The organism is Pseudomonas sp. DrBHI1, assembly GCF_002205115.1.
Lineage (GTDB): Bacteria > Pseudomonadota > Gammaproteobacteria > Pseudomonadales > Pseudomonadaceae > Aquipseudomonas > Aquipseudomonas mosselii.
In genome coordinates, this window is record NZ_NIBE01000059.1 from 200,135 (window position 1) to 257,215 (window position 57,081).

49 protein-coding genes and 3 pseudogenes (1 of these 52 running past the window's edge) are annotated in these 57,081 nt (G+C 62.7%); 31 read left to right on the forward strand and 21 right to left on the reverse strand.

The genetic code is table 11. From position 1 onward, the window contains the following. Window positions 1–707, forward strand: a 707-nt coding sequence (locus CC207_RS13005) for a GlxA family transcriptional regulator (protein WP_256582079.1), incomplete at its 5' end; no start/stop codon positions are given. Between the two features lie 61 nt (window positions 708–768). Here the strand turns inward: CC207_RS13005 and CC207_RS13010 are convergent. Then, window positions 769–1,026: a hypothetical protein gene (locus CC207_RS13010; RefSeq protein ID WP_028688456.1), complete on the reverse strand. Its 258-nt coding sequence runs from the start codon at window positions 1,024–1,026 to the stop codon at window positions 769–771. A gap of 203 nt (window positions 1,027–1,229) precedes the next feature. After that, window positions 1,230–1,759: pseudogene (locus tag CC207_RS27605) on the reverse strand (hypothetical protein); the annotation flags it as partial. A 316-nt stretch (window positions 1,760–2,075) separates the two neighbouring features. Here CC207_RS27605 and CC207_RS26755 point away from each other — a divergent pair. Next, the gene (locus tag CC207_RS26755; RefSeq protein WP_143496109.1) at window positions 2,076–2,612 is read left to right on the forward strand and encodes a hypothetical protein; all 537 of its coding nucleotides are present in this window, start codon (window positions 2,076–2,078) and stop codon (window positions 2,610–2,612) included. Between the two features lie 89 nt (window positions 2,613–2,701). After that, window positions 2,702–4,015: a hypothetical protein gene (locus CC207_RS26760; RefSeq protein ID WP_143496110.1), complete on the forward strand. Its 1,314-nt coding sequence runs from the start codon at window positions 2,702–2,704 to the stop codon at window positions 4,013–4,015. A gap of 89 nt (window positions 4,016–4,104) precedes the next feature. On the opposite strand, the gene CC207_RS13020 is transcribed toward CC207_RS26760, so the two are convergent. The 4 genes from CC207_RS13020 to choX form a co-directional block, all read right to left on the reverse strand. Then, window positions 4,105–4,572, reverse strand: coding sequence for a thioesterase family protein (locus tag CC207_RS13020; protein WP_028688454.1), 468 nt, complete (start codon window positions 4,570–4,572; stop codon window positions 4,105–4,107). A gap of 10 nt (window positions 4,573–4,582) precedes the next feature. After that, a complete protein-coding gene (locus CC207_RS13025; RefSeq protein WP_028688453.1) occupies window positions 4,583–5,548 on the reverse strand; it encodes an L-carnitine dehydrogenase in 966 nt (321 codons plus the stop codon). A gap of 20 nt (window positions 5,549–5,568) precedes the next feature. Continuing rightward, window positions 5,569–6,453: a 3-keto-5-aminohexanoate cleavage protein gene (locus CC207_RS13030; protein WP_028688452.1), complete on the reverse strand. Its 885-nt coding sequence runs from the start codon at window positions 6,451–6,453 to the stop codon at window positions 5,569–5,571. 197 nt (window positions 6,454–6,650) lie between these two features. Beyond that, entirely contained in the window at window positions 6,651–7,595 is a 945-nt protein-coding gene (choX, locus tag CC207_RS13035) for a choline ABC transporter substrate-binding protein (protein WP_088852219.1), read from the reverse strand. A 144-nt stretch (window positions 7,596–7,739) separates the two neighbouring features. Between choX and CC207_RS13040 the strand changes: the two genes are divergently transcribed. Further along, entirely contained in the window at window positions 7,740–8,684 is a 945-nt protein-coding gene (locus CC207_RS13040) for a GlxA family transcriptional regulator (protein WP_088852220.1), read from the forward strand. A 24-nt stretch (window positions 8,685–8,708) separates the two neighbouring features. Here the strand turns inward: CC207_RS13040 and CC207_RS13045 are convergent, their stop codons facing one another. Next, complete coding sequence (locus tag CC207_RS13045) at window positions 8,709–9,110, reverse strand: lysozyme inhibitor LprI family protein (protein ID WP_069015875.1); 402 nt, start codon at window positions 9,108–9,110, stop codon at window positions 8,709–8,711. Window positions 9,111–9,385: 275 nt separating this feature from the next. Here CC207_RS13045 and CC207_RS13050 point away from each other — a divergent pair, with 275 nt between their 5' ends. The 9 genes from CC207_RS13050 (at window position 9,386) to CC207_RS13090 (ending at window position 20,109) form a co-directional block, all read left to right on the forward strand. Beyond that, a complete protein-coding gene (locus CC207_RS13050; protein WP_011536164.1) occupies window positions 9,386–10,363 on the forward strand; it encodes a dipeptidase in 978 nt (325 codons plus the stop codon). Between the two features lie 78 nt (window positions 10,364–10,441). Continuing rightward, complete coding sequence (locus tag CC207_RS13055) at window positions 10,442–10,972, forward strand: DUF5943 domain-containing protein (RefSeq protein ID WP_028688448.1); 531 nt, start codon at window positions 10,442–10,444, stop codon at window positions 10,970–10,972. A 15-nt stretch (window positions 10,973–10,987) separates the two neighbouring features. Next, window positions 10,988–13,048: a dimethylglycine demethylation protein DgcA gene (gene dgcA, locus CC207_RS13060; RefSeq protein WP_028688447.1), complete on the forward strand. Its 2,061-nt coding sequence runs from the start codon at window positions 10,988–10,990 to the stop codon at window positions 13,046–13,048. 207 nt (window positions 13,049–13,255) lie between these two features. Further along, the gene (gene dgcB, locus CC207_RS13065; RefSeq protein ID WP_088852221.1) at window positions 13,256–15,208 is read left to right on the forward strand and encodes a dimethylglycine demethylation protein DgcB; all 1,953 of its coding nucleotides are present in this window, start codon (window positions 13,256–13,258) and stop codon (window positions 15,206–15,208) included. Beyond that, window positions 15,208–16,440, forward strand: a complete 1,233-nt coding sequence (locus CC207_RS13070; protein WP_028688445.1) for an electron transfer flavoprotein subunit alpha/FixB family protein — start codon at window positions 15,208–15,210, stop codon at window positions 16,438–16,440. Before dgcB ends, CC207_RS13070 begins: the two co-directional genes overlap by 1 nt. Before the next feature lie 11 nt (window positions 16,441–16,451). Next, window positions 16,452–17,222, forward strand: coding sequence for an electron transfer flavoprotein subunit beta (locus CC207_RS13075; RefSeq protein WP_028688444.1), 771 nt, complete (start codon window positions 16,452–16,454; stop codon window positions 17,220–17,222). Window positions 17,223–17,673: 451 nt separating this feature from the next. Then, window positions 17,674–18,516: an RHS repeat-associated core domain-containing protein gene (locus CC207_RS28305; RefSeq protein WP_088852222.1), complete on the forward strand. Its 843-nt coding sequence runs from the start codon at window positions 17,674–17,676 to the stop codon at window positions 18,514–18,516. An 81-nt stretch (window positions 18,517–18,597) separates the two neighbouring features. After that, a complete protein-coding gene (locus CC207_RS13085) occupies window positions 18,598–19,359 on the forward strand; it encodes an RHS repeat-associated core domain-containing protein (RefSeq protein WP_081791507.1) in 762 nt (253 codons plus the stop codon). Between the two features lie 6 nt (window positions 19,360–19,365). Then, a complete protein-coding gene (locus CC207_RS13090; protein WP_088852223.1) occupies window positions 19,366–20,109 on the forward strand; it encodes an RHS repeat-associated core domain-containing protein in 744 nt (247 codons plus the stop codon). Between the two features lie 150 nt (window positions 20,110–20,259). Here CC207_RS13090 and gbcA read toward each other — a convergent pair whose 3' ends face one another. Together gbcA and CC207_RS13100 are read right to left on the reverse strand one after the other, a co-directional pair. Continuing rightward, a complete protein-coding gene (gene gbcA, locus CC207_RS13095) occupies window positions 20,260–21,552 on the reverse strand; it encodes a glycine-betaine demethylase subunit GbcA (protein WP_028688443.1) in 1,293 nt (430 codons plus the stop codon). Between the two features lie 71 nt (window positions 21,553–21,623). Further along, window positions 21,624–21,851 (reverse strand): protein GbcA, encoded by a 228-nt coding sequence (locus tag CC207_RS13100; RefSeq protein WP_175406147.1) that lies wholly within the window; start codon window positions 21,849–21,851, stop codon window positions 21,624–21,626. Here CC207_RS13100 and gbcB point away from each other — a divergent pair. Together gbcB and CC207_RS13110 are read left to right on the forward strand one after the other, a co-directional pair. Next, window positions 21,850–22,950 carry a glycine-betaine demethylase subunit GbcB gene (gbcB, locus tag CC207_RS13105; RefSeq protein WP_028688442.1) on the forward strand — a complete coding sequence of 367 codons (1,101 nt, stop codon included), beginning with the start codon at window positions 21,850–21,852 and terminating at the stop codon, window positions 22,948–22,950. The two genes, CC207_RS13100 and gbcB, sit on opposite strands and share 2 nt — an antisense overlap. A gap of 124 nt (window positions 22,951–23,074) precedes the next feature. Continuing rightward, entirely contained in the window at window positions 23,075–23,836 is a 762-nt protein-coding gene (locus tag CC207_RS13110; RefSeq protein ID WP_143496111.1) for an RHS repeat-associated core domain-containing protein, read from the forward strand. A 55-nt stretch (window positions 23,837–23,891) separates the two neighbouring features. Here CC207_RS13110 and CC207_RS28310 read toward each other — a convergent pair whose 3' ends face one another. Then, on the reverse strand, window positions 23,892–24,764 hold the full coding sequence (locus CC207_RS28310) for a methyl-accepting chemotaxis protein (RefSeq protein WP_371916449.1): 873 nt from the start codon (window positions 24,762–24,764) through the stop codon (window positions 23,892–23,894). Continuing rightward, a pseudogene (locus CC207_RS28315) lies at window positions 24,747–25,556 on the reverse strand (MCP four helix bundle domain-containing protein); the annotation flags it as partial. The gene CC207_RS28310 and the pseudogene CC207_RS28315, both read right to left, overlap by 18 nt. A 237-nt stretch (window positions 25,557–25,793) precedes the next feature. Here CC207_RS28315 and CC207_RS13120 point away from each other — a divergent pair. The 4 genes and pseudogenes from CC207_RS13120 to CC207_RS28325 all read left to right on the forward strand — a co-directional run bounded on the left by CC207_RS13120 (window position 25,794) and on the right by CC207_RS28325 (window position 28,396). Then, a complete protein-coding gene (locus CC207_RS13120; RefSeq protein WP_028688440.1) occupies window positions 25,794–26,024 on the forward strand; it encodes a hypothetical protein in 231 nt (76 codons plus the stop codon). Further along, window positions 26,021–26,323 (forward strand): cell division protein ZapA, encoded by a 303-nt coding sequence (locus CC207_RS13125; protein ID WP_028688439.1) that lies wholly within the window; start codon window positions 26,021–26,023, stop codon window positions 26,321–26,323. Before CC207_RS13120 ends, CC207_RS13125 begins: the two co-directional genes overlap by 4 nt. Before the next feature lie 231 nt (window positions 26,324–26,554). After that, window positions 26,555–27,535 (forward strand): annotated as a pseudogene (locus CC207_RS28320) (cache domain-containing protein); the annotation flags it as partial. Window positions 27,536–27,667: 132 nt separating this feature from the next. Further along, a complete protein-coding gene (locus CC207_RS28325) occupies window positions 27,668–28,396 on the forward strand; it encodes a methyl-accepting chemotaxis protein (RefSeq protein ID WP_371349952.1) in 729 nt (242 codons plus the stop codon). Window positions 28,397–28,474: 78 nt separating this feature from the next. Here CC207_RS28325 and CC207_RS13135 read toward each other — a convergent pair whose 3' ends face one another. Next, window positions 28,475–29,515: a low specificity L-threonine aldolase gene (locus CC207_RS13135; protein WP_028688437.1), complete on the reverse strand. Its 1,041-nt coding sequence runs from the start codon at window positions 29,513–29,515 to the stop codon at window positions 28,475–28,477. A gap of 272 nt (window positions 29,516–29,787) precedes the next feature. Here CC207_RS13135 and CC207_RS13140 point away from each other — a divergent pair, with 272 nt between their 5' ends. The 7 genes from CC207_RS13140 (at window position 29,788) to fdhA (ending at window position 38,757) form a co-directional block, all read left to right on the forward strand. Next, the gene (locus CC207_RS13140; protein WP_028688436.1) at window positions 29,788–31,041 is read left to right on the forward strand and encodes a serine hydroxymethyltransferase; all 1,254 of its coding nucleotides are present in this window, start codon (window positions 29,788–29,790) and stop codon (window positions 31,039–31,041) included. Between the two features lie 15 nt (window positions 31,042–31,056). Beyond that, window positions 31,057–32,307, forward strand: coding sequence for a sarcosine oxidase subunit beta family protein (locus CC207_RS13145; RefSeq protein ID WP_088852227.1), 1,251 nt, complete (start codon window positions 31,057–31,059; stop codon window positions 32,305–32,307). A gap of 16 nt (window positions 32,308–32,323) precedes the next feature. Next, window positions 32,324–32,659, forward strand: coding sequence for a sarcosine oxidase subunit delta (locus tag CC207_RS13150; RefSeq protein WP_028688435.1), 336 nt, complete (start codon window positions 32,324–32,326; stop codon window positions 32,657–32,659). After that, window positions 32,656–35,673: a sarcosine oxidase subunit alpha gene (locus tag CC207_RS13155; RefSeq protein WP_088852228.1), complete on the forward strand. Its 3,018-nt coding sequence runs from the start codon at window positions 32,656–32,658 to the stop codon at window positions 35,671–35,673. Before CC207_RS13150 ends, CC207_RS13155 begins: the two co-directional genes overlap by 4 nt. Window positions 35,674–35,765: 92 nt before the next feature. Next, window positions 35,766–36,398: a sarcosine oxidase subunit gamma gene (locus CC207_RS13160; RefSeq protein WP_028688433.1), complete on the forward strand. Its 633-nt coding sequence runs from the start codon at window positions 35,766–35,768 to the stop codon at window positions 36,396–36,398. A gap of 12 nt (window positions 36,399–36,410) precedes the next feature. Continuing rightward, on the forward strand, window positions 36,411–37,268 hold the full coding sequence (gene purU, locus CC207_RS13165; RefSeq protein WP_028688432.1) for a formyltetrahydrofolate deformylase: 858 nt from the start codon (window positions 36,411–36,413) through the stop codon (window positions 37,266–37,268). A gap of 289 nt (window positions 37,269–37,557) precedes the next feature. Beyond that, complete coding sequence (fdhA, locus tag CC207_RS13170; RefSeq protein WP_011536143.1) at window positions 37,558–38,757, forward strand: formaldehyde dehydrogenase, glutathione-independent; 1,200 nt, start codon at window positions 37,558–37,560, stop codon at window positions 38,755–38,757. 81 nt (window positions 38,758–38,838) lie between these two features. Here fdhA and CC207_RS13175 read toward each other — a convergent pair whose 3' ends face one another. Next, the gene (locus CC207_RS13175) at window positions 38,839–39,651 is read right to left on the reverse strand and encodes an RHS repeat-associated core domain-containing protein (protein WP_232108732.1); all 813 of its coding nucleotides are present in this window, start codon (window positions 39,649–39,651) and stop codon (window positions 38,839–38,841) included. A gap of 152 nt (window positions 39,652–39,803) precedes the next feature. Between CC207_RS13175 and CC207_RS13180 the strand changes: the two genes are divergently transcribed. Both CC207_RS13180 and CC207_RS13185 read left to right on the forward strand, forming a co-directional pair. Continuing rightward, entirely contained in the window at window positions 39,804–39,992 is a 189-nt protein-coding gene (locus CC207_RS13180; RefSeq protein ID WP_028688431.1) for a hypothetical protein, read from the forward strand. 172 nt (window positions 39,993–40,164) lie between these two features. After that, window positions 40,165–40,737 (forward strand): DUF2780 domain-containing protein, encoded by a 573-nt coding sequence (locus CC207_RS13185; RefSeq protein ID WP_088852229.1) that lies wholly within the window; start codon window positions 40,165–40,167, stop codon window positions 40,735–40,737. A 32-nt stretch (window positions 40,738–40,769) separates the two neighbouring features. Here the strand turns inward: CC207_RS13185 and CC207_RS13190 are convergent, their stop codons facing one another. After that, complete coding sequence (locus CC207_RS13190) at window positions 40,770–41,927, reverse strand: MFS transporter (RefSeq protein WP_232853376.1); 1,158 nt, start codon at window positions 41,925–41,927, stop codon at window positions 40,770–40,772. 206 nt (window positions 41,928–42,133) lie between these two features. Here CC207_RS13190 and CC207_RS13195 point away from each other — a divergent pair, with 206 nt between their 5' ends. Beyond that, window positions 42,134–43,039, forward strand: coding sequence for a LysR family transcriptional regulator (locus CC207_RS13195; RefSeq protein WP_028688428.1), 906 nt, complete (start codon window positions 42,134–42,136; stop codon window positions 43,037–43,039). A 52-nt stretch (window positions 43,040–43,091) separates the two neighbouring features. Then, a complete protein-coding gene (locus CC207_RS13200; RefSeq protein ID WP_028688427.1) occupies window positions 43,092–43,865 on the forward strand; it encodes a ParA family protein in 774 nt (257 codons plus the stop codon). Here the strand turns inward: CC207_RS13200 and trxC are convergent. The 7 genes from trxC to betI form a co-directional block, all read right to left on the reverse strand. After that, on the reverse strand, window positions 43,862–44,296 hold the full coding sequence (gene trxC / locus CC207_RS13205; protein ID WP_088852230.1) for a thioredoxin TrxC: 435 nt from the start codon (window positions 44,294–44,296) through the stop codon (window positions 43,862–43,864). The two genes, CC207_RS13200 and trxC, sit on opposite strands and share 4 nt — an antisense overlap. Window positions 44,297–44,340: 44 nt before the next feature. Next, the gene (gene selO / locus CC207_RS13210; RefSeq protein WP_088852231.1) at window positions 44,341–45,801 is read right to left on the reverse strand and encodes a protein adenylyltransferase SelO; all 1,461 of its coding nucleotides are present in this window, start codon (window positions 45,799–45,801) and stop codon (window positions 44,341–44,343) included. Window positions 45,802–45,880: 79 nt separating this feature from the next. Next, window positions 45,881–49,186 (reverse strand): mechanosensitive channel MscK, encoded by a 3,306-nt coding sequence (gene mscK / locus CC207_RS13215; RefSeq protein ID WP_084941999.1) that lies wholly within the window; start codon window positions 49,184–49,186, stop codon window positions 45,881–45,883. Window positions 49,187–49,221: 35 nt separating this feature from the next. Next, window positions 49,222–50,964 carry a potassium/proton antiporter gene (locus CC207_RS13220; RefSeq protein ID WP_088852232.1) on the reverse strand — a complete coding sequence of 581 codons (1,743 nt, stop codon included), beginning with the start codon at window positions 50,962–50,964 and terminating at the stop codon, window positions 49,222–49,224. A 164-nt stretch (window positions 50,965–51,128) separates the two neighbouring features. Further along, window positions 51,129–52,826 (reverse strand): choline dehydrogenase, encoded by a 1,698-nt coding sequence (gene betA, locus CC207_RS13225; RefSeq protein ID WP_028688422.1) that lies wholly within the window; start codon window positions 52,824–52,826, stop codon window positions 51,129–51,131. A gap of 76 nt (window positions 52,827–52,902) precedes the next feature. After that, window positions 52,903–54,375 carry a betaine-aldehyde dehydrogenase gene (betB, locus tag CC207_RS13230; protein ID WP_028688421.1) on the reverse strand — a complete coding sequence of 491 codons (1,473 nt, stop codon included), beginning with the start codon at window positions 54,373–54,375 and terminating at the stop codon, window positions 52,903–52,905. Between the two features lie 38 nt (window positions 54,376–54,413). After that, window positions 54,414–55,070 (reverse strand): transcriptional regulator BetI, encoded by a 657-nt coding sequence (gene betI, locus CC207_RS13235; protein WP_028688420.1) that lies wholly within the window; start codon window positions 55,068–55,070, stop codon window positions 54,414–54,416. 479 nt (window positions 55,071–55,549) lie between these two features. Between betI and CC207_RS13240 the strand changes: the two genes are divergently transcribed. Next, window positions 55,550–57,081, forward strand: the 5' portion of a protein-coding gene (locus CC207_RS13240) for a BCCT family transporter (protein ID WP_028688419.1). 472 nt of this gene lie beyond the right edge of the window; 1,532 of the gene's 2,004 nt are visible here — the first part of the coding sequence; the start codon lies at window positions 55,550–55,552; the stop codon falls past the right edge of the window.

Sequence of the window (57,081 nt, forward strand, 5' to 3'; positions counted from 1 at the left end):
GTTTCGACTGCAGCGTGCACTGGGAATGCCTGGCGGCGATGCAGGAAGCCTACCCGCGGGTGAACATGAGCACCCGCCTGTTCACCCTCGACCGCAACCGCTTCACCAGCTCCGGCGGCACCGCGCCCCTGGACATGATGCTGCACCTGATCAGCCGCGATCATGGCCGTGAGCTGTCGGCGGCGATCTCCGAGATGTTCGTCTACGAACGCATCCGCAACGAACAGGACCACCAGCGCGTGCCGCTCAAGCACATGCTCGGCACCAACCAGCCGAAGCTGCAGGAAATCGTCGCGCTGATGGAGGCCAACCTCGAGGAGCCGATCGACCTGGACGAACTGGCGGTGTACGTGGCCGTGTCGCGGCGCCAACTCGAGCGACTGTTCCAGAAGTACCTGCACTGCTCGCCGTCGCGCTACTACCTCAAGCTACGCCTGATCCGTGCCCGGCAATTGCTCAAGCAGACGCCGATGTCGATCATCGAGGTGGCGTCGGTGTGCGGGTTCGTGTCCACGCCGCACTTCTCCAAGTGCTACCGCGAGTACTTCGGCATTCCGCCGCGTGACGAGCGCGTGGGCTCGAACACCACCCAGCAGGTGGCAATGATGCCGATTCCGCAAGCCATGGCCTTGTCACCGCACAGCGGGCCGATGGCGGCGCTGAGCCAGGCGCGTAACGAGTCGACCTTTGCCAGTGTGCGCCTGTAGCTGAACATCGGTCCCTGTAGGAGCGGCACAAGGCCGCTCTTACAAAGGGCCAGTCAATGCTTCAGGCACGTTTGTTGAACTGCGCCAACGCCGGCAGCAACTGCTTGTCGATGGCTTGGCGCACGGCCGGCAGGATCGTCGCGCTGCCGGTGTACATCTGCTCGACCATGCCCTTCAGCGCCCGCGCATTGGGCTCGGTCAGTCCGCGTATCACCACCTCGCAGGCCTGCTCGGCGCTGGCGCCGGCCGGAATGTCGAAACCCCGCGAGCGCAGCTGGCCCAGCAGGTCGTCCTGGTCGATCAAGTCCGCATGCATCATGACTAATGTCCTTCGCCGCTGTTGTTTTCAATTGATTCTGTGTCCGATGCTCTGGGGCGGCAAGGGCGGATTGTCACGATGGCTGCTTTGACTACGAACAGGTCGTTTACGGCTAAATCGTCGGGAAAGGAGGGCCGCAGATTGATGTCACGGCACCGGGGGCTTGGTCACTCTCGGCGTTTTTCAAACTAGTTGTCGCGTCACTCCTCGATCAGATACAGGTAGTCGTACTGACCACGCACCGAAGACGGTAAGTATGTGATGTCCCACGACCACACACGATTCGGTGCCTGGGTCGCATGTGTTGTCGGCTCGGCATTACGTCCAGGGCGCTGAGCACGTCCTCGGTGCTGCCTCTGTCCGGCAGTTCGAAGCTGCAGCGCAGTTCAATCTCAAGTTCTTTGATGCATTTCTGATCCTGCCGGGCTTGTTCCCGATCAACCTTGGGTTGCGCTTGTTGAGACGCCATTGCGCTCAGAAGCCCTTGCCGTCACGCGGTTATCTGCTTGGCATACAAGCTTTTGCGACGACAGTATTCGCCCAATTCAATCTCGGACAGGCTGGCACACTCGGTGACTGCAGCGAATTTCACCTCCACCGACTAACTCTCGGTCGGGTGTTTGGGGGCGGACACCACTACGGATCCTTTGGTACTGGCTTGCCGACGTCAGGTGTACAGAGACATTTCAGGAACGCCCTCGGCCATCGTCAGATTGAATGGAGGGAGCAACATCTTGAGGAATTCGGCTTTGCGCTCAGAGGAATAGTACGGCACAACGGCTCTGTTTGCGCCCCTGTGTCTGGTTTCAGGTAAATCAGGCGAGGCGGCCACTATCCTGACACCGGGGGCCTTGCAGTGGATGTTGCTTTTGATCCCGGAAGCTCACGGCTTTCCAGGACTTTTGGGGGCACGCAAACTACCTGATAATTTTGCCAGTTGCGGGCTGTCTGATAGTTAGTTAAGTATTATGGCAGATACTTTTTGTTCGAGCGTTGGCATGTCACTGCTGGGCGACGACAGCGTAATCTGAGGATGGGGAGGTAAGGACATGAACAAACTATGCGGAATTCATGCTGTCTTGCTATGGACTGTATTGGTCTTTGTTTTTTCGGGGTGTTCCACCCCGAAGCCCGAGGGGGCGACGCCGTCTGCAAACGAATTGCAGGTTTCTTTTTATACGGGGTCTTTCGCAGCGAGTGGATTTCTATGCAGTGTAATCGTGCCTGATCACGGAAATGCGCCACTATGTCCTGCGATGCTACAAGCGCTGGCGGAGAATAGTTGTCATACTTCTGAGGAGGGGTGTAGGAGAGAAGGGAAGGAATATATGCCTGAGCTCGGGTCAATTCGATTTCTACTCTGGTTTGGCTTTCGCGTTATCTGTTTTGAAACGGCGCGAGGCGAGGCTGCGCTGTGCGTTCAGGGGATGCTTCCTGAACCCAATTTATTTCCGCGGATGATTGCAGATATAAAGAAATCGGTGTGGGAACATCCAAATATTCTTCAGCCCCTGGAAATAACGATATGGAATGAGGAGTTGTTCGGTAAGATAACCCATATTACCTCCTGGAAGCTTGATCAATAAGGCTGCTTGCGGCTGGTCTTCTGGCTTGTTTAAGTATTTGCATTGTGCCTGGTTGTGTACTGCTTGCTCATATGTTCAAGGAGAATAGGATGATTATTCAACGAAGGACTACGTGGCTTTTCGCATTTTTACAGGTGCTTCTGCTGTCGGCTTGTGGAGTGGCAAGTCATGCGCAGGTTTCATCAATGGATGATGAGCAAAAACTTTATGATATCAAGGAAGCGATGGATCTCCAGGGGCTGTCGACGCTGGCCTCTAGCGATGCAGACGTCAATTTCCTTAAAGCACTGGGGCAATCGAGGAACATAGAATATGCGCGTTTCATTGATGTCAATCCGGCCTTGGTCAAGGCAGGGGTTGGCCGGCTTTTGGTGTCGCTACCAAATGGAGATATTGTAAAGTTTCAGCAACGTAATGTCTATGAAGAAGGTAACAATACTACGTATTGGTTTGGAGACATCGTTTCCGATCGAAAACAACACCACACATCTCCTGGTGAGGTTGATATAGATCCTGTCAGCAGAATTATGCTGGTGCGGCAAGGGCAGCGTCTGAGCGGTGAGATATATCTGCCAGGACAATTTTATCGTTTGGAAAATGCGGGTGCGGGGCGATATGCTCTCATTAAGTTTGGGTCGGATTCTAATTTAAAGTGTGATCCTATACGTGAGTCGCAGGGTAAAGAACTGAAAAAAGCAGTGAATGGTTCACAGCCCAGGGCGCGTAGTATTATTAGGGTCATGTTCGTTAGTACGCAGGAGGCGCGTGCAGTTGATCCGTCTTTTGAAGTCAGGATTAGGGCAATGTTGGCATCGAGCTCTCAGGTGTTTCGGAGAAGTAATGTTGACCTTGAGTTTGAGTACGCTGGGTATTATGCCTCGAGTTTGAAGGAGGCTGAGCTTGAACAGGACCCAAAAAAAATACTGAGGGAGGTCCGTGGGCCAAACACGCCTGTCGCAAGACAAATTGCTGAACAGAGAGAGTCGAAGCAGGCTGATTTGGTTGTCACTGCAGTTGCTTATCCATTTTTTGGTGGCCAGGCTTATGTCTCGGCAAGAAAGGAAACTGCCTTTGCATTGATCCATGTTGCACACGAATCAGACATTCTGACGCATCAGCTTGGACATCTCTTGGGCGGGGAGCATACATGGAAACCTGGATATCCCGATCCAGGTGAACATCCATACAGATTCGCGCATGAGTTTTTTGCCAACGGTGCTAAGTATCATACGATAATGGGTAAGTTTGATTGCGGAAAAAATGGATGTGATCATTATGATATGGGTCAATTTTCTGACCCTAAAGCTACTTTTGCTTCAGTGCGTTTGGGTACTAAGGAGCATAGTGATAATGTTCGTCTTTTTAATGAGGTTAGGGATGATGTGTCCAAGTTCTATCCCTGAAATCAAGGTTGAGTGTATTTAGGTGGGCTCTGAGTGAGAAGGCACGCTGGTGGTCGAGGTAATCTTCTCGCTCGAGCCTGATCTTACGTTCAAGGAATGCGAATGGTTCGGCCAACGTACAGTGAATGCGGTTGGCTATCTTGCCCAGTGACCAGGTTTTCCAGTTGTTCGATGGAACTCGCCGTAAACGGCGCAGACTTTGGTCCGGCCATATCCACGTGCAGTAGCAGTTGCTCGCTGGCGGAGAGGGCTTCCTCAAAGTCCTTTCTATGCAAGCTGTGGTACAGGTGCAGGCGCTTCTTGTCGAAGCCGATAATGAATGTCTGCACCCACACCTCAGTATCAAGCTTTACCTCGTGCAAGTAGTTGATATGCGCCTCTAGGGTAAACAGCGAATGCCCGCTCTGCCCTCGTGCATCGGCATCCAGGCCGATGCGCTCCATCAGCGCATCGGTGGCGTAGCTGAAGATCAGCAGGTAGTAGGCATCGCGCAGGTGGCCGTTGTAGTCGACCCATTCCGGCAACACCCGGGTACGGTAGGTGATCAGGGCGGGCATCGTTTAATCCTCAGTCGCCGAAGGCCATGCCGTGCTTGGCTTTGCTGGTTTTCACCGCTTCCAGTACCGCCAGCAGTGTGTCATCACGATAGCGCTCCAGGGCCGCGATGCTGCGCTCGCCCAGCTGTTCCGAGGTGCCTTCCACCACATCGTCGATCAGCTTGTCGGTCAGCTCCGGTGCCGGCAGGTACGTCCAGGGCAGCTTCAGCGCTGGGCCGAACTGGGCCATGAAGTGGCGCATGCCGGCGTCGCCACCAGCCAGGGTATAGGTAAGGAAAGTGCCCATGAACGACCAGCGCAGACCGGCGCCGAAGCGGATCGCGTCGTCGATCTCGCCAGTGCTGGCGACGCCGTCGTTGACCAGGTGCAAGGCCTCGCGCCAGAGCGCTTCGAGCAGGCGGTCGGCGATAAAGCCGGGGACTTCCTTGCGCACATGCAATGGGCGCATGCCCAGCGCTGTGTAGAGGGCTTTTGCCGCTTCGATGGCGTCGGGGCTGGTGTTTCGGCCGCCGACGATTTCCACCAGTGGCAGCAGGTACACCGGGTTGAACGGGTGGCCCACCACGCAGCGCTCGGGGTGGGTGGCCGACTCATAGAACTCGCTGGGCAGCAGGCCCGAGGTGCTGCTGGCGATGATCGCATTCGGCTTGGCGGCGGCGCTGATCTTCGCGTGCAGGTCGAGCTTGAGGTCCAGGCGTTCGGGGGCACTCTCCTGGATGAAATCGGCGTCGCGCACGCACGCCTCGATGGTGGCGACGAAAGTCAGGCGATCCTGTGAGGCGCCGGGCGCCAGACCTTGCTTCTGCAGGGCCGGCCAGGCATTGGCGATACGTTTGCGCAACATGGCCTCGGCGCCGGGCGCAGGGTCCCAGGCAATCACGTCCAGGCCATGGGCCAGGGCGCGGGCGACCCAACCGCTGCCGATTACGCCGCTACCCAGGGCGGCGAAGGTCTTGATGTCGGTGATGAATGGCATATCGGGCTCCTACAGGAATATCAGCGGCGTTTGAGGTTCATCTTTTCCCGGCCTTCTGCCGGGCTGAGCACGCGGGCACCCATGCGGGTGATGATTTCCATCGCCCGTTCCACCAGCTGGCCGTTGCTGGCCAGCACGCCACGGTCCAGGTACAGGTTGTCCTCCAGCCCGACCCGGACGTTGCCGCCGAGCAGCACCGCCTGGGCGGCCATGGGCATCTGCATGCGGCCGATGCCGAAGCCGGCCCAGGTGACATTGGCCGGCAGGTTGTCGACCATCGCCTTCATGGTGGTGGTATCCGCCGGCGCGCCCCATGGGATGCCCAGGCACAGCTGGAACAGCGGGTCGTCCAGCAGGCCTTCCTTGATCATTTGCTTGGCGAACCACAGGTGACCGGTATCGAAGATCTCCAGCTCGGCCTTCACGCCCAGCTCGGTGATGCGCTTGGCGCCTGCGCGCAACTGGGCCGGGGTGGAGACGTAGATGGCGTTGCCGTCGCCGAAGTTGAGGGTGCCGCAGTCGAGGGTGCAGATTTCCGGCAGCAGTGCCTCGACATGGGCCAGGCGCTCCAGCGGGCCAATCAGGTCGGTGCCTGGGCCGAATTCCATGGGTGACTCGCCCGGGCCGATCTCCAGGTCGCCGCCCATGCCGGCGGTGAGGTTGACGATGATGTCCACGTCAGCCTCGCGGATGCGCTCCATCACTTCGCGATAGAGGTTGACGTCGCGGCTAAAGCGGCCGGTTTGCGGATCGCGAACGTGGCAGTGGACCACGGTGGCGCCGGCCTTGGCGGCCTCGACGGCGGATTCGGCGATCTGTTTCGGGGTGACCGGGACCAGGTGGCTCTTGGCGACCGTGTCGCCGGCACCGGTGAGGGCGCAGGTGATGATGACGTCGTGGTTCATGGTGGATTCCTTTTTGTGACTATGGACCGGATCTCTGTAGGAGCGGCCTTGCGTCGCGATAGGGCCGCGCAGCGGCCCCAGGATTTATGTGGCGGCGTTGAAGTCCGGGGGCCGCCTTGCTGCCCTATCGCGACACAAGGCCGCTCCTACACCGATCGGGTTGACCTGTCGGTGTGCGAGTAGGCGAAGAGGTTCTGTCAGTTGGCCGTGAGCTTGAGGTTGTCCGCGGCGGGCTTGCCATCGAAGGTGGTTACACCCTCGAGCCAACGGGCCTTGTCCTCGGGGTGGTCCTTGAGCCACTGGCGGGCGGACTCCAGCGCGTCCTTGTGATCGAGCAGCGGCTGCATCATCCGGCTCTCGTCCTCGGCGCTGAAGTTCAGGTTGGCCAGCAGGCGGTGGGCGTTGGGGCAGCGTTCGGCGTAGTCCGGCGCGGTCACCGTCCACACCGTGGCGCGGCCTTCGTCCGGGCCCAGGGCGTCCTGGCTGTCGCCGAGATAGACCATGTCGATGTTCACGTTCATTGGGTGCGGCGCCCAGCCAAAGAACACCACCGCTTCCTTGCGTCGTACCGCTCGGTCCACCGCGGCGAGCATCCCGGCCTCGCTCGACTCGACCAGCTGGAACTTGCCCAAGTCGAACTGGTTCTTGCTGATCATCGCCTTGATCTGGGTATTGGCGCCGGAGCCTGGCTCGATGCCGTAGATCTTGCCGCCCAGTTCCTTCTGGAACTTGTGGATGTCGGCGAACGTCTTCAGGCCTTTGTCGGCCAGGTATTTCGGCACGGCCAGGGTGGCGCGGGCGTCTTCCAGGCTTGGCTTGTCGAGCACCTTGACCTGGTTGGTCTGGATGAATGGGGTGATGGTCTGGGTCATGATCGGGTTCCAGTACCCGAGGAACATGTCCAGCCGCTTGTCGCGAATACCGGCGAAAATGATCTGCTGCGAGGCGCTGGTCTGCTTGGTCTGGTAGCCCAGACCATCGAGCAGCACCTGGGCCATGGCGCTGGTGGCGATCACGTCGGTCCAGTTGACCACGCCCAGGCGCACGTCCTTGCAGACGGCGGGTTCGGCGGCGAAGAGCGGTGCGGCTACGGTGGTGCTGAGCACGAGGGACAACAGGCTGCGGCGGATAAAGCGTTGCATGGTGGCTCTCCATCGGCAGTGCATATTGTTATGGGTCCGGCCTCTGCGGGCCGTGAGAACACGCTACGCTGGCGACAGGGTGGAAAATCGCACCCTGGCGACCAACACTTGCACGGAGGCGACCACCTTTGCGCGGAGCATGCGATGCCGGAAACCATAGACTTCCTGTTGCTACCCGGCTTTTCCGCCATGGGTTTCATCAGTGCCATCGAGCCGCTGCGCGTGGCCAATCGCTTCCGTGGCCCGTTGTACCGCTGGCGCGTGCTGAGCCTGGACGGTGGCGCGGTAGAGGCCAGCAACGGCATGTCGGTGAATGCCGATGGCGCGCTGGGGGAGGGCGGGCACGGGCGGCTGTTGCTGCTGGTGGCCGGCTTCGAGCCCTTGGCGTGCTATGGATCGGCGCTGCAGCAAGCGCTACGTCGTCTCGACCATGAAGGCGTAGTGCTCGGGGGTATCGACACCGGCGCAGTGGTGCTGGCCGAGGCCGGCCTGCTCGATGGTCACCGGGCGACCCTGCACTGGGAGGCACTGGAGGCGTTCAAGGAGCGTTATCCACGCCTGCAGGTGACCCAGGAGCTGTTCGAGATCGACCGCCGGCGCATCACCTGTGCCGGCGGCACGGCCTCCATCGACCTGATGCTCGACCTGATCGCCCAGGCCCACGGCAGTGAGCTGGCGGTGCAGGTTTCCGAGCAGTTCGTGCTGGGGCGCATCCGTCCGCGTCAGGACCACCAGCGCATGGAGATCGCCACGCGTTACGGGCTGCGCAACAAGAAGCTGGTGAAAGTGATCGGCGAGATGGAGCGCAACACCGAGCTGCCGCTTAACACCCAGGTACTGGCTGACGGCGTGCAGGTGACCCGGCGCCAGTTGGAGCGGCTGTTTCGCCTGTACCTGGCCGACACGCCCAGCGGTTTCTATCTGCGGCTGCGACTGGACAAGGCCCGCCAGCTGCTGCGCCAGACCGACATGAGCGTGCTGGAGGTGGCAGTGGCGTGCGGGTTCGAGTCGGCGTCGTATTTCACCCGCTGCTATCGGACACGGTTCGAGCGGTGCCCGCGGGAAGACCGGCGATTGGTCGGGTCATGAAGTGAGCATTCGCGGGGCAGGCAATCACTGCTGTCCGATCGACTGCAGGTATTCCGAGCGCTCGTCGCTACGCTGCGCCACGCAGGTATCCCACGCCGCCTCGTACGCCTTGCTCCCCGGCTTCTCGGCCCAAGTCTCGACCTTGCAGTCGGCGTCGCGCAACTGTGCCCACAGCTTTTCGGCTGCCTCCATCTTGCCGCTCAGCGCCGCGGCCTTGTCGCTTTCATCCGCGTACTGGTCGCGGATGCGTTGCATCAGGTCGTCATAGGCCGCTTTCAGTTCGCGCTCGGCGGTCTGCTTGTTGTAGGCCGCGCAGGCATACCCCTGCTGTTCGGTCTCGACGTTGTCGCAGGGCGTGCTTTCTTCCTCGGCGGCGTACGCGCTACCCGCGACCGCCAGCAGAACCAGCCATGCCATTGATTTCATCCAATTTCTCCTGAACAAGCTGACCAATCGCTGGATTCTCGCTCAGCGCAGGTTCGGGCGATAGCTCCCTGACGAAATGTTCATCAAACGTCGTTGTCGAGACTCGCTCTCATTGCCGAGGGCCGTGCCAGAGCGTGCCGGATCGGCCATTGACGCTTTCGGCAAACCCCCTGTCGTTTTTGCATCGGGGCGCCTCGGGCGGCAGGCATATGCTGGCCCCAAAGCGCCGGCACAAGGTTCGGCGCATGCAGACTTCAATAAAAGGGGACAGCCTGATGAGCCCAGCCGAACTTCACGCCGACAGCATCGTCATCGACGGCCTGATCATTGCCAAGTGGAACCGCGAGCTGTTCGAGGACATGCGCAAGGGCGGGCTGACCGCGGCCAACTGCACGGTCTCGGTGTGGGAGGGCTTCAAGGCCACCGTCGACAATATCGCCTCCAGCCAGAAACTGATCCGCGAGAACAGCGACCTGGTGATGCCGGTGCGCACCACCGCCGATATCCGCAAGGCCAAGGAGCTGGGCAAGACCGGCATCCTCTTCGGCTTCCAGAACGCCCATGCGTTCGAAGACCAGATCGCCTATGTCGACGTGTTCAAGCAGCTCGGCGTGGGCATCGTGCAGATGTGCTACAACACCCAGAACCTGGTCGGCACCGGTTGCTACGAGCGTGACGGTGGCCTGTCGGGCTTCGGCCGCGAGATCGTCGCCGAGATGAACCGCGTCGGCATCATGTGCGACCTGTCCCACGTTGGCTCCAAGACCTCCGAAGAGGTCATCCTCGAGTCGAAGAAGCCAGTCTGCTATTCCCACTGCCTGCCCTCGGGCCTGAAGGAACACCCGCGCAACAAGTCCGACGCAGAGCTGAAGTTCATCGCCGACCACGGCGGCTTCGTCGGCGTGACCATGTTCGCGCCGTTCCTGGCCAAGGGCATCGACTCGACCATCGACGACTACGCCGAGGCCATCGAGTACACCATGAACATCGTCGGCGAGGACGCCATCGGCATCGGCACCGACTTCACCCAGGGCCACGGCCAGGACTTCTTCGAGTACCTGACCCACGACAAGGGCTACGCCCGGCGCCTGACCAACTTCGGCAAGATCATCAACCCGCTGGGTATCCGTACCGTCGGCGAGTTCCCCAACCTGACCGAAACCCTGCTCAAGCGCGGCCACTCTGAACGCGTGGTGCGCAAGATCATGGGCGAGAACTGGGTCAACGTCCTCAAGGATGTGTGGGGCGAGTAAAGCCGCTCTCCAAGCCTGAAAGCCCCTGCCAGCAACGCCGGGGCATCCAAACAAAAAATTTTATGGAGTTGAGTTTCCATGGCCAAGATCGCCCCGCAATTGCCAATCGAAGTCGACAGCGAGACCGGTGTCTGGACCAGCGACGCCCTGCCGATGCTCTATGTGCCACGGCATTTCTTCGTCAACAACCACATGGGCATCGAGGAAGTGCTGGGCGCCGACAAGTACGCCGAGATCCTCTACAAGGCCGGCTACAAGTCCGCTTGGCACTGGTGCGAGAAAGAAGCCGAGTGCCATGGCCTGGAGGGCGTGGCGGTGTTCGAGCACTACATGAAGCGCCTGTCCCAGCGTGGCTGGGGCCTGTTCCAGATCCAGGACATCGACCTGGACAAAGGTACCTGCAGCGTCAAGCTCAAGCACTCGGCGTTCGTGTACGTGTATGGCAAGTGCGGCCGTAAGGTCGACTACATGTTCACCGGCTGGTTCGCCGGGGCCATGGACCAGATTCTCGCTGCCCGCGGCAGCTCGATCCGCACCGTGGCCGAACAGGTCTACGGCGGGTCGGAAGAAGGCCACGAAGATGGCCTGTTCGTTACAAAGCCGTTGTAAGCCGGAGATAGCGTCATGGCCTTCGAAGCAATGTTCCAGCCGATCCAGATCGGCAAGCTGACCGTCCGCAACCGTGTGCTCAGCACCGCGCACGCCGAGGTCTACGCCACCGACGGCGGCATGACCACCGACCGCTACGTGAAGTACTACGAAGAGAAGGCCAAGGGCGGCATCGGCCTGGCCATCTGCGGCGGCTCGTCGGTAGTGGCCATCGACAGTCCGCAGGAGTGGTGGTCGTCGGTCAACCTGTCCACCGACCGCATCATCCCGCACTTCCAGAACCTCGCCGACGCCATGCACAAGCATGGCGCCAAGATCATGATCCAGATTACCCACATGGGCCGTCGCTCACGGTGGGACGGCTTCAACTGGCCGACGTTGATGTCGCCGTCGGGCATCCGCGAACCGGTGCACCGCGCCACCTGCAAGACCATCGAGGTGGAAGAGATCTGGCGGGTGATCGGCAACTACGCGCAAGCCGCGCGTCGCGCCAAGGAGGGCGGCCTGGACGGCGTCGAGCTGTCGGCTGTGCACCAGCACATGATCGACCAGTTCTGGAGCCCGCGGGTCAACAAGCGTACCGACGAGTGGGGTGGCACCTTCGAGGGCCGCATGAAGTTCGGCCTGGAAGTGCTCAAGGCCGTGCGCAAGGAAGTCGGCGACGACTTCTGCGTGGGCATGCGTATCTGCGGCGACGAGTTCCATCCCGATGGCCTCAGCCACGAGGACATGAAGCAGATCGCCGCCTACTACGACGCCACCGGCATGCTCGATTTCATCGGCGTGGTCGGCTCGGGCTGCGACACCCACAACACCCTGGCCAACGTCATCCCCAACATGAGCTACCCGCCGGAGCCGTTCCTGCACCTGGCGGCCGGCATCAAGGAAGTGGTCAAGGTCCCGGTGCTGCACGCGCAGAACATCAAAGACCCGAACCAGGCCACACGCATCCTCGAAGGCGGCTATGTCGATATGGTCGGCATGACCCGCGCGCACATCGCCGACCCGCACCTGATCGCCAAGATCAAGATGGGCCAGGTCGACCAGATCAAGCAGTGCGTCGGTGCCAACTATTGCATCGACCGCCAGTACCAGGGCCTGGATGTGCTGTGCATCCAGAACGCCGCGACCTCCCGTGAATACATGGGCGTGCCGCACATCATCGAGAAGTCCACCGGGCCGAAGCGCAAGGTGGTGGTGGTGGGCGCAGGCCCAGCTGGCATGGAGGCGGCCCGCGTCGCCGCCGAGCGTGGCCACGACGTCACCGTGTTCGAGAAGAAAGACCAGATCGGCGGACAGATCACCATCGCCGCCAAGGCGCCGCAGCGCGACCAGATCGCCGGCATCACCCGCTGGTACCAGCTGGAGTTCGCCCGCCTGAAGGTCGACCTGCGCCTGGGTACCGCTGCGGATGTGGACACCATCCAGGACCTGCGCCCGGACATCATCGTGCTGGCGGTGGGCGGCCATTCGTTCCTCGAGCAGAACGAGCACTGGGGCGCCGCCGAAGGGCTGGTGGTCAGCAGCTGGGACGTGCTCGACGGCAAGGTCGCGCCGGGCAAGAACGTGCTGGTGTACGACACCATCTGCGAATTCACCGGCATGTCGGTGGCCGACTTCCTCGCCGACAAGGGCAGCCAGGTCGAGATCGTTACCGACGATATCAAGCCGGGCGTGGCCATGGGCGGCACGACCTTCCCGACCTACTACCGCAGCATGTACCCCAAAGAAGTGATCATGACCGGCGACATGATGCTGGAGAAGGTCTACCGCGAGGGTGACAAGCTGGTGGCGGTGCTCGAGAACGAGTACACCGGCGCCAAGGAAGAGCGCGTGGTCGACCAGGTGGTGGTGGAGAACGGCGTGCGCCCTGACGAGCAGCTGTACTACGCGCTCAAGGACGGCTCGCGCAACAAGGGCCAGATAGACGTGGAGGCGTTGTTCGCCATCAAGCCGCAGCCGATCCTCAGCCAACCGGGCGAGGGCTACCTGCTGTACCGCATCGGCGACTGCGTGGCCCAGCGCAACGTGCATGCGGCGATCTATGACGCCTTGCGGCTGTGCAAGGACTTCTGATCGCACCGCCTCTCTAGAGGCGGGATTGGCCCCCTGTAGGAGCGGCCTTGCGTCGCGAAAGGGTCGCGAAGCGACCCCGGGATCTGTGCATCACTGCTGAGCCCCAGGGGCTGCTTTGCAGCCCTTTCGCGACACAAGGCCGCTCCTACAGGGGTCGGTGCCGCCCATGAGAGCGGCGCAGGATTCTAGCTGTTGTGGGAGCCTCCCATGTTGAACACCCTCTTACCCATCCTGCTGTTCGCCGCCCTCGGCCTGGCGGTGCTCGGCGCCCTGCGCCGGGTGCGCATGTGGCGGCGTGGGCGGCCGAGCAAGGTTGACCTGATTGGTGGCCTGCTGGCCATGCCACGGCGCTACCTGGTGGACCTGCACCATGTGGTCGAGCGCGACAAGTACATGTCCAAGACCCACGTGGCCACCGCCGGCGGCTTCGTGCTGTCGGCCGTGCTGGCGATCCTGGTGCACGGCTTCGGCCTGCACAGCAAGATCCTCGGCTATGCCTTGCTGGTGGCCACGGTGATCATGTTCACTGGCGCGCTTTTCGTCTTCAAACGCCGGCTCGATCCGCCTTCACGCCTGTCCAGGGGCCCATGGATGCGCCTGCCGAAAAGCCTGCTGATGTTCGCGGCGAGCTTCTTCATCGCCACGCTTCCGGTTGCTGGCATCCTGCCGGAAGGTACTGGCGGCTGGGTGCTGGTCGTCTTGCTGGGTGTCGGTGTGCTGTGGGGCGTGTCCGAGCTGTTCTTCGGCATGACCTGGGGCGGCCCGATGAAGCACGCCTTCGCCGGTGCCCTGCACCTGGCCTGGCACCGCCGCGCCGAACGCTTCGGCGGTGGCCGCTCCACCGGCCTCAAGCCGCTGGATCTGGAAGACCCGAATGCACCGCTGGGCGTGGAAAAGCCGGTCGATTTCACCTGGAACCAACTGCTCGGTTTCGACGCCTGCGTGCAGTGCGGCAAGTGCGAGGCCATGTGCCCGGCGTTCGCCGCCGGCCAGCCGCTGAACCCCAAGAAGCTCATTCAGGACATGGTCATCGGCCTGGCCGGTGGTACCGACGCACAGTTCGCCGGCAGCCCTTACCCGGGCAAGCCGGTCGGCGAGCATGGCGGCCATCCGCACCAGCCGATCGTCAATGGCCTGGTGGATGCCGAGACGCTGTGGTCGTGCACCACCTGCCGCGCCTGCGTCGAGGAATGCCCGATGATGATCGAGCACGTCGATGCCATCGTCGACATGCGCCGCCACCTGACCCTGGAAAAGGGCGCCACGCCGAACAAGGGCGCCGAGGTGCTGGACAACCTGATCGCCACTGACAACCCCGGCGGTTTCGCCCCGGGCGGGCGGATGAACTGGGCGGCCGACCTCAACCTGAAACTGCTGTCCGAGGTGAAGCGCACCGAAGTACTGTTCTGGGTCGGCGACGGCGCCTTCGACATGCGCAACCAACGCACCCTGCGGGCCTTCGTCAAAGTGCTCAAGGCCTCGGGCGTGGACTTCGCCGTGCTCGGCCTTGAAGAGCGCGACAGCGGAGATGTGGCCCGTCGCCTGGGCGACGAGGCGACCTTCCAGCAACTGGCCAAGCGCAACATCCAGACCCTGGGCAAATACAGCTTCCAGCGCATCGTCACCTGCGATCCGCACAGCTTCCATGTGCTGAAGAACGAGTACGGTGCGCTTGGCGGCGAGTACCAGGTGCAGCACCACAGCACCTACATTGCCGAGCTGATCGCCGCGAACAAGCTCAACCTCGGCCAGCACAAGGGCGGCAGCGTTACCTATCACGACCCGTGCTATCTGGGCCGCTACAACGGCGAATACGAAGCCCCGCGCGAAGTGCTCAAGGCGTTGGGCATCGAAGTGCGCGAGATGCAGCGCTCGGGCTTCCGTTCCCGCTGCTGCGGCGGTGGCGGCGGTGCGCCGATCACCGACATCCCCGGCAAGCAGCGTATTCCCGACATGCGCATGGACGATATCCGCGAGACCGAGGCCGAGCTGGTGGCGGTGGGTTGTCCACAGTGCACGGCAATGCTCGAAGGCGTGGTCGAGCCGCGTCCGCAGATCAAGGACCTGGCCGAGCTGGTCGCCGATGTGCTGATCGAAGACGAAGCCCCTGCAACCGCGAAGTCGCAGGCTGCCAAACGTGAACCTGCGGAGGTGCACTGATGAGCGACATCATCCGCCGCGACCCACGCGCCGAGTGGATCGCCCGTAACCGCCTGCATCCGCTGCACGCGGCGATGCAGACGCAACAGACGAGCTGGATGGGCCCGCACGGGATCATCCGCAAGAACCCGCACGCGATCGCCGCCGGCTTCATCGGCCCCAGCGGCCTCAAGCGCATCGACCGCAGCGGCGCCCAGCAGGGCACCGGTGTCGGCGGGCGACGCAGCGCGGCCGCCGAAGTGCAGTTGCCGCTGCACAGCGTGGCGCAACCGGCCTTCTACATTGCCGTGGTCCCGGACATGGTCGGTGGTCGCCTGGGCAGCCATGACCGCGACCTTTTGGGCCTTGCCCACAGCCTTGCCGGCGGCGACGGCGCGGTGCTGGCCATCGTCTTTGGCGAGCACAAGGAAAACAACTTTTCCACAGCCGGCGTCGATCGCTTGCTGGTCATCGAGGGCGAGGCCTTCGCAGGTTATGCACCGGAGCAGCTGGTCCAGGGCCTGCGGGCTGTGGATAACCAGTTCGCGCCGCGTCACTGGCTGCTGCCTGACAGCCGTACCGGTGGCGGCGAACTGGGACGTCGCCTGGCCGCGGCGCTGGGCGAACGCCCTGCGACGCGGGTGTGGCAGGTCAAGGACGGCCAGTGCATCGGTCGTGCCGGTGCCGGCCAGCAGGATATCCAGCGGAGTGTGCCACGCCTGATCCTCGCCGCCGCCGAATGTGCCGAGCCGGTCAGCGAAACCCGTCATGAAGCGTTGCCGGTGGAGTTGTCCACAGGCGTGGCACGCAGCCTGTCGCGTATCGAAGACCTGGGTTCGGTGGCCGTGGACCCGGCGGCCATCGCCATGGCCGAGGCCGAGTTCATCGTCTCCGGCGGCAACGGCGTCAAGGATTGGGACCTGTACCACCGGGCCACGGCGGCCCTCGGCGCCACCGAGGGCGCATCGCGGGTGGCGGTGGACGACGGCTTCATGCCGCGCAACCGCCAGGTCGGCGCCACCGGCACCTGGGTCACGGCGCGGGTCTATGTGGCTGTGGGTATCTCCGGTGCCATCCAGCACCTGCAGGGTATCGGTGCCTGCGACAAGGTGGTGGCGATCAACATGGACCCGGGCTGCGACATGATCAAGCGAGCTGACCTGTCGGTGATTGGTGACAGCTCGGCAATTCTCAAGGCACTGATCGAGGCTGTGGACAACTTCCGCAGCGGCGGCCAGCGCGACGCGGCATAGGGGCAGCGAGCATGAGTACGAAAGTCATCAGCCTGGTCTCGATCGGCGCCCACCCCAGCTCCGGCCGCGCCCGCCGCGCCGAGCAGGATGCCCGTGCCGTGGAACTGGGCTTGCAACTGGCTGGGGATAACTTGCAGGTGGTGCACGCCGGCGATCCTCGCGAAGAGGCACTGCGTGCCTACCTGGGCATGGGGCTGGATCATCTGGATGTGCTGGAACAACCCGCCGGCGCCGATGTATTGGGCGTGCTCGGCGATTATCTGCGCGACGCGGGTGCCCAGCTGGTGCTGACCGGCAGCCAGGCCGAAACCGGCGAAGGCTCGGGCATGCTGCCGTTCCTGCTGGCCGAGAAGCTGGGCTGGCCGCTGGTGGTGGGGTTGGCCGAGGTCGAGTCCATCGACAACGGTACCGCCCAGGTGCTGCAGGCTCTGCCAAGGGGTCAGCGGCGTCGCCTGAAGGTGCGCCTGCCATTGCTGGCAACTGTGGATAACGCTGCGCCCAAGCCTCGACAATCGGCGTTCGGCCCGGCCCGGCGTGGTGTGCTGGCGGCGCGCAATGTGGCAGTGATTGAGGATTCGTTGCTGGCCGAGGATGCCCTGCAACCGGCCAGGCCACGGCCCAAGCGGCTCAAGGTGATCAAGGCCAAGAGCGGCGCCGACCGCATGAAGGCCGCGACGGCCAAGGCCAGTGGCGGGGGGGGCAAGGTGCTCAAGGATGTATCTCCACAGGAAGGCGCCGAGGCTATTCTCAAGCTGCTGGTAGAGGAGGGGGTACTACGCTGATTTTGCTCACATTCACTGTTGGTCACGCTGTGGATAAACTGTTCGAATACCGCTGAAGCCCTTGTCAATCAATGTGTCTGCAGGTTTGTTCAATTTCTGAGCACTGGCATCTCCATTCATCATGGAAGCTATAGCGAACTGGGATTGATATGAGATATGCACAGACATATGCACAGACCTTGATTGGAGGGGGTTGTCAACAAAGCTTGTTCATGTCTCTGTGGACAAGTTGTTTGTGCAAGGCTGCAAGCACCGGACTCATTGGACTGTGGAGGAGTGACTATTTTTTGTTCATCAATGGTCGGAAGCAGCCAGGCGAAGCTGTGCCTGTGAGTTGTTGAAAAGAGGACCCACTTTACCAGGCGGGCTGCATGACCCTGGTAATTTTGCTAGTTAACGCTCCCTGACAGGCGGTGGTAGTGTTGCTGCCAGGTCAGACAGGGGCTTATCTATGTTCACGGCAAAGCTGTTGGTCACAGACCATCTACTTAGTCCTAGCCTTGTACGGGGGACGTCAGGGAGTGCGCCTGTCTCCTATACCCCCTACGGTGACCGTTCTTCGCGAACGGGTTTCGCATGCACAGGCTTCTCAGGCCAGTTTCGTGAGCCAATCTCAGGCAGCTATCTGCTGGGCAATGGCCGCAGGTCCTACAACCCTCAGCTGATGCGCTTCCATTCACCCGATGCACTAAGCCCATTTGCTGCCGGAGGCCTGAACCCCTATGCGTACTGCAAAGGTGACCCTGTCAACATGACCGACCCAAGTGGCAATTTCCCTGGATACAAGGCGACAGTGATGGGGAACGCGCCGGCACTCTATACGGCAGGTAAAATGGTAGTCAGTAGTCTCTACAATAGAACACTGCCATCGGCTAAAGATACCGTTGTCACGCTCGCCACAGCAGCAGTTGGCGGTGTAGGTATGTATGGTGCTCTGTTGCAGTATCACGGCGATCCGTTGGGTGATGATTATGCTAACTGGACAACGGCGATAAATGGAGTTGGAACGACTGCATATTTATTTATGAGTGATCTGCTGAAAGGCGGTACGTTAAGCCTTGAAAAAGTTCGGGAAGTCGGTGGAAAGGTGGCCAGTTATACCCGCGAAAGTTTCCGGACTCGACATGCAAGAGAAATCGAAATGAAGGAGTTGACCAAAGAAAATAAAGTAGTGCTTAGCACATTCAAGCCGCAGGACAGCGTGGTAAACCTCCTAGGCACAAGTCCAGGCTCGTCGAGTTCGGGTAGCGTGCCTCCTCTTGCTAGTTCTGCTGGATCGCTAATACGAAGCTGATTAGTCACCTGGCTAGATAGTATTCGGCTTCGGCGCAACTACGGGTTATTCGTGCTGTTTCGACCTGTCGAGGTACCGACTATGAGCGTTTCATCATCATTGTTGCAGACGGATCTTCAGTACAGTGCCCTGGCCGCCATGCTTAGAGACGGATCTCGGTTCATTGCTTATACGGTATATGGCGCGTCTCCGGTAATAGTCGCTGGTACCTTGACGGGTTTTGATGGAGTAGTGCGAGACGGCTGTTTGGGGGGGTATCTGCTTGGAAATGGTTATCGTGTATACAGCCCCATGCTGATGCGTTTTTATTCTGCCGACCAGGTGAGTCCATTTGGGCGAGGTGGAGTAAATGCTTATGCGTACTGTCAGGGTGATCCAGTCAATTATCGAGATGACTCTGGGAGGGTGCGGAAACCTGCTCGAAAAATATCACTATCTGAATTCCAACTGGCTTCATTGGCAAGCCTGGCTAAAGAACTGACAAAAGAAATAAGTATCTTGGATGAACAGCTTGAAAAAAGCGGAAGGTTGTTGAGGAGTAGCCCGTCGCGTGGAGCGCCAAGTTCCGCAGAGAAAAGCCTTCGGGAGTCGATGGTGCAATTACAGCTGAAAAGGCATGAGGTCGAGAAGTCTCTTGTAACAGTTAATAATGAAAGCGCCAAGCTTTCGCAGTCAACATCAGCGACGTCATCGGAGTCAGAGTCACAAGCTAGTCAGCCTACTTCGCCCACACTCGCACTAATTTCTGTGCAGGTTCGTCAATCCTCTAGCTCTTCAGTTCACCATGATCCAGAAGCGCCTCGCCAAGTAAAAGAGCATTATTTTGTCTACCCAGGCAGGTGACACACCATGAGACAGGCTACTGTACTTCTAGAAGTTGACAGGCAGAAGAGTGCCTTGAATCTCAATTCGGGTCGTGGGTACACGCCGTTTGGCTACAGGCAGGCATATTTTTCGCTGATGGGTTTCACAGGTCAGTTATGTGAGCGTGGCCTGGGGGCGTATGCGCTCGGGAACGGACACCGCTTCTATAACCCCTGGTTGATGCGCTTCCATTCTCCAGATGCATTAAGCCCTTTTTCCCAAGGGGGGATAAATGCTTATGCCTATTGCGCGCTCGACCCCATAAATCATGTCGATCCTAATGGTCGATGGCTTTATACCGTCGCGAAGAACAATCTCGTGACGGCAAAAATATTCATGGAAGGAATTTATGTTGGTCAGAAGCTTGTAAAGCGCTATATCACCGGTTCAGAGGAGGGGTGGTATGAACCGAGAAAAGTTGGCGAGTATGTTTCCTACGCTTTCAAGGGGGCTGCAGTGGCGTTGTCAGCGATGTCTGAGCTTATAAGCAATCTACCAGGCCCTACGACGCCAAAAGAGCAGGATAGTTACGATCGACTAATGAGTGCCGCCGACAATTTGAAAGGCGCTGCCGCAGTTTTAAGTCTGGGTGCGACAGGTATCGAGATTCTCATCGCAAGTGTAGATATTTATAAAACGGTACAAAAAAATAGGCGAGTCGATGTGCGTCGTGAGGCCGATATGTTGAGGCAGGCCGAGCAAAATGATGATCTACTGAACAGGCTGTAAAAGGCGATGTTTGATCTGGCAAGAGGAACTTGCGGCAGTCGTTACACCCCATCCCAGTGATGACAGGGCTATAGCCGCATCTTCGCATGATGAAGGTGGATTGCCCTACCTGCCGCTGGTTCAGTACTAGGCAGCACGTAGGGCCTGGGGTTACTGAGAAATGACTTCCTTTAGATAAGGCGCCGGCTCGGCACCAAGATTGTTAAGCAAGCGTTGGCTGTACCAGTCAATAAAGTTCACCACCCCGAACTCATAGGTCTTGGAGTACGGGCCAGGCTGGTAAGCGGTAGAATTGATCCCCCGCTGGTTCTCCTCCGCCAACCGACGATCCTGGTCGTTGGTGGCATCCCATACTTTGCGCATCTCCTCTGGGTTGTAATCAACCCCCTCGACCGCATCCTTGTGCACCAGCCACTTGGTGGTGACCATGGTCTCCTGCGCGCTGATCGGCCACACGGTGAACACGATCATATGGTCGCCCATGCAGTGGTTCCACGAATGCGGCAGGTGCAGGATGCGCATTGAGCCTAGGTCCGGATTCTTGATACGGCCCATCAGCTTCTGGCAGGCCTGCTTGCCGTCCATGGTCATCGACACGGTGCCCTTGAGCAGTGGCATGCGCACGATGCGGTTACGCAGGCCATGGCTCTTGTGCAGGTACGGAATCCCCTCGGCTTCCCAGGCGGCGGCCGAGGCGGCCACGTGGTCCTTGAATTCCTGGCTGGCGCGCGGGTCGTTGGTGTCGTCCCATTCCAGCAGGGTCTTCAGCAATTCGGGGTGTGAGCCACTGCAGTGGTAGCACTCGCGGTTGTTCTCCAGCACCAGTTTCCAGTTGGCCTTCTCCATCAAGGTGGTCTGCACCGCCACCTTGGTGTTCTCCATGTCGTACGGTTCCATGTAGTGGTCGAGGGTGGCGAGGAACTCGTCGATGGCTGGCGGGTTCTCGGCCAGGCTGATGAAGATGTAGCCACCGGCCACCTTCACGTTCACCGGTTTGAGGCCGTACTGGTTCATGTCGAAGTCGGCGCCCATCTCGGTGCCGGCGAACAGCAGGCGGCCATCGAGCTCATAGGTCCACTGGTGGTAGTGGCAGACCAGCTTGGCCACCTTGCCTTTGTCGCTGACGCACAGGCGCGAGCCGCGGTGGCGGCAGACGTTGTGGAAGGCATGCACCTTACCTTCGGCGCCGCGTATCACGATGATCGGGTTCTTGCCGATCTGCAGGGTGATGTAGTTGCCCTTGGTCGGGATCTCGCAAACCATGCCGGCGATCAGCCACTCCTTGTGGAAGATCTCCTGCATGTCGATCTGGAACAAGCGCTCGTCGCAGTAGAACGGCTGCGGCAGCGAGTAGGTGCGCTCGCGGGTCTGCAGCATTTCGGCGGTGGCCTTGCGTGCAGGTTCCAGTGGATCGCCCAGGCTCAGGGTTGCGGTGACGTCCATCGTGTGGTCCTCGTGGCCGCGCGCGGCCGGCTGAAGTGGCTAATCGTTGTTGTAGTGCCGCAAGGCTGTTGTTAGCGATAAACAACCTGTTGTTTTGCCGAGGAGTGTGCGTCCGGGCCGGGAAATGACCATATCCACGGGCGACATGGCCGCATCGAATTCCGACGCGCCAACCCTTGTAGCGCGGGGCTGGTCGCGATGAGCACGCCGATGTCGCGGATGGGAATGTACGGCGCGGTGCGCTTGCGCATTATCGGAGCCATGAGAATGGCCGACAGTCGGCTGCTGGAGATGAACATGTCCGATACCTTCCTCAATCCGGTTACCACCCAGACCTGGGCCAATGGCCGCCACATCGTGCGCTGCGTCAAGGTCATCCAGGAAACCTGGGACGTGCGCACCTTCTGCTTCATGGCCGACCAGCCGATCATGTTCTTCTTCAAGCCCGGGCAGTTCGTCACCCTGGAACTGGAGATCGAAGGTAAGCCTGTGATGCGTTCGTACACCATCTCCAGCTCGCCGTCGGTGCCCTACAGCTTCTCCATCACCGTCAAGCGCGTGCCGGGTGGGCTGGTGTCCAACTTCCTCCACGACACCATGCATGAAGGCGCTGAACTGCCGGTGCACGGGCCGGTGGGGTTGTTCAACGCCATCGACTTCCCCGCGGGCAAGACGCTTTACCTGTCCGGCGGCGTCGGCATCACCCCGGTGATGTCCATGGCCCGCTGGTTCTACGACACCAACGCCAATGTCGACATGGTGTTCGTGCACAGCGCCCGCTCGCCGAAGGACATCATCTATCATCGCGAGCTGGAGCAGATGGCCTCGCGCATCCCCAATTTCAGCCTGCACATCATCTGCGAAAAGCATGGGTTGGGTGAGCCCTGGGCCGGTTACCGCGGTTACCTGAACCAGCGGCTGATGGAACTGATTGCCCCGGACTACCTGGAGCGCGTGATCTTCTGCTGCGGGCCGACGCCCTACATGAACGCGGTCAAGCGCATGCTCGAGGCGGTCGGCTTCGACATGAAGAATTATCACGAGGAATCGTTCGGTGCGACGCCGCCTGAGGCGAAGGCCGACGCGGTGGAGCATGCCGAAGCGGCTGCCGATGCGCCGGAAGTGGATGTGGCCGACCTCAACCTGGTGGAGTTCGTCGGTAGCGACAAGAGCATCCGCGTGGCCCCTGGCGAGACCGTGCATGCGGCGGCCGCCAAGGTCGGGCTGATGATCCCCAAGGCCTGCGGCATGGGGATCTGCGGCACCTGCAAGGTACTCAAGCTCGGCGGCGAGGTGGAGATGGAGCACAACGGCGGGATCACCGAGGAGGATGAGGCCGAGGGTTACATCCTGTCGTGCTGCAGCGTGCCGAAGGGGGATGTGCGGATCGAGTATTGATCTACATTCGCAGGGGCCGCAAAGCGGCCCTGGTTACATGGGGTGCCTGATATTTTTGCCAGTTCCACTAGCGCCGCATCGCTGCCAATCTTCGGATGGAATTCACGGCGAAGGATTGTGGACAATGCCTACCTACTTGTTTGCCTGCGACAAGCAGAACACCCCCCTTGGCGGCATTGGTTTTTCCGATCGGGGCTTTACCGCCTATGGGGCGTTAACGTCACCGATCAGCCCGATGACAGGTTTCTGTGGACAGCCTCGGGACGCCCGGATGGATCGCTATCCATTAGGCAATGGGCACCGTCGGTACAGTCCTGCCTTGATGCGGTTCCAAGAACCTGACACGTTGAGTCCGTTCGACAAGGGCGGCATCAACGCGTACATGTATTGTGCGGGAGATCCGGTGAACCGGCTTGACCCGACTGGCGGATACTCTGCCTTGGTCTCGCAGATCATTCAGCGCTCCGGGACCATCGCATTGCATACCGCCTCGCCGCTGGCGTTGTTGTTGGGGCCAGAGCCCAAGGGGGCGTTGGCGGTGAACGCCACACGGGTTGCCCTGGCTGGTTCCGCCACCAGTGTGGTGGCAGCAGGGTTGGGGTTGGCCGGGGTGGGGGCGGCAACCTATGTTGCCAATGCCGGGACCGCTCTGCTGGCAGCGGGGGCAGGAACTCGGATTGCCAAGGCGGTCTGGGAGAACCGAGCGGAGCTCTGGCAGCATGTCAAGGAAAGTGTCAGCACCAATGTAAGGGCAGTGCTGGGCCTGCGCAGAGAAACAAGTACGCCGTCGACAACCGATGAAATGCCCAACGTTCGGGTGTTCACGCTTGACGACGTACCTGTTTCACCGACTGAGGCCAGAAGTGGCATCAGGAACTCTGCCTGATGCCGTTGGTTTAAGGTTGGCTAATCGCGGACTTGCTCCCCGATGGCTGCAAAGGTCAGGTACGGAATCGAGCCACCAGGCCGTTCAAGTCAACCGCCAGGCGCGACAGCTCGGCACTCGCCGCGCTGGTCTGATGTGCCCCGGTAGCGCTCTGCACCGACAGGTCGTTGATGTTCACCAGGTTGCGGTCCACCTCGCGGGCGACCTGAGCCTGTTCTTCCGCCGCACTGGCAATCACCAGGTTGCGCTCGTTGATCTGCGCCACTGCACCGGCGATGGAGTCCAGCGCCAGGCCCGCGCCACGGGCGATGTTCAGGGTTGACTCGGCGCGCTCGGTGCTGGTGCGCATCGAGTCCACGGCCTGCTCGGTGCCGCCCTGGATGCTGCCGATCATCCGCTCGATCTCGCTGGTGGACTGCTGGGTGCGATGCGCCAGTGCGCGCACCTCGTCGGCGACCACGGCGAAGCCACGACCGGCCTCGCCGGCGCGGGCGGCCTCGATGGCGGCGTTGAGCGCCAGCAGGTTGGTCTGGTCGGCCAGGCCGCGGATCACGTCGAGCACCTTGCCGATATCGCGGGACTGCTCGGCCAGGTGGGTGATCAGCTTGGCGGTGGACTGTACGTCGCCGCTCATGCGTTCGATGGCGCCCACGGTCTCCATCACCAGGTCGCGGCCATCGCCTGCCGAACGGCTGGCTTCGCTGGAGGCCTCGGAGGTGCTTACCGCGTTGCGCGCCACTTCCTCGACCGCGCTGGTCATCTCGGTGACGGCAGTGGCGGCCTGCTCGATCTCGTTGTTCTGCTGCTGCAGGCCACGGGCGCTTTCGTCGGTGACGCTGTTCAGCTCCTCGGCGGCGGAGGCCAGCTGGGTGGCGGAGCCGGCGATCAGCTGCAGGGTGTCGCGCAGCTTGTCCTGCATCTTGGCCATGGCCTTGAGCAGCCGCGCCGCCTCGTCGGTGCCTTCGGCGTGAATGCTGTGGGTCAGGTCGCCCTCGGCGATCTGCTCGGCGGCCTGCAGCGCTTCGTCGATGGGCTTGACGATACTGCGGGTAAGCAGGAAGGCGAACAGCAGGGTCAGCACCGTGGCGGCCACCAGCAGGCTGATCACCAGGGCGAAGGCGCCGCTGTACTGGTCGGCGGCCTGGGCATTGGTGGCGCTGGTCTGGTCAGTGTTGATGCGCACCAGGGTGTCCATGATCTTGTTGATCTGTTCGGAGTTGTCCAGCAGGTCGCGGTTGAGCAGGTCGCGCAGGGCGTCCAGATCGCCGGCCTGGCTCAGCGTGCGCATGCGCGCCTCGAGCTGGCGGTACTGGTTGAGCAGCAGGCCGTACTGGTCGAAGGCGGCCTTCTCGTCGGCGGCGGTCACCAGCGGCTCGTAGGCGCGGCGGGCCTTGTCGATCTGTGCGTTGCGCTCGTCCAGCAGGCGCAGGGTGTCCTGTTGGGTGGCCGGTTCGCGGTTGAGCAGCAGGCGGTAGGACAGGGTGCGCAGGCGCAGGTTGAGCGCGGTCAGCTCGTCGAGGGTCTTGATGCTGGGCACGCTGATCTCCTCGATGGTCACGCCGGCCTGGCGGATGTTGCCCATCTGGATCAGCGAGAACACGCCGAGGCCCAGCATAAGCAGGCCGATCACGGCGAACCCGAGCAGCGCGCGCGGCGCGATATTCATATTGCGTAAGGACATGGAGGCAGTTCCCAAGGCAGAAGAGGTGCCGCGATCCATGCGACGGAAGAGGACCTGCCTGCCTATCGGTCGTGACCGGCCAGTCTTGAGTCCGTCAGGCAAAAATTGTGAGGCAGCTAACTATTTTCCTGACCAGCGGTTGATCCAGGTCGGAACAAGGGAGCCGATCCTGGGTCAACCTGAACCCGGCAAACACCTTTTGAATCCGATATTTAATGGCGGGGGCGGCAGTTTTTCCTTATCGTGTGCGCCCTTTGCAACAACCGAGATAGACGCATGTTGGAAACTTCCCTGAATCAACTCGAGCAACTGGTCAGCGACCTGATGCACAAGAACGCGCAACTGGCCGAGCAAAACGCCAGCCTCGGCCAGGAACTGGCCCAGGCCAAGGAAGAGAATGACAGCCTGCAGTTGTCGCTGATGGAGCAGGAAGAGAAGCACGGCGCCACCGCCGCGCGCATCCAGGCCCTGGTCGAGCGCGCCAGCGCGGGTGTCGTGAACGCATGAGACTGCAAGCGCAGCCGGTCAATGTCGTGTCGATCCTGGGTAACGACTACTCGCTCAAGGCGCCCGAAGGCCAGGAAGAAACCCTCTCCCAGGCCGTGCGCATGCTCAACGTCGCCCTGGCCGAAACCAAGCGCAACTATCCGACCCTGATCGGCGACAAGCTGCTGGTGCTGGCCGCCCTGAATTTGTGCTCCAAGCAGATCGAACTGCAGCGCGAGCACGACCGCACCCTCGAGCGCACCCAGGCGCAGATCGACGCCACGGTCGATGCCATCAGCAAGGCCGTCTCCGACGTCTGACTGACGCCATCGCGCGGCGACTGGTAGCAGGCTTGCCCCGCGACTAGGGCGGCCGTTGTGTCGCGGATCACTGGAACAACTGGATACTTAAGTGTATACACTTCCCGAAAAACAATAATTATCGGGGAGTGGAACATGCGCATCTGGCGGCGGAGTATCCAGTGGCAACTGATCGCAAGCATGGGCGCCGCCCTGCTGGCGAGCATCCTGGTGGTGGTGGCGATCTATACGATGGCGCTCAACCGCCTGACCGAGCGCTACCTGGTGGACACGGCGTTGCCGGCCAGCGTCGAAGCCATTCGCAACGATATCGAGCGCATGCTCGGTCAGCCGCTGGTGGCGGCGGCGGACATTGCCGGCAACACGCTCCTGCGCGACTGGCTGGCCGCCGGTGAGGCCCCGGCCGAGCTGCCGCGCTTCATCGAATACCTGGAGGCGGCCAAGCAGCGCAACCACGCCTTCACCACTCTGTTCGCCTCGACTGTCACCGGCCACTACTACAACGAGAAGGGGCTGGATCGCACGCTCAGCCGCGCCAATCCCAAGGACAAGTGGTTCTACGGCTACATCGACAGTGGTGCCGAACGCTTCATCAATATCGATATCGACGGCTCCACCGGCGAGCTGGCGCTGTTCATCGACTATCGGGTCGAGAAGGACGGCCAGCTGGTCGGCGTGGCCGGCATGGGCCTGCGCATGACCGAGCTGTCGAAGCTGATCCACGACTTCAGTTTCGGCGAGCACGGCAAAGTGTTCCTGGTGCGCAATGACGGCTTGATCCAGGTCCATCCCGACCAGCAGTTCAGCGGCAAGCGCCAGCTTGCCGAGCAGCTGGACGTCGAGGCGGCCAAGGCCGTGCTGGTGGGCGGTGAAGGTCTGCGCAGCAGCCGTTTCCAGCGTGATGGCAAGGATTACCTGGCCCTCGGCTTGCCCCTGCGAGACCTGAACTGGACCCTGGTAGCCGAGGTGCCGGAAGCCGAGATCTACGCCCAGGCCCGCCAGGCCATCTGGCAGACCTGCCTGATCGGCGGCGGCGTGGCGCTGCTTTCGCTGTTGCTGGTGGTACTGTTGGCACGCGGTTTGGTGCGGCCCATTCGCCAGGTCACTGCCGCATTGGTGCAGATCGGCGGTGGCGCGGGAGACCTCAGCCATCGCCTGGACGACTCGCGCCAGGACGAACTGGGCGACCTGGCCCGTGGCTTCAACCGCTTCCTCGACAGCCAGCGCGACCTGATCGGCGAGGTGCTGCGTACGACCGAACGCCTGCACCGGTCGGTGGAGCAGGTGACCCTGGTGGTGGACAACACCGCAGAGCGCTCGGGCCGCCAGCAGGAAATGACCGAGATGGTCGCCACCGCCGTGCACGAGATGGGCCTGACCGTGCAGGACATCGCCCAGAATGCCGGCTCCGCCGCCCATGCCTCGCAGTCGGCGCGTGACGAGGCGCTGCAGGCGCGGGAGGTGGTGCGCCGTTCCATCCACAACATCGAAGGCATGTCCGGGGAGATCGGCCGCGCCGCCGAGGCGGTGACGCAGCTGGCCGACGAAGTCGCCTCGATCGACGAAGTGCTGGCGGTGATCCGCAGCATTTCCGAGCAGACCAACCTGCTGGCGCTCAACGCCGCCATCGAAGCGGCACGGGCCGGCGAGATGGGCCGGGGGTTCGCCGTGGTGGCCGATGAGGTGCGGACCCTGGCGCGGCGGACCCAGGTATCCACCGACGAGGTGCAGCAGATGATCCACCGCCTCAAGCAGGGCGCGGGCACCGCCGTGGCGTCGATGCAGGCGGGGCAGCAGGCGACCGGCAACGGCGTCGAGTCAAGCCAGCGCACCGGCACCTCGCTCGGTGCGATCACCGATCAGGTCGAGCGCATCAGCGGCATGAACGAGCAGGTGGCCACCGCCACCGAGGAACAGTCGGCGGTGACCGAGGAGATCAACCGGACGGTGCAGGGGATTTCCGACCTGGCGCGGCAGACGGCCAGCGAAGTGCAAGGGTGTCGCGAGGAGTGCCAGGCGTTGCGTGGGCTGGCCGATGACCTGGCGCGGCAGATGGGTGGGTTCCGCCTCTAGCTGATCGCGGGGCAAGCCCGCTCCCACAAGAGGCTTGGAATGCTCGTGGGAGCGGGCTTGCCCCGTGATGACGATATATCAGGCAGCAAAGATGGCGCGGATGTCCGCCGCCAGTTCACGCACCCGGGCTTCCTGGGTATCCCACGAACACATGAACCGCGCCCCACCGCTGCCAATGAAGGTATAGAACCGCCACCCCTTGTTGCGCAGCACTTCCAGCGCATGCTCCGGCATCTGCAGGAACACGCCGTTGGCCTCCACCGGGAACATCAGCTCCACCTCCGGCAAATCGCTCACCAGCGATGCCAGCAGCTGCGCGCAGTGGTTGGCATGCTTGCCATGACGCATCCACGCGCCGTCTTCTAGCAGACCAACCCATGGCGCCGACAGGAAACGCATCTTCGATGCCAACTGCCCGGCCTGCTTGCAGCGGTAGTCGAAGTCCTCGGCCAGGGCGCGGTTGAAGAACAGGATCGCCTCGCCCACCGCCATGCCGTTCTTGGTGCCGCCGAAGCACAGCACATCGACCCCGGCCTTCCAGGTCAGTTCGGCCGGCGAACAGCCGAGGAACGCGCAGGCATTGGTGAACCGTGCGCCGTCCATGTGCAGGTTCAGGCCCAGTTCCTTGCAGGTGGCGCTGATCGCCTTGAGCTCGTCGGGGCGATACACCGTGCCCACTTCGGTGGCCTGGGTGATGGTCACCACGCGGGGCTTGGGGTAGTGGATGTCCTGGCGCTTGAGCGCCACTTCGCGGATCGACTGGGGCGTCAGCTTGCCGTTGACGCTGGCGGCGGTCAGCAGCTTGGAGCCGTTGGAGAAGAACTCCGGCGCGCCGCATTCGTCGGTCTCGACGTGGGCGGTCTCGGAGCAGATAACGCTGTGGTAGCTCTGGCACAGCGAGGCCAGGGCCAGGGAGTTGGCGGCGGTGCCGTTGAAGGCGAAGAACACCTCGCAGTCGGTCTCGAACAGCTTGCGGAAGTATTCCGAGGCGCGTTCGGTCCACTGGTCGTCGCCATAGGCGCGTTCGTGGCCCTGGTTGGCCTTTTCCATCGCGGCCCAGGCTTCGGGGCAGATGCCGGAGTAGTTGTCGCTGGCGAATTGTTGGTTGTTGTCGATCATGACGCCTGTCCTTTTGTACGACGCAGGAACGCACTCTAAACCATCGATTTGGCGGTTGCCTATACAGGCTGTTTGAGCCGGATGCGGTCTCTTGGGAGAAGCGGCGCACCGCCGCTCCCACGCAACTTTCCTCAGCGCCTTGAACAATGTCGTAAACGCGCCATTGCAAGGCGCGCGCAGGCATCTGTGCCCCGGTGCCCGGCCATACCATCGCTGCAAAGGGTGGGAAAACCCTCACCAGACAAGAAACGATCGCTGCCGGGAGATACACGATGTTCAGCAAGCAAGACCAGATCCAGGGTTATGACGACGCACTGCTGGCGGCGATGAATGCCGAGGAACAGCGCCAGGAAGATCACATCGAGCTGATCGCCTCGGAGAACTACACCAGCAAGCGCGTGATGCAGGCCCAGGGCAGCGGCCTGACCAACAAGTACGCCGAGGGCTACCCGGGCAAGCGCTACTACGGCGGCTGCGAGCACGTCGACAAGGTCGAGGCGCTGGCCATCGAGCGCGCCAAGCAGCTGTTCGGCGCCGACTACGCCAACGTCCAGCCGCACTCCGGCTCCTCGGCCAACGGCGCCGTGTACCTGGCTCTGCTGCAAGCCGGCGATACCATCCTGGGCATGAGCCTGGCCCATGGCGGCCACCTGACCCACGGTGCCAAGGTGTCGTCCTCGGGCAAGCTGTACAACGCCGTGCAGTACGGCATCGACACCACCACCGGCCTGATCGACTACGACGAAGTCGAGCGCCTGGCCGTCGAGCACAAGCCGAAGATGATCGTCGCCGGTTTCTCGGCCTACTCGAAGACCCTCGATTTCCCACGTTTCCGCCAGATCGCCGACAAAGTCGGGGCGCTGCTGTTCGTCGACATGGCCCACGTCGCGGGCCTGGTCGCCGCCGGCCTGTACCCGAACCCGATCCCCTTCGCCGATGTCGTCACCACCACCACCCACAAGACCCTGCGCGGCCCGCGTGGTGGCCTGATCCTGGCCAAGAGCAACGAAGAGATCGAGAAGAAGCTCAACGCCGCCGTGTTCCCCGGCGCCCAGGGTGGCCCGCTGATGCACGTGATCGCCGCCAAGGCGGTGTGCTTCAAGGAAGCGCTGGAGCCTGAGTTCAAGAGCTACCAGAAACAGGTCATCGAAAACGCTCAGGCCATGGCCCAGGTGTTCATCGACCGCGGCTACGACGTGGTCTCCGGCGGCACCGACAACCACCTGTTCCTGGTCAGCCTGATTCGTCAGGGCCTGACCGGCAAGGACGCCGACGCCGCCCTTGGCCGCGCTCATATCACCGTCAACAAGAACGCCGTGCCCAACGACCCGCAGTCGCCGTTTGTCACCTCGGGCCTGCGCATCGGCACCCCGGCCGTCACCACCCGCGGCTTCAAGGTCGCCCAGTGCGTGGCGCTGGCCGGCTGGATCTGCGATGTGCTGGACAACCTGGGCGACGCCGATGTCGAGGCCGATGTGGCCAAGAACGTCGCCGCCCTGTGCGCCGACTTCCCGGTCTACCGCTGAGTGGAGCAGAACACCATGCAACGTTATTCAGGCTTCGGCCTCTTCAAGCACTCCCTCAGCCACCACGAGAACTGGCAGCGCATGTGGCGCACGCCGACGCCGAAGAATGTCTACGACGTGGTCATCGTTGGCGGTGGCGGCCATGGCCTGGCGACTGCCTACTACCTGGCCAAGGAACACGGCATCACCAACGTGGCGGTGGTCGAGAAGGGCTACCTGGGCGGCGGCAACACCGCCCGCAACACCACCATCGTGCGTTCCAACTACCTGTGGGACGAGTCGGCGCACCTGTATGAACACGCCATGAAACTGTGGGAGGGGCTGTCGCAGGACATCAACTACAACGTGATGTTCTCCCAGCGCGGCGTCTACAACCTGTGCCACACCCTGCAGGACATCCGCGACTCCGAGCGTCGGGTCAACGCCAACCGCCTCAATGGCGTGGACGGCGAGCTGATCCGCACCGAGCAGGTGGCGGCCGAGATCCCGTACCTGGACTGCTCGAAGAACACCCGCTACCCGATCCTCGGTGCCACCGTACAGCGCCGTGGCGGCGTGGCCCGTCACGATGCCGTGGCCTGGGGCTTCGCCCGTGCCGCCGACGCCCTGGGCGTGGACCTGATCCAGCAGACCGAGGTGATTGGCTTCCGTAAAGAGAATGGCGCCGTGATCGGTGTCGAAACCAACAAGGGCTTCATCGGCGCCAAGCGCGTCGGCGTGGTCACCGCTGGTAACTCCGGGCACATGGCCAAGCTGGCCGGTTTCCGCCTGCCGCTGGAGTCGCACCCGCTGCAGGCACTGGTATCGGAGCCGATCAAACCGATCATCGACAGCGTGATCATGTCCAACGCCGTGCACGGCTATATCAGCCAGTCCGACAAGGGCGACCTGGTGATCGGCGCCGGTATCGACGGCTGGGTCGGCTACGGCCAGCGCGGCTCCTACCCAATCATCGAGCACACCCTGCAGGCGATCGTCGAGATGTTCCCGATCCTCTCCCGGGTGCGCATGAACCGCCAGTGGGGCGGCATCGTCGACACCACGCCGGACGCCTGCCCGATCATCTCCAAGACCCCGGTGAAGAACATGTTCTTCAACTGCGGCTGGGGCACCGGCGGCTTCAAGGCCACCCCGGGCTCGGGCAACGTGTTCGCCGCGAGCCTGGCCAAGGGCGAGATGCACCCGCTGGCCGCGCCTTTCTCCATCGACCGTTTCTACAACGGCGCGCTGATCGACGAACACGGCGCCGCTGCCGTCGCCCACTGACCCGGAGACAACCGTCATGTTGCAAATCTTCTGTCCCCACTGCGGCGAGCTGCGCTCCGAGGAAGAATTCCACGCATCAGGCCAGGCGCACATCGCCCGCCCACTGGACCCCAACGCCTGCTCCGACGAGGAGTGGGGCACCTACATGTTCTTCCGCGACAACCCGCGTGGCATCCACCATGAACTGTGGGACCACGTCGCGGGCTGCCGCCAGTACTTCAACGTCACCCGCGACACCGTGACCTACGAGATCCTGGAAACCTACAAGATCGGCGAGAAGCCGCAGGTTACCGCCGCCTCGAAACAGAGCACCGCGCCAGCGACCGCCAAGGGCCAAGGGGAAAAAGTATGAGCCAGACCTATCGCCTCGCCAGCGGCGGCCGTATCGACCGCAGCAAGGTGCTGAACTTCAGCTTCAACGGCAAGACCTACCAGGGCTATGCCGGCGACACCCTGGCCGCCGCGCTGCTGGCCAACGGCGTCGACATCGTCGGGCGCAGCTTCAAGTACTCGCGCCCGCGCGGGATCATCGCCGCCGGTACCGAGGAGCCGAACGCGATCCTGCAGATCGGCTCCAGCGAAGCCACCCAGATCCCCAACGTGCGCGCCACCCAGCAGGCCCTGTATGCCGGCCTGGTGGCCACCAGCACCAACGGCTGGCCAAACGTCAACAACGACATGATGGGCATCATCGGCAAGGTCGGCGGCAACATGATGCCGCCCGGGTTCTACTACAAGACCTTCATGTACCCCAAGTCGTTCTGGATGACCTACGAGAAGTACATCCGCAAGGCGGCGGGCCTGGGCCGTGCGCCGCTGCAGAACGATCCGGACAGCTACGACTACATGAACCAGCACTGCGACGTGCTGATCGTCGGCGCCGGCCCTGCTGGCCTGGCCGCTGCGCTGGCTGCCGCGCGCAGCGGCGCCCGGGTGATCCTGGCGGACGAGCAGGAGGAGTTCGGCGGCACCTTGCTCGACAGCCGCGAAACCCTTGATGGCAAACCAGCCGTCGACTGGGTCAATGCCGTCGTTGCCGAGCTGGAGTCGCTGCCGGAAGTCACCCTGCTGCCACGCAGCACGGTCAACGGCTATCACGACCACAACTTCCTGACCATCCACGAGCGTCTGACCGACCACCTCGGCGACCGTGCGCCCATCGGCCAGGTACGCCAACGCGTGCACCGTGTGCGCGCCAACCGTGTGGTCCTGGCTGCTGGCGCCCATGAGCGCCCGCTGGTGTACGGCAACAACGACCTGCCGGGCAACATGCTGGCGGGTGCCGTGTCCACCTACGTGCGCCGCTATGGCGTGGCGCCGGGCCGCAAGCTGGTGCTGTCGACCAACAACGACCACGCCTACCGCTGCGCTTTGGACTGGCACGAAGCGGGTCTGCAGGTGGTCGCCATTGCCGATGCCCGCCACAACCCACGCGGTTCGCTGGTCGAAGAGGCTCGCGCCAAAGGTATCCGTATCCTCACCTCCAGCGCCGTGATCGAGGCCAAGGGCAGCAAGCACGTCACTGGCGCCCGCGTGGCCGCCATCGATGTGCAGGCGCACAAGGTTACCAGCCCGGGTGAAACCCTCGAGTGCGACCTGATCGCGACTTCCGGCGGTTACAGCCCAGTGGTCCACCTGGCCTCGCACCTGGGCGGTCGCCCGGTCTGGCGTGAAGACATCCTCGGCTTCGTCCCGGGCGATGCACCGCAGAAGCGCGTGTGCGTCGGAGGCGTGAACGGCGTCTATGCCCTGGGCGATGTGATCGCTGACGGCTTCGAGGGCGGTGTTCGCGCCGCCACCGAGGCCGGCTTCAAGGCCAGCGTCGGCACCCTACCGAAAACCCTGGCGCGCAAGGAAGAAGCCACCGTGGCACTATTCCAGGTGCCCCACGACAAGGGCACCGCCCGTGCGCCGAAGCAGTTCGTCGACCAGCAGAACGATGTCACCGCCGCCGCCATCGAGCTGGCCACCCGCGAAGGCTTCGAGTCGGTCGAGCACGTCAAGCGCTACACCGCCCTGGGCTTCGGCACCGACCAGGGCAAGCTGGGCAACATCAACGGCCTGGCCATCGCCGCCCGCTCGCTCGGAATCGGCATCCCGGAAATGGGCACCACCATGTTCCGCCCCAACTACACGCCGGTGACCTTCGGCGCGGTGGCGGGCCGGCACTGCGGCCACCTGTTCGAGCCGGTGCGCTTCACCGCCCTGCATGCCTGGCACATCAAGAACGGGGCCGAGTTCGAGGACGTCGGCCAGTGGAAGCGCCCGTGGTACTTCCCCAAGCCCGGCGAAGATATCCACACCGCCGTGGCCCGCGAATGCAAGGCTGTGCGTGACAGCGTCGGCCTGCTGGACGCCTCGACCCTGGGCAAGATCGACATCCAGGGCCCGGACGCGCGCGAATTCCTCAACCGCATCTACACCAACGCCTGGACCAAGCTCGACGTGGGCAAGGCCCGCTACGGCCTGATGTGCAAGGAAGACGGCATGGTCTTCGACGACGGCGTGACCGCCTGCGTCGGCGACAACCACTTCATCATGACCACCACCACCGGCGGCGCCGCCCGTGTGCTGCAGTGGCTGGAGCTTTACCACCAGACCGAATGGCCAGAGATGAAAGTGTACTTCACCTCGGTCACCGACCACTGGGCGACCATGACCCTGTCCGGCCCCAACAGCCGCAAGCTGCTGGCCGAGGTCAGCGACATCGACCTGGACAAGGAAGGCTTCCCGTTCATGAGCTGGAAGGAAGGCCTGGTTGGCGGCGTGCCGGCACGGGTGTTCCGCATCTCGTTCACCGGCGAGCTGTCGTACGAGATCAACGTCCAGGCCAACTACGCCATGGGCGTGCTGGAGCAGATTGTCGAGGCGGGCAAGAAGTACAACCTGACCCCGTACGGCACCGAGACCATGCACGTGCTGCGTGCCGAGAAGGGCTTCATCATCGTCGGCCAGGACACCGACGGCTCGATGACCCCGGACGACCTCAACATGAGCTGGTGCGTGGGTCGCAACAAGGCCTTCTCGTGGATCGGCCTGCGCGGCATGAACCGTGAAGATACCGTGCGCGAGAACCGCAAGCAGCTGGTGGGCCTCAAGCCTGTGGACCCGAACGTGTGGCTGCCGGAAGGCGCCCAGCTGGTGTTCGATCCCAAGCAACCGATCCCGATGGACATGGTTGGTCATGTCACCTCCAGCTACGCGGCCAACTCCCTGGGCTATTCGTTCGCCATGGGCGTGGTCAAGGGCGGCCTCAAGCGCCTGGGTGAGCGGGTGTATTCGCCCCAGGCCGACGGCAGCGTGATCGAGGCCGAGATCGTGTCTTCGGTGTTCTTCGATCCGAAGGGCGAGCGGCAGAACGTTTGATTCCAGGATGACGGGATCTGCGAGGGAGCGCTCAAGCCCGCTCCCTCGAGGTCAGCGTGGTTCCTCGCACAAGAATTCAAGGCAGGTAAGAAATGAGCGCTATCAACGTCTTCCAGCAAAACCCAGGCAGCGATGCCAAGGCCCAGTCGCCGCTGCACCACGCCGACCTGGCCAGCCTGGTCGGCAAGGGCCGCAAGAACGCAGGCGTGACCCTGCGCGAGAAGAAACTCCTCGGTCACCTGACTATCCGTGGCAATGGCCATGACCAGGCCTTCGCCGGCGGCGTGCACAAGGCCTTGGGTCTGGAGCTGCCGGTGGCTCTGACCGTGGTCGCCAACAGCGAGATGTCGCTGCAATGGGTGGGCCCGGACGAGTGGCTGCTGATTGTCCCCGGCGGCCAGGAGTTCGCCGTCGAGCAGAAGCTGCGCGATGCCCTCGACGGCCAGCATATCCAGGTGGTCAACGTCAGCGGCGGACAGACCCTGCTCGAGCTACGCGGCCCGAACGTGCGCGACGTGCTGATGAAATCCACCAGCTATGATGTACACCCGAACAACTTCCCGGTGGGCAAGGCCGTTGGCACCGTGTTCGCCAAGTCGCAACTGGTGATCCGGCGCACCGCCGAGGACACCTGGGAGCTGGTGATCCGCCGCAGCTTCTCTGACTACTGGTGGCTGTGGCTGCAGGACGCGTCGGCCGAATACGGCCTGGCCATCGAAGCGTAAGGAGCATTACCCATGAGTCGGGCACCGGACACTTGGATCCTCACTGCCGACTGCCCGAGCATGCTCGGCACGGTCGATGTGGTGACGCGTCATCTCTACGAGCAACGCTGCTACGTCACCGAGCACCATTCCTTCGATGACCGGCTGTCGGGGCGGTTCTTCATTCGCGTGGAGTTCCGTGCCCCCGATGGCTTCGACGAGGACGGTTTTCGCGCAGGCCTGGCCGAGCGCAGCGAAGCCTTTGGCATGGCGTTCGAGCTGACCGCGCCGAATCACCGCCCCAAGGTGGTGATCATGGTGTCCAAGGCCGACCACTGCCTTAACGACCTGCTGTATCGCCAGCGCATCGGCCAGCTGGCCATGGACGTGGTCGCGGTGGTGTCCAACCATCCTGACCTCGAGCCGCTGGCACATTGGCACAAGATCCCCTATTACCACTTCGCCCTCGATCCGAACGACAAGCCGGCGCAGGAGCGCAAGGTGCTGCAGGTGATCGAGGAGAGCGGCGCCGAGCTGGTGATCCTCGCCCGCTACATGCAGGTGCTGTCGCCGGAGTTGTGCCGGCGACTGGATGGCTGGGCGATCAACATCCACCACTCGTTGCTGCCCGGTTTCAAGGGCGCCAAACCGTATCACCAGGCCTACAACAAGGGCGTGAAGATGGTTGGCGCCACGGCGCACTACATTAACAACGACCTGGACGAAGGGCCGATCATCGCCCAGGGCGTCGAGGTGGTTGACCATGCGCACTATCCCGAGGACCTGATCGCCAAGGGGCGCGATATCGAGTGCCTGACCCTGGCGCGGGCTGTGGGTTATCACATCGAGCGACGGGTGTTCCTCAACGCCAATCGGACTGTGGTGCTTTGACATTGGGGCTGCTTTGCAGCCCATCGCGACACAAGGCCGCTCCCACAGGTAAAGCGCAAGTCTCAGGGGTTGCGCTGGCCATGTAGGAGCGGCCTTGTGTCGCGAAAGGGCCGCACAGCGGCCCCGGCTTTTGGCCTGCCGTGAACAGGCATTTGCTTGTCGCATCCAGTCACCGCCCCGCCTCCTATCCAGCCCACAATTCCCTTCATTCCAGTAACACAGGCCGCCCACGGAAAGGCGGCGCTTTCCACCACCGCTGCATAAATACAAATCAAGCGAGGTAAGAAGCATGTCTGGTAACCGTGGAGTGGTGTATCTCGGCGCGGGCAAGGTCGAGGTGCAGAAGATCGACTACCCCAAGATGCAGGACCCGCGCGGCAAGAAGATCGAGCACGGCGTCATCCTCAAGGTGGTCTCCACCAACATCTGCGGCTCCGACCAGCACATGGTCCGCGGCCGCACCACCGCCCAGGTCGGCCTGGTCCTGGGTCATGAAATCACCGGTGAAATCGTCGAAATGGGCCGTGACGTCGAACGCCTGAAAATCGGCGATCTGGTGTCGGTACCCTTCAACGTCGCCTGCGGTCGCTGCCGCTCGTGCAAGGAGATGCACACCGGCGTCTGCCTCACCGTCAACCCGGCCCGCGCCGGTGGTGCCTACGGTTACGTTGACATGGGCGACTGGACCGGCGGCCAGGCCGAGTACGTACTGGTGCCCTACGCCGACTTCAACCTGCTGAAACTGCCGGACCGCGACAAGGCCATGGAGAAGATCCGCGACCTGACCTGCCTGTCCGACATCCTCCCCACCGGTTACCACGGCGCCGTCACTGCCGGTGTCGGCCCGGGCAGCACCGTCTACGTCGCAGGTGCCGGCCCGGTCGGCTTGGCCGCCGCCGCTTCCGCCCGCCTGTTGGGCGCTGCCTGCGTGATCGTCGGCGACCTCAACCCGGCCCGGCTGGCCCATGCCAAGTCGCAAGGTTTCGAAGTGGTCGACCTGTCCAAGGACACTCCGCTGCACGAGCAGATCATCGATATCCTCGGTGAGCCGGAAGTGGATTGTGCCGTCGATGCCGTTGGCTTCGAGGCCCGTGGCCATGGCCATGAAGGCGCCAAGCACGAGGCCCCGGCCACCGTGCTCAACTCGCTGATGCAGGTGACCCGCGTGGCTGGCAAGATCGGTATTCCGGGCCTGTACGTGACCGAGGATCCGGGCGCAGTGGATGCCGCTGCCAAGATTGGCGCGCTGAGCATTCGTTTCGGCCTGGGTTGGGCCAAGTCCCACAGCTTCCACACCGGGCAGACCCCGACCATGAAGTACAACCGCCAGTTGATGCAGGCGATCATGTGGGATCGCATCAATATCGCCGAAGTGGTGGGGGTACAGGTGATCAGCCTGGATCAGGCGCCGGAGGGGTATGGCGAGTTTGATGCGGGGGTGCCGAAGAAGTTTGTGATTGATCCACATAAGACGTTTAGTGCGGCTTAACAGAATGCACCAGTGCCCCGTTTGGGGCATTGGTTTTTAGATGTTTACCGTGCGGTTGTACAGGGCTTGTGCGAGCGTCATTTAAGGCTCCCCTAATCTCAGCACTTGGTTTGCTTTTGAAATGTCGCTCTGGAGTGATGGCAGAATAACTCTTAACTCTAGCCAGTCATCTATGAAGTTGTATTGTGTTCGCAAGAATTTCATTCGTGATTTAGCCATTGTTTCGTCTTCACTGGCTCGCTTGTAATGCGCTTTATCACCTCTGTCCGAGCCGGTATGCCGCTCCATGGTTTTTTGAGCTGCTGCTGCTGTTTTCTCATGCGCGATGTATTGTTGGGCTTCCTCTCTTGAGCTGTATCTATTGAATTTTCCGATTAACGCATTCGACTCATCAATTCCATTGGATATGGCTTGTTTGTACTCTGTTCCTAGTTTGGCTGGTTTGTTCGGGTTAAGCATGCGTTTCCCGTCGCTCAAGAACGACTCGTACAGCTTTCCGCCATTAACCCCGATGGGGTCCAGTAAATGCCCAAGGGGCCTTTTAATACCAGCGTGACCGCTCGGGTCAATGTTGTTGACTGGGTCGCCTGAGCAGTACATGTAGCTATTGATGCCACCGACACCAAATGGGCTTAGGTGGTCCGCCGAGATGAAGCGCATTAATTGTGGACTGAATATTCGATATCCGTTTCCCAGCAGGTAGTGGCCCGTGTGCTCCCGAAGCTGAGCGTTGAAACTCAATATGGGGGGCTTAGTCAATTTTGCGGATGAGCCTCCGTAAGGCGCATACGATAATTTAAGTTCGTCCGGCAGTTGGCGATGGAGCAGAATGGATCCTTGCATGTCTGAAGCCAGCAAGCCGGTGCCTGACTTGATTTTGTATTTCTGTGCCATGTGAACTCCGTCTGGAGGCAGGTTTCGCTCTACTCTGCGACGAAGGTTAGCCGAGTGACAACTGGCAAAAATATCAGGTCTGGGAAAGCTCCTACTCATTCTCAGGTTGTTTCTCACTGGATTCGTGAGGGCTCAGGAATGGTGTCGTGCCCATGGAATACGTGCTGGCCAACGTCTCCCACTACCTGATGTTCGCCTTCAGCGACAGCTACCGGGCACTGGACCGTATCGAGGACGAGGAGACGCGGCAGTTGCTCAAGCTTGGGCTGCGGGCCATGCAGATCGCCTGGGGGCAGGCGGATGCGCTGGCCTGTGCGGTGGAGAACAGAGCCGGCCAGTAAATGTCCATCGCGGGGCAAGCCCGCTCCCACGAATGACCCAGGGCTTCGTGGGAGCAGCTTGCCCCGCGATAAGACCCTGCAATGAACACCGATGGCCGGCCCGGAACAAACCCCCGGCGCTCCAGTCCAATCCCTCGTTTTCCGGCCATTCCGGCCGACGAGGTCCCTCCTGATGAAAGCAATCACCCTGGCAACCCTGATGACCCTGGCCGCAAGCCCGGTGTTCGCCTTCAACCTCAGCGACGCGGCCAACGCCGTCTCGGCCATGCAGAACCAGAACCAACAGGGTCAGGTGCAGGCGCCGGCCGGCCAGGCCAACCTCCTCAACACCTTGGGCAGCGAATTGAAGATCACCCCAGAGCAGGCCATCGGTGGTGCCGGGGCGATGCTGGGGCTGGCGCGCAACAACCTCAGCGGCGACGACTATGGGCAACTGACCAAGGCCGTGCCCGGGCTGGACCTGCTGTCGGGCACCAATGCGCTGGGAGGGCTGAGCGGCCTGGGGCAGTTGCTCGGCAATGACAAGAACAGCTCGGCGCTGAGCAACGCGCTGGGCGGTGAGGTGCAGAACCGCCGCGACCTGGACAACGCCTTCAAGGCGCTGGGCATGGATACCGGGATGATCGGGCAGTTCGCGCCGTTGATCCTGCAGTACCTGGGGCAGCAAGGAATTGCCGGGTCGTTGTTGCAGAACCTGGGCAGCCTGTGGAACGCCCCTGCGCCGTTGAGCCAGCCATCGGTCTGAGCGTCTGACACCGGCACTGAGCGGTCGTGGGATCAGCCTGACTTAGGCGCCAACTTGCTCAGGTGCAGCGCCACCAGCAATGCGACCGCCAGCAGGCTGGCAATGAACAGCCCTGTCCCGTTCCAGCCCCACCGGTGCCAGAACACCCCGCCGGCAGTCCCGGCGACACTTGATCCCGCGTAGTAGCAGAACAGGTAAAGCGAAGACGCCTGTCCCTTGGCCTTCAGCGCCCGGCGGCCGATCCAGCTGCTGGCCACCGAGTGCGCGCCGAAGAAGCCGAAGGTGAACACCAGCATGCCGACGATGATCATCGCCAATGGGGTGGCCAGGGTCATCAACAGGCCCCCGGCCATCACCAGTATGCTGGCCCAGAACACCTTGCGCCGTCCCAGCCTGTCGGCCAGGGCGCCGACCTGCGCCGAACTGTATATCCCTGACAAATACACCACCGACAGCAACCCGACCAGCGCCTGGTTCATGTGATAGGGCCCAGCCAGCAGGCGGTAGCCGATGTAGTTGAACAGGGTGACGAAGGCGCCCATCAGCAGGAAGGCTTCGAGGAACAGCCAGGGCAACCCTGCGTCCCTGAAGTGCATGGCGAAGCCGTCCAGCAGGCTGCGCGGATTCAGGGCCTGGGGCCGGAAGTTGCGCGATTCGGGCAGCACTTTCCAGAACACCAGCGCCGCTGCCAGGGCCAATCCGCCGATGGTGAGCATCGCCGTGTGCCAGCTGACAAAGTCGATCAGCACGCCGGTGATCAGGCGCCCGCTCATGCCGCCGATGGCGTTGCCACCGATGTACAGGCCCATGGCCAGGCCGATGTGCTGCGGGTGGATTTCTTCGCTCAGGTAGGTCATCGCCACCGCCGCCAGGCCGCTCAACGACAAACCCACCAGGGCGCGCGTCGCCAGCACCAGCTCCCAGTTCGGCATCACCGCGCTGGCCAGGGTCGACAGGGCGGCGCAGAGCAGGGCGAAGACCATCACCGGCTTGCGCCCGATGCGGTCGGAGATCGGCCCGGTGACCAGCAGCCCGAACGCCAGCATGGCGGTGGACACCGACAGCACCAGGCTGCTCTGCGCGGCGTTGATGGAAAACTCCCGGGACAGCAGCGGCATCATCGGCTGCACGCAGTACAACAGGGCAAAGGTGGCGAAGCCACCGCTGAACAGGGCCAGCACGGTCTTCATGAAGGCGGGGGAGCCTTTCTCGATCCAGGTATCGTCGACGACAGGCTCGGGTTCGGCAGGCAGGGGGACTACGACGGATCTCACAGAGGGTACCTCGGGCGCTGGGGCCGGTGCTGCGGTAAAAAAAGCATATAGCTGGCTAATGATTAGATCCAATATATTGTTCGACCCGTTCAAGACGTTTTACGACCTGTTTGGAGTCGATCATGGAGTTGCGTCATCTGCGCTATTTCATCGCCGTGGCCGAGGAGCTGCACTTCGGCCGCGCCGCTCAGCAGCTGGGTATTTCCCAGCCACCCTTGAGCCAGCAGATCCAGGCACTGGAACAGGAGTTGGGCGCGCGCCTGTTCGAGCGCACCAACCGTCGGGTCGAGTTGAGCGAGGCCGGGCGGCTGTTCCTCGAGGAGGCGCGCCAGGTGCTGGCGCAGGTGGAGAAAGCTGCCGACGTGGCACGACGAGCGCAACTGGGCGAGTTGGGCGAGATGAAGATCGGCTTCACCTCGTCGGCACCCTTCACCTCGCGGATTCCCCAGGCAATTCGGGCCTTCCGCCAGCGCTATCCGTCAGTGCACCTCAACCTCAAGGAAATGAGCAGCCGAGAAGTGGTGGAGGCGGTGTTCGACGAGTCCATCGAAATCGGCCTGATGCGACCGATGCCGTTGCCGGAAGGGATCGCTTGCACCGAGCTGTTCCGCGAACCCCTGGTAGCCGTGCTCAATGCATCGCACCCGCTGGCCATTGGCAGCGAACAGGGTGTACATATGCAAGCCCTGGCCCATGAGCCGTTCGTATTCTTCCCGCGCAGCTACGGCAGTGGCCTGCATGCCCAGTTGCTGAGCCTGGCGCGCCAGGCGGGTTTCAGCCCGCATTTCGCCCAGGAAGCCGGTGAGGCGATGACCATCATCGGCCTGGTGTCGGCGGGGTTGGGTGTTTCGGTGTTGCCGGCCTCGTTCCAGCGCATGCGCATCGAAGGCGTGGTGTACCGCACGTTGCTCGACGAAGAGGCCATGACCGCCGTGTGGCTGGTACGTCGCGAGGCGCCCGGCTCGGCCATGGCCAATGCCTTCATCGCCCTGCTGGCCGGGCTGGAACAGCCCGAAGGTGCTGGCTAAACCGCTGCGCTGACCACATACTCGGGCATTCGTTGATACACGGAGGTCTGACATGCGGCGCGTGGTGTTCAATCAGAAAGGTGGCGTGGGCAAGTCGAGCATTGCCTGTAATCTCGCGGCGGTCAGTGCCAGTGAAGGCTATCGGACCCTGCTGATCGACCTGGATGCCCAGGCCAACTCGACCCAGTACCTGACCGGCCTGACCGGCGACGACATCCCCATGGGCATCGCCGACTTCTTCAAGCAGTCGCTGTCCAGCGGGCCGTTCGCCAAGAAGAACAAGGTCGATATCTACGAAACCCCCTTCGACAACCTCCACGTGGTGACCGCCACCCCGGAGCTGGCCGACCTGCAGCCCAAGCTCGAGGCCAAGCACAAGATCAACAAGCTGCGCAAACTGCTCGACGAGCTGGACGAAGACTACGAGCGGATCTACATCGATACGCCGCCGGCGTTGAACTTCTACGCGGTTTCCGCACTGATCGCCGCCGATCGCGTGCTGATTCCCTTCGACTGTGACAGCTTCTCGCGCCAGGCGCTGTACGGCCTGCTGGCCGAGATCGACGAACTCAAGGAAGACCACAACGACGAGCTGGTGGTCGAGGGTATCGTGGTCAACCAGTTCCAGTCACGGGCCAGCCTGCCCCAGCAGATGCTCGACGAGCTGCTGGCCGAGGGCCTGCCGGTACTGCCGGTGTACCTGGGCAGTTCGGTGAAGATGCGCGAATCCCACCATGCCAGCCTGCCGTTGATCCACCTGGAGCCACGGCACAAGCTTACCCAGCAGTTCGTCGAGTTGCATGATCTGCTGGAGCGCAGCGCCTAGACACCCTGGCTGCGCAGCCACTCCAGCAACGACTGCAGTGGGAACGCGCCGGCCTGGCGAGCCACTTCGCGGCCGTTCCTGAACAGGATCAGGCTGGGGATCGAGCGGATGCCGAGCTGGCCGGCCAGGTTGCGGTTGGCCTCGCTGTCGAGCTTGGCCAGGCGGCAGCGGCCGGCGAGGTGACGGGCGGCCTGTTCGAACACCGGGGCGAAACTCTTGCAGGGGCCGCACCAGTCGGCCCAGACATCCAGCAGCAACGGCAGGTCGCCTTTGATCTGGGCGGCGTAGGTGCCCTCGTTCAGTTCGAAGGGCTGAGCGAGCAGCACGTCCTGCTTGCAGCGGCCGCATTTGGGGCTGTCGCCCAGGCGCTCGGCGGGCAGGCGGTTGAGGCCGTTGCAGTGAGGGCAGGGGATTACCAGGGGGGCGGACATTTTATCTCCTTGATGTGGCTGGGGCCGCGTAGCGGCCCCGGGGTTCATGACGAACAGCTGATTTCCAGGTGCTTGCCCCACTCAGGTGGCCGTTCGGCATAGGCCTGCATCCCGGGCTGTTCCTCGAACGGCTTGCCCAGCACCTGATGCAGCCGCCGCACTTCACTGTAGTCGCCCGCCTCGGCGGCTTCGATGGCCTTCTGCGCCAGGTAGTTGCGCAGCACATACAGGGGATTGATCGCATGCATGCGCTCGCGGCGCCCTTCTGCATTGCCCGCTTCGCGCGCGCAGCGCGCCTGGTAGTCGGTGCTCCAGGCGTCGAAGCCGGCCAGGTCGATGAAATCTTCCCGCACCACCTGCAGGGCCTGGGCCACGGGCTGCTCGCCCAGGCGGCGGAAGAACAGGGTGTAGTCCACGCCCCCCCGCTGCATGCACTGCAGCAGGCGCTCGACCAGCGCCATGTCGTCGTCCTCGGCCGTGGTCAGCCCCAGGCGGCGGCGCATCAGGTCAAGGTAGTGCGCCTGGTACAGCGGCAGGAACAGCCCCAGCGCCTCCTTCAGCGGCTCGACTTCGATCACCGTGGTCAGGGCCTGGGCCAGGGCGCTGAGGTTCCAGTGGGCGATTGGCACCTGGTTGGCGTAGCTGTAGCGGCCCCGGTCATCGGAATGGTTGCAGATGAAGTTGGCGTCGAAGTCGTCGAGGAAGGCGTAGGGGCCGAAGTCGAAGGTGATGCCCAGGATCGACATGTTGTCGGTGTTCATCACTCCGTGGCAGAAGCCATAGGCCTGCCAGCGGGCGATCAGCTCGGCGTTGCGCTCGACGAGGGTGCGGAACATGGCCAGGTAGGGCTGCTCGGCGTCGCGGCACTCGGGGTAGTGCTGCTCCAGCACATGGTCTATCAGCACCCGCTGCTGTTCCGGTTGCTTGGTGTAGTAGAAGTATTCGAAGTGGCCGAAGCGCACGTGGCTTTGGGCCAGGCGCAGGAGCATGGCAGCGCTCTCGCGGGCTTCGCGCCATACCGGGGTGCTCGAGCCGATCACGCACAGCGCGCGGCTGCTGGGAATGCCCAGGGCGTGCAGGGCCTCGGAGGCGAGGAATTCGCGGATCGACGAGCGCAGCACGGCGCGGCCGTCGCCCATGCGCGAGTAGGGCGTCTGGCCGGCGCCCTTGAGGTGCAGGTCCCAGTGCTCGCCGGCATCGTTGAGAACCTCGCCCAGCAGCAGGCCACGACCATCACCCAGGCGCGGGTTGTACGAGCCGAACTGGTGACCGGAATACACCATCGCCCGTGGGTCGGCCTCTTCCCAAAGCTTGTGGCCGCTGAACAGCTCGGCGAACACCGGCAGCTCGGCCTGTGCCGGGTCGAGATCGAGCAGGGCCATGGCCGATTCACTGGCGACGACCAGGCGTGGATCGGCGATCGGGTCGGGCAGGACCTGGGTGGAGAAGGCATCGCCGAGTTGGGCGAAGCGGTTGTCGAAGGTGAGTTGCTCGAGGGACTTCACGGGGCCTGCTCCTGGATTCGGTGCCATCGAGGGCAAAGCCCTCGCCTGCATTCTGGAGGGCATGCCTGTCGTAGTCCACTCAGCTCGGCGGCGTGCTGTCCGGTTTGCCGTCCATCGGGATCAATTGCTGCTTGCCGTTCTTCGGGTCCATGAGGAACACCTCCACCTGGCGCACCGAGATCTTGATGTTGTGCGCCTTGAACTCGCGGTTGATATAGCGGTTCAGCTCGTCCAGGGTCGGGTTGCGGTCGCCCAGGTCGCGCACATGCATGCGCAGCTCGTGGTCCAGCGAGCTTTCGCCGAAGTTGAGGAAGTACACCAGCGGTTCCGGATCCTTGAGCACCCGTGGGTTCTCGTGGGCGCCCTTGAGCAGCAGGTCGCGCACCAGGTCAAGGTCCGAGCCGTAGTCGATGCCCAGCTTCAGCGTCACCCGGGTGACCGTGTCGGTCAGCGACCAGTTGATCAGCTGGCCGGTGATGAAGGTCTTGTTGGGGACGATGATGTCCTTGCGGTCGAAGTCGGTGATGGTGGTGGCGCGGATGCGGATCCTGCTCACCGTGCCGGACAGGTTGCCGATGGTGATGGTGTCGCCGATGCGCACCGGGCGCTCGAACAGGATCATGATGCCGGAGATGAAGTTGGCGAAGATCTCCTGCATGCCGAAGCCCAGGCCCAGCGACAGGGCCGCCACCAGCCATTGCAGCTTGTCCCAGCTGACCCCGAGGGTGGCCAGGGTGCTGACGATGCCGACGCCGGCGATCACATAGGACAGCAGCGTGGTGATGGCGTAGGCGCTGCCCTGGGCAAGGTTCAGGCGCGACAGCACCAGCACCTCGAGCAAGCCCGGCAGGTTGCTGGCCAGGGCCACGGCGATGCCGGCGATGACCATGGCGCCGAGCAGGTCGCCGAGGCTGATCGGTACCATGCTCGCCGCCGCGCCGGTGCCGCTGCTGTATTCGTAGAGGGTGATGTTGTTGAGGTAGGCGAATACCGTGATCAGGTCTGCCCAGACCCAGTACAGCCCGCCGATGAAGCCGCCGAGCAGGGCCAGGCGGATCAGACGCAGGGACTGCTGGTTGACTTGCTCGATGTCCAGGGTCGGCTCCTCGACCACCACTTCGCCGTCGAGCCCCTCCTTGGCCGCCTGGCGTTTGCTCAGGGCGCGCTGGTAGGCCAGGCGCCGCGCCGCCACCGACAGGCCGCGCACGAATGCGGCCTCGATCACCAGCCAGAACAGCAGCAGGTAGAGGGTGTAGATCAGCCGGTCGGTGAGCTTGAGGGCGGTGTAGTAGTAGCCGAAGCACACCGCCACGAACAGGGCGATGGGCAGGGCGGTGAAGGCCACCCCGACGGCCTTGCGGAACAGCGAGGTGTTGCGGTGCGCCGGGCTGCTCAGCAGCAGGCGGCTGAGCAGCCAGGCCATCAGCGCGTAGCAGGTCAGTACCACGCCGATGCCCAGCACGTCCTCGGCCAGGGCCGATGGCTGGTGTTCGGCCACCGCCACCACGCCGACCAGGGCCAGCACCACGGTGCCGAGCCGGCGCACCCAGCCGCGCAGGAACTCGACCTGCGGCTTGTGCCAGCGGAAGTGGATCTCGGCCACGCCGCCCGGGGCGAGGATACGGTAGGCGGTGTAGAACACCAGCCAGGCCTGGGCGATCTGCCACAGGGCGGCGCCGAGGTTGGCGTTCTGCCCGCGGGCATCGAGCTGCAGGGCGTAGCTGCCCAGGGTCAGGGCCAGGGCCACCGGCAGGGCCAGGAGGATGTTGATCAGGATCGCCTGGGGCGTGTGCCACTGGCTGTCGCGCTTGAAGTGGCCGATGTCCTGGTGGACCTTGCCCAGCCGTCGGTACAGCGCCTTGCGCCGCCACAGCAGGGCGCCGATCACCAGGATCAGCGGCAGGAACAGCAGCGGCTGTTGCACCAGGCCGTCCGCCAGCTCCTTGATGCCTGCGCCCCAAGGCAGGCTGGCCACCTGGGTGGTCAGGCGCTCGGGTACCTCGCGCAGCCATTGCCAGTCCAGCGGCTTGTTGCTGGGGATCCAGAACATCTGTTCTTCCAGCGTGGTGCGCAGGTTCTGGGCGGTGCTCAGCAGTTGCTTCTGGTTCAACTGCAGGGTGATGCATTCGTTGAGCAGCGCCGACAGCTCGCGGTTCAATCGTTCGAGCAAGTCGCTGCGGGTGATCGCCACTTCCAGCAGGGCCTTGCGCAGTTGCGGGGTGACATCTTCCTCGGGCTGGCTGGCCAGCAGCTTGTCCACATAGGTGGACGGGCTGCTCATCTGTTCGCGTTCCTGGTTGATCTCGAACTGGTAGAGGCGGATATCGGCGATCTGGTCGGCCAGGTTGCGGTCAAGCTTCAGGTGCGGCAGGGCCTGCTTCTGCTTGTAGAGGATCTTCGACAGCAGCAGGCTGCCCTTGAGCACGTTGATCTGTTCGTCCAGGGCCTGGTCGGCCTGGGTGAGGCTGTCGAGCTGTTGCTTGGTACGCAGGTTCTGCTGGGTCACCTCGTTGAGGCGATCGGTGCTGCGCAGCAGGTAGTCGGACAGTTGCAGGTTGGCGGTGCTCTCGGTGGCCAGCAGGTTGCTGCCGCCGGCCTTCTGCGCCTCGATCGACTGGCGGGTGACGGCCTGTTGCGACTGGGCCAGGCGCTTTTCGTTGATCAGCGTCTGCAGGTCCTGGATTTCCTGCTCCAGGCGGGTGGCGCGCTCGATCAGCAGGTCGTGGCGGGCGTTGCCCAGGTCCTGCAGCACGCTGTTGCCGGCCAGTTCCTGGCGGCGCAGCAGGGTCAGCGCGTTGAGCGAGGCCAGCTCGGCGTTGAGCTGGTTGCGCTGGTCGGCGTTGATCGCCTTGCCGTTGTCCTTGCCGCTCTTGAGGCTGCTGTTGATCTGCTGGGCGCGCATCTGGTTGCCGCTGATCTCGGCCTGGGCGCGTTCAGGACGGGTCTGCGCATTGATGATCAGGCTGTTTGCTTCGGACAGCGCCTTTTGCAAATCGCCCTGCTGGGTGCTGCGTTCGCTGAGCATCTGCTCGAGCTGCGGTACCGTCAGGCTGGCGTAGCGCTGCGCCACCGGCGGGGTGGTGCTGGCCTTGAGCTTGATCAACTCGCGCTGGCTGTCGCGGATCTCCTGGGGGGCGCCGGCCAGCTGCTGCTTGAGGGCTTCGAGCTTCTTTTCGCTGTCGTCGCGGGCGTTGAGCAGCGCCAGGGTCTGCTCCAGCACCTGCTGCACGGCTTTCTGCTCGGTTTCCGGCAGCTTGCGCTCGGCGATCTTGCTCAGGCTGCTCTGGATGCCCGGGGTGGTCGGGACTTCCACCGCGCCGGCGGCGAACGAGAGGGTCAGGCACAGCCCCAGCAGGGCTGCGCGGCAATGGTCACGCAGGGACATAGGCAGAGTTCTTGTGTTACGCGGCAAATCGGAGTTTAGAGGAACAGCCCGGGTCCGGGGCGGGTACCTTCGGGGAATCTGACGCCCACTTTCTGGATCTTGTTCCCGTCCATGACCGCGACGGTCCAGATCGTGCCGTGCCATTCGATCTGGTCGCCTACTACTGGCGCGCCTCCGACCTTCTGTCGGATGAACTGCGCCAGCGGCATGTTCGCGTCCAGGCCATCGAGTTTCAGGCCATACAGCGCGGCCACCGCGCCCAGTTCGGCATCGCCTTCGAGGACGAAGTCGCCGAAGAAACGCAGGTCCAGGCCACGCTGTGGTGCCTGGCTGAACAGCTTGCCCAGCGCCGGCAGGTTATGTTCGTGGCCGATCACGCAGAGCATGTCGCCGACTTCCAGCACGGTGCTGCCCGATGGGTGCAGCAGTTGCTCGCCGCGAAACAAGGCGGCGATGCGCGTGCCCTCGGGCATCTTCAGCTCGCGCAGGGCGGCGCCGATGCACCATTTCTCGGCGCCCAGGCGGTAGACGAACAGCTCCCACTCGCTGGTGACGTGCACTTCGAGTGCGGAGCGGGAAATCGGCGCCGGGTCCGGCGGTACCGTGACCTTCAGCAGCTTGGCCATCCACGGCAGGCTGGTGCCTTGCACCAGCAGTGACACCAGCACGATGAAGAAGGCCAGGTTGAAGAACAGCTGGGCCTGGGGCAGCCCCGCCATCAGCGGGAACACCGCCAGGATGATCGGTACCGCGCCACGCAGGCCGACCCAGCTGATAAAGCCTTTCTCGCGACCATGGAAGGCCTTGAACGGCAGCAGGGCGGCCACCACCGACAGCGGGCGGGCCACCAGGATCATCCACAGCGCCAGGCCCAGGGCCGGCAGGGCGATGGGCAGCAGGTCGTGGGGCGTGACCAGCAGGCCGAGCACCAGAAACATGCCGATCTGCGCCAGCCAGGCCATGCCGTCGAGCATGTGCAGGATGCCGTGGCGGCTGCGGATCGGCCGGTTACCCAGCACCAGGCCGCACAGGTACACGGCCAGGAAGCCGCTGCCGTGCAGGGCGTTGGTCAGGGAGAACACCGCCAGTCCGCCGGCTACCACCAGGATCGGGTACAGGCCGCTGGCCAGGTTGATGCGATTGACCAGTTGCAGCATCAGCCAGCCGCCGCCCAGGCCCATCAGCCCGCCGATGCCGAACTCGCGCAGCAGGTGGGTGAGCAGGCTCCAGTGCAGGCCGGTCTGGCCGCTGGCGATCATGTCGATCAGGGTGACGGTGAGGAACACCGCCATCGGGTCGTTGCTGCCCGACTCGATCTCCAGGGTGGCGGTGACCCGCTCGTTCAGGCCCTTGCCGCCGAGCAGCGAGAACACCGCCGCGGCATCGGTGGAGCCGACGATGGCGCCGATCAACAGGCCCTGGATCAGGTTCAGGTTGAACAGCCAGGCGGCGACCATGCCGGTCAGGCCGGTGGTGATCAGCACGCCGACCGTGGCCAACGACAGGGCCGGCCACAGCGCCACGCGGAAGCTCGCCACCCGGGTGCGCAGGCCGCCGTCGAGCAGGATCACGGCGAGTGCCAGGTTGCCCACCAGGTAGGCGGTCGGGTAGTTGTTGAAGATGATGCCGCCACCATCGACCCCGGCAATCATGCCGACCGCGAGGATGATGACGAGAATGGGGATGCCCAGGCGCGATGACAGCGAGCTGACCAGGATGCTTGCGCCCACCAGTAAAGCGCCGATCAGGAACAGGCTGTTGATGGTGCTCGCATCCAAAGGTGGTACTCCGGGATATCGCGGGGGAAGGGACCTGGAAGCATGAACTAGCAGGTCGCGTGCCAATCGATTCTAACCTGATGAATTGGCAGGCTGTAAAGCGTTTCTGCAGATGTAGAAAAGGCACCTCGAGAGGTGCCTTTTCTTGTGTTGCCGCAGCAGGCTTACGCTTGCTTCACTTCACGCATCGGCTTGCCCTTCACCGGTGCATCGCCGGCCACGTAGTACTTGGCGGTGCTGCGCGGCAGCGGCTTGCGGCCACGGATCTTGTCCGAGATCTTCTCGGCGATCATGATCGTGGTGGCGTTGAGGTTGCCGGTGATGATCAGCGGCATGATCGAGGCGTCGACCACGCGCAGGCCCTGCATGCCATGCACGCGACCTTCGCCGTCGACCACTGCCATGTCGTCGGTGCCCATCTTGCACGAGCAGGATGGGTGGAAGGCGGTTTCGGCGTGCTCGCGGATGAACTTGTCCAGCTCTTCGTCGGTCTGCACGTGGGCGCCTGGGCTGATCTCGCGACCGCGGTACGGGTCCAGCGCCGGCTGGGCCATGATTTCGCGGGTCAGGCGAATACCGTCGCGGAATTCCTGCCAGTCCTGCTCGGTGGACATGTAGTTGAACAGGATGCTTGGGTGCTGGCGCGGGTCTTTCGATTTGGCCTGGATGCGACCACGGGCTGGCGAGCGCATGGAACCCATGTGCGCCTGGAAGCCGTGTTCTTTCACACCGTTCGAGCCGTTGTAGTTAATCGCTACCGGCAGGAAGTGGTACTGGATGTTCGGCCACTTGAATTCAGGACGGGTGCGGATGAAGCCACCGGCCTCGAACTGGTTGCTGGCGCCGATGCCGGTGCCGTTGAACAGCCACTCGGCACCGATGGCTGGCTGGTTCCACCACAGCAGCGACGGATACAGCGACACCGGCTGGGTGCAGGCGTACTGCAGGTACAGTTCGAGGTGGTCCTGCAGGTTCTCGCCGACGCCTGGCAGGTCGTGGACCACCGGGATGTCGAGGCTTTCCAGCAGTGCGCGCGGGCCGACGCCGGAGCGCTGCAGCAGCTGCGGCGAAGCGATGGCGCCGGAGCTGACGATGACTTCCTTGCGCGCGCGGGCTTCGACACGCTCTTCGCTGTCACCGACCAGGTAGGTCACGCCGACGGCGCGCTTGCCGTCGAACAACACGCGGTCAGTCAGGGCGTGGGTGACGATGGTCAGGTTCGGGCGTTTCTTGGCCTGGTCCAGGTAGCCGCGGGCGGTGCTGGAGCGACGGCCGTTCTTGGTCACCGAACGGTCCATCGGGCCGAAGCCTTCCTGCTGGTAGCCGTTGAGGTCTTCGGTGCGCGGGTAACCGGCCTGCACGCCGGCTTCGACCATGGCGTGGAACAGCGGGTTGTTGCCGGCTTTCGGCGTGGCCACGCTGACAGGGCCGTCGCCACCGTGGTAGTCGTTCGGGCCGATGTCGCGGGTTTCGGCTTTACGGAAGTACGGTAGGCAGTCCAGGTAGGTCCAGTCTTCCAGGCCCGGCAGTTCCGCCCAGCCGTCGAAGTCCATGGCGTTGCCGCGGATGTAGCACATGCCGTTGATCAGCGAGGAGCCACCCAGGCCCTTGCCGCGGCCACACTCCATGCGGCGACCGTCCATGAACGGCTCCGGATCGGTCTCGTAGGCCCAGTTGTAGCGACGGCCCTGCAGCGGGAAGGCCAGGGCGGCCGGCATCTGGGTGCGGAAGTCGAAGCGGTAGTCGGGGCCACCGGCTTCCAGCAGCAGCACGGTGACGCTGGCGTCTTCGGTCAGGCGGGTGGCCAGGGTGTTACCGGCCGAGCCGGCACCGACGATGATGTAATCGAATTCTTGGGACATGAAAAGTACCCTCGTTGGCGGTGGTCAGGGAGCGCAAGCGCCCGTGCGCGAAGGCACGGGCGTGGCTAAACGGGGTTTAGAAAACCGAGTTGTAGCCGCCCAGCTCGACCTGGACCGACTTGATGCGAGTGTATTGAGCCAGCGAGCTGACACCGTTCTCACGGCCGACGCCCGACTGCTTGTAACCGCCAACCGGCATTTCCGCCGGCGACTCGCCCCAGGCGTTGATCCAGCAGATGCCGGCCTCGAGCTTGTGGATGATGCGGTGCGCGCGGCTGATGTCGTTGGTGCAAACGCCGGCGGCCAGGCCGTATTCGGTGTCGTTGGCGCGACGGATGACTTCTTCCTCGGTCTCGTAGCTGAGGATGCTCATCACCGGGCCGAAGATCTCTTCCTTGACGATGGTCATGTCGTCGCTGCAGTCGGTGAACACAGTCGGGGCCACGAACGCGCCCTTGGCGAAGTCGCCGTCCAGCAGACGCTCACCGCCGCACAGTACGCGGGCGCCTTCTTCTTTACCCTTGGCGATGTACGACAGCACGCTTTCCATGTGCTGGAAGCTGACCAGCGGGCCGAAGTTGGTGTTCTCGTCTTCCGGGTTGCCGGCACGGATGCGGGCGACGCGCTCGGCGATCTTGGCTTCGAAGGCGGCTTTCATCGAGGCTGGGATGAACACGCGGGTGCCGTTGGTGCAGACCTGACCGGAGCTGTAGAAGTTGGCCATCATGGCGATGTCGGCGGCCTTGTCCAGGTCGGCGTCGTCGCAGATGATCAGTGGCGACTTGCCGCCCAGTTCCATGGTCACTTCCTTCAGCGACGAGCTGGAGGCGCTGGCCATGACTTTCTTGCCGGTGGTGGTGCCGCCGGTGAAGGAGACTTTCTCGATGCGCGGGTGCTCGGTCAGCCAGGTGCCGACTTCGCGGCCGCTGCCGGTCAGGACGTTGAACACGCCGTTCGGCAGGCCGGCTTCGGTGAAGATCTCGGCCAGTTTCAGGGTGGTCAGCGAGGTGACTTCCGACGGCTTGAAGATCATCGCGTTGCCGGCGGCCAGGGCCGGGGCGGATTTCCACAGGGCGATCTGGATCGGGTAGTTCCAGGCGCCGATACCGACGGTCACGCCCAGCGGCTCGCGGCGGGTGTAGACGAAGGACGATTCGCGCAGCGGGATCTGCTCGCCTTCGATGGCCGGTACCAGGCCTGCGTAGTACTCCAGTACGTCGGCGCCGGTGACGATGTCGACGTAGCGGGTTTCGGAGTACGACTTGCCGGTGTCCAGGGTTTCCAGCATGGCCAGCTCGTCGTTGCGCTCGCGCAGGATGTCGACGGCGCGGCGCAGGATGCGCGAACGCTGCATGGCGGTCATCGCGGCCCAGATTTTCTGGCCGCGCTCGGCGCTTTCGACGGCTTTTTCGACGTCGGCTTGGGTCGCGCGCTGCACATGGGCGAGGACTTCGCCGGTGGCCGGGTTGATGGCTTCGAAGGTGGCGTCGCTGCCTGCGTCGACGTAAGCGCCATCAATGTAGAGTTTTTGCGTTCCGAAACGGGCCATAGTGTCCTCGCAAGTGCAGTGTGTGGTTGGCTGCCGCGTCACGCTCCTGCCGGTTGGCTGGTCGCTGCGCGCGGCTGTTCAGAGGCCTGGTCGGTTGTGCCCAGGGACTGCTGTTTCGCCAGTTGTAGATCCATGTATTCGTAAGCGATGCGTATCGCCTGGTCGGTGTCGAATGCATCCCCCGACAGGGCGCCACGCAACCACAGGCCGTCGATCAGGGCCGCCAGCCCGCGGGCAGCCTTGCGCGCATGGTAGAGCGGCAGGACGCGGCGGAACTGGCAGCACAGGTTGGAATACAGACGGTGATCGTTGATCCGCTGCAACCTGTGCAAAGACGGCTGGTGCATGCTGGAGGCCCAGAAGGCCAGCCAGGTTTTCATTGCCGGGCCATTCACCTGGCTCGCATCGAAGTTGCCTTCGATGATCACCTTCAGGTGGGCACGCGGGCTGTCGTCCGTGAGTGCCTGACGACGCGCGATCACACCCTCGTTGAGCATGTTCATGATGTGGCGCATCGTCGCTGCGATCAGGCCGTTCTTGTCCTGAAAGTAGTGACTGATGATGCCGTTCGACACGCCGGCCAAACGGGCAATCAGCGCAATGCTGGCATCGCCCAGTCCGACCTGATCGACCGCCTGTAACGTGGCTTCGATCAACTGCTGGCGGCGGATGGGTTGCATACCGACCTTGGGCATCTTGCTATCTCCTCAGGCCTGCGGGCAGACGACGAGCGGCTGCCTCGGCGAAGGCCAGTCTATTTTGTTTTGATTGAACGTTCAATCAATAAAGAATAAGCTCTGCGACAATTTGTGCCATTGACAGTTTTTCAGGCCGTCAAAGGGACACGAATCGACACCCCAGGAAATCGTGTAACCCCCGGAATACAAGGCGTTGACGGGCATGAGCGATGCAAAGGACAGATTCTGCCGAGCGGTCATGGACTGCGCGGTCGGCCCTTGGAGCGGGCCAGGTGGTCTGTGGCGAATGCGCGCACCTTCTGCTGAGTGCGTGGCAATGCGACAGACGGCCGGTCTGTATTTTTTGCAGCGTTTCGATTCGGGATCACGGTTTCCAGGTGCCTTTTATAACACCTTGCGTAGTAGGGCTATTGCACCAATTGCGCGGGAAATAACTGTTTAGCCTCCACTGCCGCACTGCCCGGAGCATTCGTGCAATGAGTTCTGCCTCCCTGACAAAGCCTCCCGCCGAGCGGGTACGGGTCAACCGCGTGGTGTTCTACACCTCTGCGCTGATGATCCTCGTTCTGACTGCCCTGCTGATTGCTGTACCCGAAGCCGCCGGCCAGGCGCTGGGCGTTGCCCAGAAATGGCTGACCCGTACCTTCGGCTGGTACTACATGCTGGTGATCTGCGGTTACCTGCTGTTCGTCGTCTACCTGGCCTTCTCCGATTTCGGCAAGCTCAAGCTTGGCGGCAAGGACGACACCCCCGACTTCAGCTACGGCGCCTGGGCCGGGATGCTGTTCTCCTCGGGCATCGGTATCTCGCTGCTGTACTTCGGCGCCTCCGAGCCGCTGGACCACTACTTCAACCCACCCGAGGGCACCCCGGCCAGCCTCGAGGCCGCGCGCCAGGGCCTGCAGCTGACTTTCCTGCACTGGGGCCTGCACGGCTGGGCAATCTACGCCCTGGTGGGGCTTGCCGTGGGTTACTTCGCCTACCGTCACAACCAGCCGCTGGCACTGCGCTCGGCGCTTTATCCGCTGGTCGGTGAGCGTTGGGTCAAGGGTGGCGCCGGCCATGCCGTGGACATCTTCGGCATGTTCGTCACCCTGCTGGGCCTGGTGACCAACCTCGGTATCGGTTCGATGCAGGTGGCTTCGGGCCTGGAGTACCTGTTCGGCATGGACCACAGCAAGACCAACCTGCTGGTGGTGATCCTGGTCATGGCGGGCGTTGCCACCGTGGCCGCGGTGTCGGGCGTGGAGAACGGTATCCGTCGCCTGTCCAACCTGAATATCCTGCTGTTCAGCGGCCTGCTGATCTTCGTGCTGCTGGCCGGCAACACCCTGCACCTGCTCAACGGCTTCGTGCAGAACATCGGCGACTACCTCAACGGTGTCGTGCTGAAGACCTTCGACCTGTATGTCTACGAAGGCGACAACGACAAGTCCGAGCGCTGGCTGGGCCTGTGGACCGTGTTCTACTGGGCCTGGTGGATCTCCTGGGGCCCGTTCGTCGGCATGTTCATTGCCCGTATCTCCAAGGGCCGTACCGTGCGCCAGCTGGTCAGCGGCGTGCTGCTGATTCCTCTGGGCTTCACCCTGGCCTGGCTGTCGATCTTCGGTAACACCGCATTGGACCTGGTGATCAACCAGGGTGCGGTGGAGCTGGGCAAGACGGCGCTCGAACAGCCGTCGATGTCGATCTACCAGCTGCTGGAGTTCTTCCCGGCCGCCAAGATTGTCATCGGTGTAGCCGTGTTCGTCGGCTTCGTGCTGTTCCTGACTCCCGCCGACTCCGGCGCGGTGATGATGGCCAACCTGTCGTGCAAAGGCGGCAAGGTCGACGAGGACGCCCCGCACTGGATGGTGGTGTTCTGGTCGGTGGTCATCACCCTGGTCACCATCGGCTTGCTGTTCGCCGGTAACTTCGAGGCCATGCAGACCATGGTGGTACTGGCCGGCCTGCCGTTCTCGGTGGTCCTGGTGCTGTTCATGTTCGGCCTCATGAAGGCCATGAAGCA

Excerpts from the sequence above, each read along its gene's own strand:
- CC207_RS13175 (WP_232108732.1), bottom strand. The coding sequence starts at position 39,651 with ATGGCACAGAAATACAAAATCAAGTCAGGCACCGGCTTGCTGGCTTCA.
- CC207_RS13075 (WP_028688444.1), top strand. The coding sequence starts at position 16,452 with ATGAGTACGAAAGTCATCAGCCTGGTCTCGATCGGCGCCCACCCCAGC.
- CC207_RS13030 (WP_028688452.1), bottom strand. The coding sequence starts at position 6,453 with ATGAACCACGACGTCATCATCACCTGCGCCCTCACCGGTGCCGGCGAC.
- CC207_RS13055 (WP_028688448.1), top strand. The coding sequence starts at position 10,442 with ATGGCCAAGATCGCCCCGCAATTGCCAATCGAAGTCGACAGCGAGACC.
- CC207_RS13025 (WP_028688453.1), bottom strand. The coding sequence starts at position 5,548 with ATGCCATTCATCACCGACATCAAGACCTTCGCCGCCCTGGGTAGCGGC.
- CC207_RS13125 (WP_028688439.1), top strand. The coding sequence starts at position 26,021 with ATGAGACTGCAAGCGCAGCCGGTCAATGTCGTGTCGATCCTGGGTAAC.
- gbcA (WP_028688443.1), bottom strand. The coding sequence starts at position 21,552 with ATGGACGTCACCGCAACCCTGAGCCTGGGCGATCCACTGGAACCTGCA.
- CC207_RS13140 (WP_028688436.1), top strand. The coding sequence starts at position 29,788 with ATGTTCAGCAAGCAAGACCAGATCCAGGGTTATGACGACGCACTGCTG.
- CC207_RS13010 (WP_028688456.1), bottom strand. The coding sequence starts at position 1,026 with ATGATGCATGCGGACTTGATCGACCAGGACGACCTGCTGGGCCAGCTG.
- CC207_RS13110 (WP_143496111.1), top strand. The coding sequence starts at position 23,075 with ATGCCTACCTACTTGTTTGCCTGCGACAAGCAGAACACCCCCCTTGGC.
- CC207_RS13185 (WP_088852229.1), top strand. The coding sequence starts at position 40,165 with ATGAAAGCAATCACCCTGGCAACCCTGATGACCCTGGCCGCAAGCCCG.
- CC207_RS13045 (WP_069015875.1), bottom strand. The coding sequence starts at position 9,110 with ATGAAATCAATGGCATGGCTGGTTCTGCTGGCGGTCGCGGGTAGCGCG.
- CC207_RS13100 (WP_175406147.1), bottom strand. The coding sequence starts at position 21,851 with ATGTTCATCTCCAGCAGCCGACTGTCGGCCATTCTCATGGCTCCGATA.
- betB (WP_028688421.1), bottom strand. The coding sequence starts at position 54,375 with ATGGCCCGTTTCGGAACGCAAAAACTCTACATTGATGGCGCTTACGTC.
- CC207_RS13180 (WP_028688431.1), top strand. The coding sequence starts at position 39,804 with ATGGAATACGTGCTGGCCAACGTCTCCCACTACCTGATGTTCGCCTTC.
- CC207_RS13155 (WP_088852228.1), top strand. The coding sequence starts at position 32,656 with ATGAGCCAGACCTATCGCCTCGCCAGCGGCGGCCGTATCGACCGCAGC.
- dgcA (WP_028688447.1), top strand. The coding sequence starts at position 10,988 with ATGGCCTTCGAAGCAATGTTCCAGCCGATCCAGATCGGCAAGCTGACC.
- CC207_RS13085 (WP_081791507.1), top strand. The coding sequence starts at position 18,598 with ATGAGCGTTTCATCATCATTGTTGCAGACGGATCTTCAGTACAGTGCC.
- CC207_RS13135 (WP_028688437.1), bottom strand. The coding sequence starts at position 29,515 with ATGATCGACAACAACCAACAATTCGCCAGCGACAACTACTCCGGCATC.
- CC207_RS13040 (WP_088852220.1), top strand. The coding sequence starts at position 7,740 with ATGCCGGAAACCATAGACTTCCTGTTGCTACCCGGCTTTTCCGCCATG.
- CC207_RS13020 (WP_028688454.1), bottom strand. The coding sequence starts at position 4,572 with ATGCCCGCCCTGATCACCTACCGTACCCGGGTGTTGCCGGAATGGGTC.
- trxC (WP_088852230.1), bottom strand. The coding sequence starts at position 44,296 with ATGTCCGCCCCCCTGGTAATCCCCTGCCCTCACTGCAACGGCCTCAAC.
- CC207_RS28325 (WP_371349952.1), top strand. The coding sequence starts at position 27,668 with ATGGTCGCCACCGCCGTGCACGAGATGGGCCTGACCGTGCAGGACATC.
- CC207_RS13150 (WP_028688435.1), top strand. The coding sequence starts at position 32,324 with ATGTTGCAAATCTTCTGTCCCCACTGCGGCGAGCTGCGCTCCGAGGAA.
- CC207_RS13145 (WP_088852227.1), top strand. The coding sequence starts at position 31,057 with ATGCAACGTTATTCAGGCTTCGGCCTCTTCAAGCACTCCCTCAGCCAC.
- CC207_RS26760 (WP_143496110.1), top strand. The coding sequence starts at position 2,702 with ATGATTATTCAACGAAGGACTACGTGGCTTTTCGCATTTTTACAGGTG.
- purU (WP_028688432.1), top strand. The coding sequence starts at position 36,411 with ATGAGTCGGGCACCGGACACTTGGATCCTCACTGCCGACTGCCCGAGC.
- CC207_RS13070 (WP_028688445.1), top strand. The coding sequence starts at position 15,208 with ATGAGCGACATCATCCGCCGCGACCCACGCGCCGAGTGGATCGCCCGT.
- CC207_RS13190 (WP_232853376.1), bottom strand. The coding sequence starts at position 41,927 with ATGAAGACCGTGCTGGCCCTGTTCAGCGGTGGCTTCGCCACCTTTGCC.
- betI (WP_028688420.1), bottom strand. The coding sequence starts at position 55,070 with ATGCCCAAGGTCGGTATGCAACCCATCCGCCGCCAGCAGTTGATCGAA.
- CC207_RS13200 (WP_028688427.1), top strand. The coding sequence starts at position 43,092 with ATGCGGCGCGTGGTGTTCAATCAGAAAGGTGGCGTGGGCAAGTCGAGC.
- CC207_RS28305 (WP_088852222.1), top strand. The coding sequence starts at position 17,674 with ATGTTCACGGCAAAGCTGTTGGTCACAGACCATCTACTTAGTCCTAGC.
- CC207_RS13120 (WP_028688440.1), top strand. The coding sequence starts at position 25,794 with ATGTTGGAAACTTCCCTGAATCAACTCGAGCAACTGGTCAGCGACCTG.
- CC207_RS13195 (WP_028688428.1), top strand. The coding sequence starts at position 42,134 with ATGGAGTTGCGTCATCTGCGCTATTTCATCGCCGTGGCCGAGGAGCTG.
- betA (WP_028688422.1), bottom strand. The coding sequence starts at position 52,826 with ATGTCCCAAGAATTCGATTACATCATCGTCGGTGCCGGCTCGGCCGGT.
- mscK (WP_084941999.1), bottom strand. The coding sequence starts at position 49,186 with ATGTCCCTGCGTGACCATTGCCGCGCAGCCCTGCTGGGGCTGTGCCTG.
- CC207_RS13050 (WP_011536164.1), top strand. The coding sequence starts at position 9,386 with ATGAGCCCAGCCGAACTTCACGCCGACAGCATCGTCATCGACGGCCTG.
- fdhA (WP_011536143.1), top strand. The coding sequence starts at position 37,558 with ATGTCTGGTAACCGTGGAGTGGTGTATCTCGGCGCGGGCAAGGTCGAG.
- CC207_RS26755 (WP_143496109.1), top strand. The coding sequence starts at position 2,076 with ATGAACAAACTATGCGGAATTCATGCTGTCTTGCTATGGACTGTATTG.
- gbcB (WP_028688442.1), top strand. The coding sequence starts at position 21,850 with ATGTCCGATACCTTCCTCAATCCGGTTACCACCCAGACCTGGGCCAAT.
- CC207_RS28310 (WP_371916449.1), bottom strand. The coding sequence starts at position 24,764 with ATGGCCAAGATGCAGGACAAGCTGCGCGACACCCTGCAGCTGATCGCC.
- dgcB (WP_088852221.1), top strand. The coding sequence starts at position 13,256 with ATGTTGAACACCCTCTTACCCATCCTGCTGTTCGCCGCCCTCGGCCTG.
- CC207_RS13090 (WP_088852223.1), top strand. The coding sequence starts at position 19,366 with ATGAGACAGGCTACTGTACTTCTAGAAGTTGACAGGCAGAAGAGTGCC.
- choX (WP_088852219.1), bottom strand. The coding sequence starts at position 7,595 with ATGCAACGCTTTATCCGCCGCAGCCTGTTGTCCCTCGTGCTCAGCACC.
- CC207_RS13160 (WP_028688433.1), top strand. The coding sequence starts at position 35,766 with ATGAGCGCTATCAACGTCTTCCAGCAAAACCCAGGCAGCGATGCCAAG.